This window comes from Cellulosimicrobium marinum (assembly GCF_020551945.1).
Classification (GTDB): domain Bacteria; phylum Actinomycetota; class Actinomycetes; order Actinomycetales; family Cellulomonadaceae; genus Cellulosimicrobium; species Cellulosimicrobium marinum.
Genome location: NZ_JAJBZH010000004.1, coordinates 321353 through 379023 on the forward strand (window position 1 = coordinate 321353; position 57671 = coordinate 379023).

Annotated in this window: 46 protein-coding genes and 1 riboswitch (1 of these 47 cut by a window edge); of the genes, 21 read left to right on the forward strand and 25 right to left on the reverse strand. The window is 75.4% G+C overall.

Features of this window, described 5'->3' with window-relative positions:
- Positions 1-47 precede the first annotated feature (47 nt).
- Positions 48-1346, reverse strand: a complete 1299-nt coding sequence (locus LGQ04_RS11330; protein WP_229243810.1) for an alkaline phosphatase — start codon at positions 1344-1346, stop codon at positions 48-50.
- A 242-nt stretch (positions 1347-1588) separates the two neighbouring features.
- On the opposite strand from LGQ04_RS11330, the gene LGQ04_RS11335 reads away from it, so the two are divergent.
- Together LGQ04_RS11335 and hemQ are read left to right on the forward strand one after the other, a co-directional pair.
- Positions 1589-2755, forward strand: coding sequence for a ferrochelatase (locus tag LGQ04_RS11335; protein WP_229243811.1), 1167 nt, complete (start codon positions 1589-1591; stop codon positions 2753-2755).
- 56 nt (positions 2756-2811) lie between these two features.
- Positions 2812-3561 (forward strand): hydrogen peroxide-dependent heme synthase, encoded by a 750-nt coding sequence (gene hemQ, locus LGQ04_RS11340; protein ID WP_229243812.1) that lies wholly within the window; start codon positions 2812-2814, stop codon positions 3559-3561.
- A gap of 171 nt (positions 3562-3732) precedes the next feature.
- Here hemQ and LGQ04_RS11345 read toward each other — a convergent pair whose 3' ends face one another.
- Positions 3733-5598 (reverse strand): M48 family metallopeptidase, encoded by a 1866-nt coding sequence (locus tag LGQ04_RS11345; RefSeq protein WP_229243813.1) that lies wholly within the window; start codon positions 5596-5598, stop codon positions 3733-3735.
- 171 nt (positions 5599-5769) lie between these two features.
- Here LGQ04_RS11345 and LGQ04_RS11350 point away from each other — a divergent pair, with 171 nt between their 5' ends.
- Positions 5770-6606 carry a TspO-related membrane protein gene (locus tag LGQ04_RS11350; RefSeq protein ID WP_229243814.1) on the forward strand — a complete coding sequence of 279 codons (837 nt, stop codon included), beginning with the start codon at positions 5770-5772 and terminating at the stop codon, positions 6604-6606.
- Here LGQ04_RS11350 and LGQ04_RS11355 read toward each other — a convergent pair.
- The 3 genes from LGQ04_RS11355 to LGQ04_RS11365 form a co-directional block, all read right to left on the reverse strand.
- Positions 6597-7892: a Glu/Leu/Phe/Val family dehydrogenase gene (locus LGQ04_RS11355; RefSeq protein ID WP_372470049.1), complete on the reverse strand. Its 1296-nt coding sequence runs from the start codon at positions 7890-7892 to the stop codon at positions 6597-6599. The two genes, LGQ04_RS11350 and LGQ04_RS11355, sit on opposite strands and share 10 nt — an antisense overlap.
- Positions 7893-7964: 72 nt before the next feature.
- Positions 7965-8768, reverse strand: coding sequence for an aldo/keto reductase (locus LGQ04_RS11360; RefSeq protein WP_229243815.1), 804 nt, complete (start codon positions 8766-8768; stop codon positions 7965-7967).
- A gap of 51 nt (positions 8769-8819) precedes the next feature.
- On the reverse strand, positions 8820-9581 hold the full coding sequence (locus LGQ04_RS11365; protein WP_229243816.1) for a helix-turn-helix domain-containing protein: 762 nt from the start codon (positions 9579-9581) through the stop codon (positions 8820-8822).
- Positions 9582-9633: 52 nt separating this feature from the next.
- Between LGQ04_RS11365 and LGQ04_RS11370 the strand changes: the two genes are divergently transcribed.
- Positions 9634-13206 carry a bifunctional proline dehydrogenase/L-glutamate gamma-semialdehyde dehydrogenase gene (locus LGQ04_RS11370; RefSeq protein WP_229243817.1) on the forward strand — a complete coding sequence of 1191 codons (3573 nt, stop codon included), beginning with the start codon at positions 9634-9636 and terminating at the stop codon, positions 13204-13206.
- A 24-nt stretch (positions 13207-13230) separates the two neighbouring features.
- On the opposite strand, the gene LGQ04_RS11375 is transcribed toward LGQ04_RS11370, so the two are convergent.
- From LGQ04_RS11375 to LGQ04_RS11400, 6 genes are all read right to left on the reverse strand, one after another.
- Positions 13231-14247, reverse strand: coding sequence for a LacI family DNA-binding transcriptional regulator (locus tag LGQ04_RS11375; protein WP_229243818.1), 1017 nt, complete (start codon positions 14245-14247; stop codon positions 13231-13233).
- A 71-nt stretch (positions 14248-14318) separates the two neighbouring features.
- Positions 14319-15836 (reverse strand): glycoside hydrolase family 1 protein, encoded by a 1518-nt coding sequence (locus LGQ04_RS11380; protein ID WP_229243819.1) that lies wholly within the window; start codon positions 15834-15836, stop codon positions 14319-14321.
- An 83-nt stretch (positions 15837-15919) separates the two neighbouring features.
- Positions 15920-16840 (reverse strand): carbohydrate ABC transporter permease, encoded by a 921-nt coding sequence (locus LGQ04_RS11385; protein WP_229243820.1) that lies wholly within the window; start codon positions 16838-16840, stop codon positions 15920-15922.
- Positions 16837-17961: a carbohydrate ABC transporter permease gene (locus LGQ04_RS11390; RefSeq protein ID WP_229243821.1), complete on the reverse strand. Its 1125-nt coding sequence runs from the start codon at positions 17959-17961 to the stop codon at positions 16837-16839. Before LGQ04_RS11390 ends, LGQ04_RS11385 begins: the two co-directional genes overlap by 4 nt.
- A 131-nt stretch (positions 17962-18092) precedes the next feature.
- Positions 18093-19430: an ABC transporter substrate-binding protein gene (locus LGQ04_RS11395; protein ID WP_229243822.1), complete on the reverse strand. Its 1338-nt coding sequence runs from the start codon at positions 19428-19430 to the stop codon at positions 18093-18095.
- Between the two features lie 247 nt (positions 19431-19677).
- Positions 19678-20181 (reverse strand): DUF2505 domain-containing protein, encoded by a 504-nt coding sequence (locus LGQ04_RS11400; protein WP_229243823.1) that lies wholly within the window; start codon positions 20179-20181, stop codon positions 19678-19680.
- Positions 20182-20268: 87 nt separating this feature from the next.
- Here LGQ04_RS11400 and LGQ04_RS11405 point away from each other — a divergent pair, with 87 nt between their 5' ends.
- Positions 20269-21756: a sensor histidine kinase gene (locus tag LGQ04_RS11405; protein ID WP_229243925.1), complete on the forward strand. Its 1488-nt coding sequence runs from the start codon at positions 20269-20271 to the stop codon at positions 21754-21756.
- A gap of 124 nt (positions 21757-21880) precedes the next feature.
- On the opposite strand, the gene LGQ04_RS11410 is transcribed toward LGQ04_RS11405, so the two are convergent.
- Positions 21881-22129 carry a WhiB family transcriptional regulator gene (locus tag LGQ04_RS11410; RefSeq protein ID WP_100423592.1) on the reverse strand — a complete coding sequence of 83 codons (249 nt, stop codon included), beginning with the start codon at positions 22127-22129 and terminating at the stop codon, positions 21881-21883.
- Positions 22130-22361: 232 nt separating this feature from the next.
- Between LGQ04_RS11410 and LGQ04_RS11415 the strand changes: the two genes are divergently transcribed.
- The gene (locus tag LGQ04_RS11415) at positions 22362-22814 is read left to right on the forward strand and encodes a hypothetical protein (protein WP_229243824.1); all 453 of its coding nucleotides are present in this window, start codon (positions 22362-22364) and stop codon (positions 22812-22814) included.
- A 9-nt stretch (positions 22815-22823) separates the two neighbouring features.
- On the opposite strand, the gene LGQ04_RS17780 is transcribed toward LGQ04_RS11415, so the two are convergent.
- The 3 genes from LGQ04_RS17780 to LGQ04_RS11430 all read right to left on the reverse strand — a co-directional run bounded on the left by LGQ04_RS17780 (position 22824) and on the right by LGQ04_RS11430 (position 30546).
- Positions 22824-27098 carry an FtsK/SpoIIIE domain-containing protein gene (locus LGQ04_RS17780; protein WP_229243825.1) on the reverse strand — a complete coding sequence of 1425 codons (4275 nt, stop codon included), beginning with the start codon at positions 27096-27098 and terminating at the stop codon, positions 22824-22826.
- A gap of 92 nt (positions 27099-27190) precedes the next feature.
- A complete protein-coding gene (locus LGQ04_RS11425; RefSeq protein ID WP_229243826.1) occupies positions 27191-29725 on the reverse strand; it encodes an FtsX-like permease family protein in 2535 nt (844 codons plus the stop codon).
- Positions 29725-30546 (reverse strand): ABC transporter ATP-binding protein, encoded by an 822-nt coding sequence (locus tag LGQ04_RS11430; protein WP_372470050.1) that lies wholly within the window; start codon positions 30544-30546, stop codon positions 29725-29727. Before LGQ04_RS11430 ends, LGQ04_RS11425 begins: the two co-directional genes overlap by 1 nt.
- Positions 30547-30944: 398 nt before the next feature.
- On the opposite strand from LGQ04_RS11430, the gene LGQ04_RS11435 reads away from it, so the two are divergent.
- Entirely contained in the window at positions 30945-31889 is a 945-nt protein-coding gene (locus LGQ04_RS11435; protein WP_229243827.1) for a PDDEXK family nuclease, read from the forward strand.
- Positions 31890-31969: 80 nt separating this feature from the next.
- Here LGQ04_RS11435 and LGQ04_RS11440 read toward each other — a convergent pair whose 3' ends face one another.
- Positions 31970-32683 (reverse strand): response regulator, encoded by a 714-nt coding sequence (locus tag LGQ04_RS11440; protein ID WP_229243828.1) that lies wholly within the window; start codon positions 32681-32683, stop codon positions 31970-31972.
- Positions 32680-34218 (reverse strand): sensor histidine kinase, encoded by a 1539-nt coding sequence (locus LGQ04_RS11445; RefSeq protein ID WP_229243829.1) that lies wholly within the window; start codon positions 34216-34218, stop codon positions 32680-32682. Before LGQ04_RS11445 ends, LGQ04_RS11440 begins: the two co-directional genes overlap by 4 nt.
- A gap of 105 nt (positions 34219-34323) precedes the next feature.
- On the opposite strand from LGQ04_RS11445, the gene LGQ04_RS11450 reads away from it, so the two are divergent.
- Together LGQ04_RS11450 and LGQ04_RS11455 are read left to right on the forward strand one after the other, a co-directional pair.
- The gene (locus LGQ04_RS11450) at positions 34324-35007 is read left to right on the forward strand and encodes a response regulator transcription factor (RefSeq protein ID WP_229243830.1); all 684 of its coding nucleotides are present in this window, start codon (positions 34324-34326) and stop codon (positions 35005-35007) included.
- A 32-nt stretch (positions 35008-35039) separates the two neighbouring features.
- Positions 35040-36365: a sensor histidine kinase gene (locus tag LGQ04_RS11455; protein WP_229243831.1), complete on the forward strand. Its 1326-nt coding sequence runs from the start codon at positions 35040-35042 to the stop codon at positions 36363-36365.
- On the opposite strand, the gene LGQ04_RS11460 is transcribed toward LGQ04_RS11455, so the two are convergent.
- On the reverse strand, positions 36339-36839 hold the full coding sequence (locus LGQ04_RS11460; protein ID WP_229243832.1) for a GtrA family protein: 501 nt from the start codon (positions 36837-36839) through the stop codon (positions 36339-36341). The two genes, LGQ04_RS11455 and LGQ04_RS11460, sit on opposite strands and share 27 nt — an antisense overlap.
- A 64-nt stretch (positions 36840-36903) precedes the next feature.
- On the opposite strand from LGQ04_RS11460, the gene LGQ04_RS11465 reads away from it, so the two are divergent.
- On the forward strand, positions 36904-38142 hold the full coding sequence (locus tag LGQ04_RS11465; RefSeq protein ID WP_229243833.1) for a 5-(carboxyamino)imidazole ribonucleotide synthase: 1239 nt from the start codon (positions 36904-36906) through the stop codon (positions 38140-38142).
- Complete coding sequence (gene purE / locus LGQ04_RS11470; RefSeq protein WP_229243834.1) at positions 38139-38672, forward strand: 5-(carboxyamino)imidazole ribonucleotide mutase; 534 nt, start codon at positions 38139-38141, stop codon at positions 38670-38672. The genes LGQ04_RS11465 and purE overlap by 4 nt, the downstream gene beginning before the upstream one ends.
- A gap of 13 nt (positions 38673-38685) precedes the next feature.
- Here the strand turns inward: purE and LGQ04_RS11475 are convergent, their stop codons facing one another.
- On the reverse strand, positions 38686-40119 hold the full coding sequence (locus tag LGQ04_RS11475; protein WP_229243835.1) for an LCP family protein: 1434 nt from the start codon (positions 40117-40119) through the stop codon (positions 38686-38688).
- A gap of 5 nt (positions 40120-40124) precedes the next feature.
- Positions 40125-41405: an LCP family protein gene (locus LGQ04_RS11480; RefSeq protein WP_229243836.1), complete on the reverse strand. Its 1281-nt coding sequence runs from the start codon at positions 41403-41405 to the stop codon at positions 40125-40127.
- A 119-nt stretch (positions 41406-41524) separates the two neighbouring features.
- On the opposite strand from LGQ04_RS11480, the gene LGQ04_RS11485 reads away from it, so the two are divergent.
- The 3 genes from LGQ04_RS11485 to glf are packed head-to-tail and all read left to right on the forward strand — an operon-like array spanning position 41525 to position 44594.
- Positions 41525-42514: a glycosyltransferase gene (locus tag LGQ04_RS11485; RefSeq protein WP_229243837.1), complete on the forward strand. Its 990-nt coding sequence runs from the start codon at positions 41525-41527 to the stop codon at positions 42512-42514.
- Positions 42511-43368, forward strand: coding sequence for a glycosyltransferase (locus tag LGQ04_RS11490; RefSeq protein WP_229243838.1), 858 nt, complete (start codon positions 42511-42513; stop codon positions 43366-43368). Before LGQ04_RS11485 ends, LGQ04_RS11490 begins: the two co-directional genes overlap by 4 nt.
- Before the next feature lie 38 nt (positions 43369-43406).
- Positions 43407-44594 carry a UDP-galactopyranose mutase gene (glf, locus tag LGQ04_RS11495; RefSeq protein ID WP_229243839.1) on the forward strand — a complete coding sequence of 396 codons (1188 nt, stop codon included), beginning with the start codon at positions 43407-43409 and terminating at the stop codon, positions 44592-44594.
- An 11-nt stretch (positions 44595-44605) separates the two neighbouring features.
- Here the strand turns inward: glf and LGQ04_RS11500 are convergent, their stop codons facing one another.
- Positions 44606-45430, reverse strand: coding sequence for a TIGR03089 family protein (locus LGQ04_RS11500; RefSeq protein WP_229243840.1), 825 nt, complete (start codon positions 45428-45430; stop codon positions 44606-44608).
- 155 nt (positions 45431-45585) lie between these two features.
- Between LGQ04_RS11500 and LGQ04_RS11505 the strand changes: the two genes are divergently transcribed.
- The 3 genes from LGQ04_RS11505 to LGQ04_RS11515 all read left to right on the forward strand — a co-directional run bounded on the left by LGQ04_RS11505 (position 45586) and on the right by LGQ04_RS11515 (position 51107).
- Complete coding sequence (locus LGQ04_RS11505) at positions 45586-45915, forward strand: WhiB family transcriptional regulator (RefSeq protein WP_308016397.1); 330 nt, start codon at positions 45586-45588, stop codon at positions 45913-45915.
- A 102-nt stretch (positions 45916-46017) separates the two neighbouring features.
- On the forward strand, positions 46018-49398 hold the full coding sequence (locus tag LGQ04_RS11510) for a glycosyltransferase (protein ID WP_229243841.1): 3381 nt from the start codon (positions 46018-46020) through the stop codon (positions 49396-49398).
- Positions 49399-49406: 8 nt separating this feature from the next.
- Positions 49407-51107: a DUF5719 family protein gene (locus tag LGQ04_RS11515; protein WP_229243842.1), complete on the forward strand. Its 1701-nt coding sequence runs from the start codon at positions 49407-49409 to the stop codon at positions 51105-51107.
- A 10-nt stretch (positions 51108-51117) separates the two neighbouring features.
- On the opposite strand, the gene LGQ04_RS17785 is transcribed toward LGQ04_RS11515, so the two are convergent.
- On the reverse strand, positions 51118-51699 hold the full coding sequence (locus tag LGQ04_RS17785) for a metallopeptidase family protein (RefSeq protein ID WP_308016393.1): 582 nt from the start codon (positions 51697-51699) through the stop codon (positions 51118-51120).
- 65 nt (positions 51700-51764) lie between these two features.
- Between LGQ04_RS17785 and LGQ04_RS11525 the strand changes: the two genes are divergently transcribed.
- Complete coding sequence (locus LGQ04_RS11525) at positions 51765-52118, forward strand: DUF3499 domain-containing protein (RefSeq protein WP_229243844.1); 354 nt, start codon at positions 51765-51767, stop codon at positions 52116-52118.
- Positions 52119-52139: 21 nt separating this feature from the next.
- Here LGQ04_RS11525 and LGQ04_RS11530 read toward each other — a convergent pair whose 3' ends face one another.
- The gene (locus tag LGQ04_RS11530; RefSeq protein WP_229243846.1) at positions 52140-52757 is read right to left on the reverse strand and encodes a dTDP-4-dehydrorhamnose 3,5-epimerase family protein; all 618 of its coding nucleotides are present in this window, start codon (positions 52755-52757) and stop codon (positions 52140-52142) included.
- Between the two features lie 60 nt (positions 52758-52817).
- Between LGQ04_RS11530 and rfbD the strand changes: the two genes are divergently transcribed.
- Positions 52818-53738, forward strand: a complete 921-nt coding sequence (gene rfbD, locus LGQ04_RS11535; RefSeq protein ID WP_229243847.1) for a dTDP-4-dehydrorhamnose reductase — start codon at positions 52818-52820, stop codon at positions 53736-53738.
- On the opposite strand, the gene rfbA is transcribed toward rfbD, so the two are convergent.
- Entirely contained in the window at positions 53702-54565 is an 864-nt protein-coding gene (gene rfbA / locus LGQ04_RS11540; RefSeq protein WP_229243848.1) for a glucose-1-phosphate thymidylyltransferase RfbA, read from the reverse strand. The genes rfbD and rfbA overlap by 37 nt on opposite strands.
- A gap of 122 nt (positions 54566-54687) precedes the next feature.
- On the opposite strand from rfbA, the gene rfbB reads away from it, so the two are divergent.
- On the forward strand, positions 54688-55683 hold the full coding sequence (rfbB, locus tag LGQ04_RS11545; RefSeq protein WP_229243849.1) for a dTDP-glucose 4,6-dehydratase: 996 nt from the start codon (positions 54688-54690) through the stop codon (positions 55681-55683).
- Positions 55684-55692: 9 nt separating this feature from the next.
- On the opposite strand, the gene LGQ04_RS17790 is transcribed toward rfbB, so the two are convergent.
- On the reverse strand, positions 55693-56799 hold the full coding sequence (locus LGQ04_RS17790) for a C40 family peptidase (RefSeq protein ID WP_308016394.1): 1107 nt from the start codon (positions 56797-56799) through the stop codon (positions 55693-55695).
- 1 nt (position 56800) lies between these two features.
- Positions 56801-56991, reverse strand: a riboswitch (cyclic di-AMP (ydaO/yuaA leader).
- Positions 56992-57197: 206 nt separating this feature from the next.
- On the opposite strand from LGQ04_RS17790, the gene LGQ04_RS11555 reads away from it, so the two are divergent.
- On the forward strand, positions 57198-57671 hold the beginning of the coding sequence (locus LGQ04_RS11555; RefSeq protein ID WP_229243850.1) for a phosphomannomutase/phosphoglucomutase. It continues 993 nt past the right edge of the window; only the first 474 of its 1467 coding nucleotides appear in the window; it begins with the start codon at positions 57198-57200; its stop codon lies beyond the right edge, outside the window.

Sequence of the window (57671 nt, forward strand, 5' to 3'; positions counted from 1 at the left end):
CCCCCGGCGCACGCGTAGGCGCGAAACCCCGCGCGCGCGCGCGATGCTCAGCCGCGCCCGCGGCCGAGCATCGCGCGCAGCACGGCGTCGTGCACGTCGGTGTTGCGCTGCGCGCCGCCGAGCCGGTCGGCTCCGGGGCCCTGCGCGGTGATCGGCGTCGCCTCGCCCGTGTGGCCGCCCGTCGTCCAGTCGACCGTGAACTGCAGGTCCGTGCCCGCGACGTCGAACGGGCCGTCCTCGGACGTCGCGCCCTCCCCGCCCTCGTCCTCGTCGTCCACGTTCTCGATCGCCAGGCCACCGGTGGCGTGGTCACCGACGACGAGCACGAGCGTCCCGCGGTGACGGTCCGCGAAGTCCAGGGCGAGCGCGACGGTCTCGTCGAGCGCCTGCCCGGCCTGGATGGTGCGTGTCGCGTTGCTGCGGTGCGCGAACTCGTCGACGGCCTCCTCCTCGACGACGAGGAAGAACCCGTCGCGGTCGCGCGCGAGCGTGTCCAGCGCCTTCGCGGTCATGTCGACGAGCGGCACCTCGGGCTCGTACAGGTCGCCCTCGCCCTCGTTGCGCTGCTCGAACATCTCCTCGTTCGCGAACAGCCCGAGGAGCTTCCCGCGCCCGGCGGCGTCGAGACCTTCGGCGTCGCTCACGTACGTGTAGCCGAGGTCCTGCGCGCGCTCGACGAGGTTCCCCGCGGTGCCCTTGCTCTGCTCCGTCGGGTCCTTGGCGGGGTTGTCCTCCCACGCGCCCGGCTCGCCCGCCGGGAACCACCAGTCCTCGCCGCCGCCGAGGATCACGTCGGGACGGGACGACTCGAGGAACTGGCGCGCGATCTCGCTCTGGTCCCCGCGGTCGGGCACGTGGGCGCCGAACGCGGCGGGTGTCGCGTCGGTGACCTGCGCCGTCGTGACGAGGCCGGTCGCCTTGCCTGCTGCGCGGGCCCGCTCGAGGAGCGTCGGCACGGGCTCGCCGTCGACGTCGACTCCCACCGCGCCGTTGTACGTCCGCACCCCCGACGCGAACGCCGTCGCGCCGGCCGCGGAGTCGGTGACGGCGTCGTCGGGGTCTGCCGAGTCCGTCGTCGTCCAGCCGGCGTGCTCGAGCGTGTCCATCGCGAGCCGGCCGTCCTTCCCGACGGTCGCGAGGCGGACCACCTCGCGGTGCGACAGCCCGAGACCGTCGCCCTGGATGAAGATGACGTTGCGGGCGCGGTCGCCGTCGGGTCGGCCGTGCCCACGGTCGTCGTCCCGGCCGCCTCCCCGGTCGCCGGCCAGCGGCATCGTCAGCGCGAGCGCGGCCACCGCCGCGGCGCCGATCGTTCCTGTCCCGAACGTGGTGCGTCGTGCGTGCATGAGCTCTCCCTCGAGCGTCGCACCGGCACGGCACGCGACGGCGGGGTCGCCGTCGGTCGCGGCCGCGCCCGACGGCGTCGGTGCCGCCGGATCTCTTCACGCTAGGCCGGTGCCCTGCACCGGCAAGCCGGGACGGGTCGAATGCGCGACCCACGGAGGTGACAGGGTGTCCCGTCAATGTCACGTCCGTCGTGCCCGGTTCTCGTCGGGCGTGCTCGCGACCGGGTGGGATCATCGGGAGCATGCCCTCGTTCTCCCCCCAGGACGTCGCAGCCGACGCCACCCCCGACCTGCGCCCCTACGACGCGCTGCTGCTCTACTCGTTCGGCGGCCCCAACAAGCCCGAGGACGTCGTGCCGTTCCTGCGCAACGTCACGGCCGGCAAGGGCATCCCCGACGCCCGTCTCGAGGAGGTCGGCGAGCACTACTACGGCTTCGGCGGGAAGAGCCCCATCAACGAGCAGAACCTCGCGCTGAAGGCCGCGATCGAGGCGGAGCTCGCGCGGCGGGGCGTCGACCTGCCGGTCGTGTGGGGCAACCGCAACTGGGAGCCGTACACGGACGACGCGATCACCGAGCTCGAGGCCCTCGGGGCGCGGCGCACGGTCGCGCTCGTGACCAGCGCGTTCTCCTCGTACTCCGGCTGCCGCCAGTACCGCGAGGACCTCGCGGTCGTGCTCGAGAAGCGCGGGCAGCTCGACGACACCGGGTCCACCGGCGTGCAGTTCGACAAGGTCCGCTCGTACTTCAACCACCCGGGCTTCGCGCAGGCGAACGTCGACGCCGTGCTCGACGCCTACGCGGCGCTCGCGGAGCAGGGCGGGGACGGCTCGGCCGCGCGGCTCGTGTTCGTCACCCACTCCATCCCCGACACGATGGAGGCGGCGTCCCGCGTCGCGATGGCGACGTACTCCGAGCAGCACCTGGACCTCGCCCGCGTCATCGCCGCCCAGGTCTCTCAGCGCCTCGGGCACGACGTCGCGTGGGACCTCGCGTACTGCTCGCGGTCCGGCCCGCCGAGCCAGCCGTGGCTCGAGCCCGACGTCAACGACCACCTGGAGGAGATCGCGAAGGACGGCGTGCGCGACGTCGTGCTCTCCCCGATCGGGTTCGTGTCCGACCACATGGAGGTCGCCTACGACCTCGACACGGAAGCCCTGGAGACGGCCCGGGAGCTGGGCCTGACGGCGGTGCGCGCCGGGACGGTCGGCACGCGCGAGCCGTTCGTGCGGGGGCTCGTGGACCTGCTGGTCGAGCGTGCCGCGATCGCGCGCGGCGACGACGTCGCCGAGGCGACCGTGGGCGACCTGCCCCCGTTCCGGTCGGTGTGCGCGCCGGGCTGCTGCCTGCGTCGCGACGGCGAGCCGAGCGGCGTCCCCGCGCTGTGCAGCACCGACCTGTACTCCTGAGCACGCCCACCGCCGAGCACGACCACCCGCACCGCCGACGAGGAGACCGCAGTCCCATGAGCGACCAGCACGGAGGTGGCGCGGGCCGCGTCCCCGCCGACCACGACGAGATCAATGCGACGATCCGCTACGCGATGTGGTCGGTGTTCGCGACGGCGGCGCCGCTGCCCGCGAACGCCGAGGAGCGTGCGGCGCTGGTCACCGAGGCGCTCGACGCCGTGGGCGGCGGGGCGGACCCTGCGTCCACGGACGGCGACCTCGTGGTGCGCGGCTGGTACGACGTCGCGGGCCTGCGGTCGGACGCCGACCTCATGGTGTGGTGGCACGGCCCCACGATCGAGTCGGTGCAGGGCGCGTACCAGCGCCTGCGCCAGAGCGGGCTCGGGGCGCACCTGGAGCCGGTGTGGTCGAACGCGGCCCTGCACCGCCCGGCCGAGTTCAACCGGGGTCACGTCCCGGCGTTCCTCGCGGGCGAGGACCCCCGCGGGTACCTGTGCGTGTACCCGTTCGTGCGGTCGTACGACTGGTACCTGCTGCCCGACGCGGAACGTCGCACGATGCTGCGCGACCACGGCCTCGCGGCGAAGGACTACCCGGACGTGCGCGCCAACACGGTGTCGTCGTTCGCGCTCGGCGACTACGAGTGGATCCTCGCGTTCGAGGCCGACGAGCTGCACCGGATCGTCGACCTCATGCGCGAGCTGCGCGCCACGGAGGCGCGCCGGCACGTGCGCGAGGAGGTCCCGTTCTTCACCGGCCCGCGCACGAGCCTCACCGCCTGGGCGGACCGGCAGCCGTTCGCCTGACAGCGTGCCTTGGGCTCGGACCTCCGGGGACGACCTGAGGGGCGGCGACGGGTCTACCATCCGCGCCGCTCGTCCCTCGCGCCGCTCCCGCCAGACCCGCCACGACCCGCCGCCACCCCTCCGGTCGTACCCGGCTGGCACACGTCCCCCCGGTCGGTCCCGCGTGGTCGCTCAGGACGCCGCGACCGGGTCGGTGTCGCGCACGTAGGGGGTGACGAACGCGGCGAGCGCCTCGTTGCTGTCCTTCGTCAGCCGTTCGCCCGACCACGTCTCGTGCAGGGTCACGGTGGCGCCGCCGTGGAGGGTGAGGTCGACGCGCGCGGGCGTCACCTTGCGGACGACCGCCGCGTGGATCTGCTCGTAGGGCAGGAACCGGTGGGTGCGGGCGAGCTCGGCGACGGGTGCCGACCGTGCCAGGGCGGCCAGCCGGGCCTTGCCGCCCTCGGTCTTCTTGGGGCACGGCGCGAGGACGAGCCCGTTGTCGAGCACGAGGACGTCGTGCTGGGTCCCGTCGACCTTGACGTTGGCGAGGCCGCCCACGACCTGCCCGCCGTGCGCGGTGGCCTGTGCCGCGACCTGCGTGGCGGAGGCGACGTCGACACCGAGACCGGCGACCCGCTCCCGCGCCTCGGCCACGGTCGCGGGGTCGAGCGCGAGGCGGGCGACGTCCTCGAGGTCGAGGGGCGCGCCGTCGGGCCCGACCAGGGTCGCCGGTCCGGTCCACGAGAGGCGCCAGGCGGCGACGCCGGACGCGACGGCGGCGGCCCGCAGGGCCGCGGTGGTGGCGCCGACGAGCTCGGCGCGTGCCTCGTCGAGGGGCAGGCTCGGCACGGTGTCGCGGCGCACGGTGTCGTAGCCGCCTCCTGCGACGACGTCGAACCAGGTGTCGAGGCTCCCGCTGCCGGTCCCCGCGGCCCGGCCGACGGCGCGGTAGAGCCGGTCCGCGACCCGCTGGTCCTCGACGGGCATGGACCGGGCGACGAGCTCGTCCCAGCCCACCTGCTGCCGCGTGCCGTAGTCGACCTGCTCGTGGGCGACGCGTGCGGCGTGGTGCCAGAACGCGGGGACGAGCGCGGTGGCGGGCCGGTGGTCGAGGGGGGCGTCGGCGTCGGGCATCGTGTCCATGGCGGCGACGCGGGCGGCGATGGAGGGGTGGCTGTCCCACCGCGACTGCTCGGTGGGGGCGTGCTCCCGCATCTCGGCGAGGTCGCGCGACCGGCCCTGGAGGAGCTGTGCGAAGCCCTCGAAGACGGCGGTCGGCGCGGGCGCGTACCCGTGGTCCCAGCCGAGGGCCATGTACTGGCCGGTGTAGAAGCTCCAGGCGGAGTCGAGCGCGGGGATCTCGCGCAGCGTGGCCTGGGCGGTGGCGCGGCCCGCCACCCGGACGGACAGCTCGTCCGCCTCGAGCTCCTGGCGGCGGCTCACGGCGGCGGAGACCAGCAGGTAGAGGTGGGTGTAGTGCTTGAGCAGCCAGCCGACGACGTTGCCCTGGAGCTGCTGCACGGTGGCGACCATGGCCGCGCGCCCGCGGTACGCGAGGGGGCCGAGGCGCGTGTGCGAGCGCGAGTAGTGACCGAGCTCGTGCGCGAGCACCGAGCGGAGCTGCGCCGCCGTGAGGCCCTGCAGCAGCGGCACGCCGAGGAACAGGCGGCGCGTCCCGCCGACCAGGCCGAGCAGCTTCGTGTCCTCGCTGACGGCCGCGTTGACCTCGGCGACGAGGCGGATCTCGTCGGGCGCGCGGGTGTCGGCGACCTGGGCGAGGCTTCGGACGGTCGCCCACAGCTCGGGCGCGGCCGCCTCGTCGAGCAGGACGCCCGACGGCGGGTGCTTCTCCGCCCGGGCGACGCGCCACAGCGCGACCACGAGCCCCACCGCGACCGCGACGGTGAGGAACCCGAGCTTCGCGGCACCCGCCCCGGCGTGCTCGGAGAACGCCCACACGGTCGTGACACCGAGGCCGACGACGGCCCCGAGCGCGACGACGTAGAACCCCATGAGGAGGAGGATCGAGAGCGCGGCGCGCAGGGTGGTGGTCACGGTTCGCCTTTCACGTGCGCCGCACCGACGCGGCGACCTCGGCCGGGATCATAGCGGCGCCGCGGCTCGGCGCGTGACGGTCGTCCAGCACGCCTGCGCGCGAGGGTCCGGTCTGCGACGAGGAGTGCCTCCCAAGATGCTCAGCATGCTGAGGGATGTCACGCTGGCGTCATGACGACCGCCGCCACGCACCCTCCCGCAGCCCTCGCCCCGACACCCGCCGACCGCGTCCGCCAGGTCGTCGTGCTCGTCGGCTCCCTCGTCGCCGCCGGCGCCGCCGCCTACGGCGCCGGAGCCTTCGGCGGGCAGCCGATCCAGGACGCCGCCGGGGGAGCGCTGTCCGCCACCGCCACCCCCGTCGCCCCCGACAACCCCGCCTTCCGCATCTGGTCCGTCATCTACCTCGGACTGTTCGTCTTCGCCGTCTACCAGGTGCTGCCCAGCCGCGCCACGACGCCCCGGCTGCGCGCCACCGCCTGGTGGGTGCTCGCCTCCATGGTGCTCAACGCCGCCTGGATCGGCGTGGTCCAGGCGGGCTCCCTCGCCGCGAGCGTCGTCGTCATCGCCGCCCTCCTCGCCGTGCTCAGCGTCCTCGTCGTCCGGCTCGTGCGCCGCGCCCCCGACACCACCGCGCAGGCCGTCGTGCTCGACGGCACCACCGGCCTCTACACCGGCTGGGTGAGCGTCGCGACGCTCGCCAACGTCAGCGCCGCCCTCGCCGACGCACAGGTCGGCGACCTCGGGCTCGGCGCCACCGGCTGGTCCGTCGTCGTCCTCGCGCTCGCGGCGGCGCTCGCGGTCGCCTGGGCCACGTTCACCGCCGGGCGCCGCGCCCTCGCCCTCGGCATCGGCCTCGCGATGTCCTGGGGTCTCGCCTGGGTGGCCGTCGGGCGCTTCACCGGCCCGCTCGCCGACGAGACGGTCGGCTGGGCCGCGGTCGTCGCGTCCGCCGTCGCGCTCGGCGCCGGCGTCTGGGCCGCGACCCGCCGGCCCGCGCGTCAGGGGTAGAGCCCCCGGATCTGGTGGGCCTCGGCGACGCGCTGCACGCCGATGACGAGCGCGGCGTCGCGCAGGCTCAGCCCGTCGCGGCGGGCGAGTCCCGCGACCTCGTCGTAGGCGTGCAGCATGCGGTGCTCGAGCTTCTCCCCGATCTCGTGCTCGGTCCACCAGTACGCCTGGTTGGCCTGCACCCACTCGAAGTAGGACACGACGACGCCGCCCGCGTTCGCGAGGACGTCCGGGACGACGGTGACGCCGTTCGCGGCGAGGACGCGGTCGCCGTCGGCCGTCGTGGGGCCGTTGGCGCCCTCGACGACGAACCGGGCGCGCACGCGCGGGGCGGACGCGGCGTCGAGCACGCCGCCGACCGCGGCGGGGACGAGGACGTCGACGTCGAGGGCGAGCAGGGTGTCGTTGTCGATCGCGTCCGCGCGCTCGTACCCGAGCACGCTGCCGGTCGCGGCGACGTGCTCCACGAGGGAGCGCACGTCGAGGCCGTCCGGGTCGTGCACACCGCCGTACTGGTCGGAGACGGCGACGACCTTGGCGCCGCGGGCGGCGAACAGCGTCGCGGCGTGCGAGCCCACCTTGCCGAAGCCCTGGATCGCGACGCTGACGTGCGCGAGGTCCTCCCCGGCCTCGGCGAGCGCCGCGGCGGTGACGTGGACGACCCCGGCCGAGGTCGCCGTCGTGCGGCCGAGCGAGCCGCCGACGGTGATGGGCTTGCCCGTCACGACGGCCGGGATGGTGTACCCCTGGTTGACGGAGTAGGTGTCCATGACCCAGGCCATGGTCCGCTCGTTCGTGCCCATGTCGGGCGCCATGATGTCCCGCTCGGGGCCGATCACGGGCATGATCTCCGACGTGTAGCGGCGGGTGACGCGTTCCAGCTCGGCGTCGGAGTGCTCTCGCGGGTCGATCGCGACCCCGCCCTTGGCGCCCCCGTACGGGAGGTCGACGAGGGCGCACTTCCACGTCATCCACATGGCGAGGGCGCGCACCTCGTCGATGTCGACCCCGGGGGCGTAGCGCAGTCCGCCCTTCCCGGGCCCGCGCGACACGTTGTGCTGCACGCGGTATCCGTGGAACAGGACGGTGCGGCCGTCGTCGCGGCGCAGGGGGACGGCGACGTTGACCTCGCGGCGGGGCGTGGCGAGCATCTCGTGCAGGCCGGGGTCGTAGCCGAGGAAGTCGACCGCGCCGGCGAGCTGGGCGTGCGCGGTGGCGAGGGCGGAGCCGGCGTCGGCGGGCCGGGCCGTGGGCAGGGTCGTCTGGGGTGCTGACGTCGTCGTCACAGGTCCTCCGGGTCGAGGTGGTTCCCGGGCCCGGCGGGGGTGTGCCGGGCCCGGGATCACGGTACCGCGCGGTCAGTTCCCGAGGGCGTCCACGGCGGCGCGCTCGTCGTCGGTCAGGGTGAACCCGGCGACGTCGAAGTTCGCCTCGATGCGCTCCGGGGTGACGGACTTCGGGATGACGACGAACCCGTGGTCGAGGTGCCAGCGCAGCACCACCTGGGTGGGCGTGACGCCGTGGGCCGCGGCGACGTCGGCGAGGACGGGCGCGTCGAGGTCCGTGCGCTTGAACGGGCTGTACCCCTCCAGCACGACGCCGCGCGTGGTGAGGTCGTGGGCGAGGCGGTGGTCGTAGTCGGCGGGGCTCCAGGGGATCTGGTTCACGGCGGGGGTCTCGCCGACCTGCTCGGAGAGGATGTCCACCTGTTCGACCGAGTAGTTGCTCACCCCGATCGAACGGACCTTGCCCTCGTCCCGCAGCTCGACGAACCGCTCCCACACCCACGGCGACGCCTCGCCGGACGGCGGCCAGTGGATCAGCCACAGGTCGACGTAGTCCGTGCCGAGGTCGCGCAGCGACGCTTCCAGCGTCTCGCGCTCGCGCCCTGCGGCGTCCGGCGGCAGCTTCGTCGTGACGAACACGTCGCCGCGGTCGACGGACGACTCGGCGAGCGCCCGGCCCACCTGCGCCTCGTTGCCGTAGCCGGTCGCGGTGTCGACGTGGCGGTAGCCCACGTCGAGCGCGTGGCGCACGGAGCGGTACGCGTCGTCGCCCTCGGACTGCCACGTGCCGAGGCCGAGCAGCGGGATGTCTCCGCCGGGCAGCGTCGCCGTGGGGATGCGGGAGGGTCCCTGGCCTGTCGTTCCGGGTGTCGTCATGCCACCAGTCTTCGTGCCCGACGCCGTCCCTCGCCACCGGACGAGGCAGCGTCAGCCCGGGCGCGCGGTGCGGCGGCGGTACTGGGCGGGGGTCTCGCCGGTGAGTCGGGCGAACGTGCGCGTGAACGACGGCTGGTCGTAGAAGCCCGACGCCGCGGCGACCTCCGCGACGGTGCCGTCGCCCGCGGCGAGGAGCCGGGTCGCGCGGTCGACGCGCGTGCGCAGCACGAGCTGGCGCGGCGTCACGCCGTAGACGCGGCGCACACGGCGGTCGAGGGTCGCGGGGGTGCACCCGGCGGCGTCGGCGAGCCGCGCCGTCGTCCACCGCGCGCCGAGGTCCGCCTCGACGGCGGCGACGAGCGCGGCCACCGTCGCCATGGTCGCGTCGTCGGCCTCGCCCGCGCGCAGGTCGTGCGAGACGGACACGAGCCCGACGAGGGTGCCCGCGGCGTCGTGCACGGGCAGCTTCGCGGTGAGGAACCACCCGGACGTGCCGCCGAGGCGGCGGATGCGCTCGAGCTCGCCGCGCAGCGCGCGACCGGTGCGCAGCACCTCGGCGTCCTGCTGCTCGTACCGTTCGGCGAGCTGGGGCACGAACAGGTCGGCGGCCCGGCGGCCGAGCACGGCGCGCCGCGACCGTTCGCGGGTGCGTGCGACGAACACCGGGTTGACGGCGACGTACCGGCCGGTGACGTCCTTCGCGCAGAACATGGTGCCCGGCAGCTCGTCCATGAGCGCGACCATCGCCGGGCTGAGCGCCGCCAGGAGCGCCGCGCCCTCGGGCCAGGGGGTCTTGTCGTGGACCGGTGCCATGTCGCCCCGGATCGTACAAGACAGGCCCGTCCGGGCGGGGCAGGCTGGTGGGATGAGCGACGACGCCTCCTCTCCCGTGACCACCGACGTGCGCGGACCGGTCGCACCCGGACCGGACGCGCTCGTCGACGACGCGGTCGCCCTCGCGCGGCGCTGGCTCGCTGCGAGCGAGGGCGCGGGCAGCGCGCGCGAGCGGCGCACCGCCGAACGGCTCGGCGCGCTCGTCGCCGACCCCGCGGGCCTGGAGCTGGCCGTCCGGTTCGTCGACGACGTCGCGCGCCCCCAGGACGTGCGCGTCGCCGCCCGGGCGCTGGGCCGCCTGGGCGAGCTCGCGGGCGGCGCCGGGGCGTTCCTCGGGCCGGTCGACCGGACGCTGCTGCGCGCCGGCGCGGGCGTCGCGACCGTCCTGCCGTCGGTCGTCGTCCCGGCGGCGCGGGTGCGGCTGCGCCAGCTCGTCGGGCACCTCGTGGCCGACGCCGGGTCGGGCCTCGGCGCTCATCTCGCCCGGACGCGGGCGGAGGGCTACGCGCTCAACGTCAACCTGCTCGGCGAGGCGGTGCTCGGCGAGGACGAGGCGAACGCGCGCCTCGGGCGCACGATCGCGCTCGTCGAGCGGCCCGACGTCGACTACGTCTCGGTCAAGGTGTCGTCGGTCGCGTCGCAGCTCGTCACGTGGGACCTGGAGGGGTCGCGCGACCGCGTCGTCGAGCGGCTCGTCCCGCTGTACCGCGCGGCCCGCGACCACGGCACGTTCCTCAACCTCGACATGGAGGAGTACCGCGACCTCGCGCTCACCACGGCGGTCTTCCAGGCCGTGCTCGCGCGCGAGGAGCTCCGCGACCTCGAGGCCGGGATCGTCCTCCAGGCGTACCTGCCCGACGCGCTGGGCGCGCTCGACGAGCTCACGGCGTTCGCGGCCGAGCGCGTCGCGGCCGGCGGCGCGCCCGTCAAGGTACGTCTCGTCAAGGGCGCCAACCTCGCGATGGAGGCCGTCGAGGCCGAGCTGCACGGCTGGGCGCAGGCGCCCTACCCGACGAAGCGCGACGTCGACGCGAACTACGTGCGCCTCCTCGACCACGCGCTGCGCGCGCCCCGCACCGACGCGGTGCGGATCGGCGTGGCGAGCCACAACCTGTTTCACGTCGCGCTCGCCGTGCTGCTCGGCCGCGCGCGCGGGGTCAGCCACGCCGTCGACGTCGAGATGCTCCAGGGCATGGCGCCCGGCGAGGCGCGCGCGGTGCGCGACGAGGTCGCGCGCGACCGCGACCCCGGCGACCCGCGCACCGGTCGCGTCGTCCTCTACACCCCGGTCGTGCGCGACGAGGACTTCGACGTCGCGATCTCCTACCTCGTGCGACGCCTGGAGGAGAACGCCGCCGAGCAGAACTTCCTCCACGCCATGTTCGCCGGCGACGGCCGCACCGCGATGCAGCGCCAGGAGGACGCGTTCCGCGCGTCGGTCGACCTCGGGGTCCGGTACGCCGCGACCGACGTGACCCCGCGCCGTCGGGCCCGGGGACCGGTCCCCGGGTCGAGCGAGCCCGCCGAACCCCGGGTCGCTCGGCAGGATCCGGCCGCGGTGACGCGTAACCCGGGGTTCGGCAACGCCCCCGACACCGACCCCGCCGTCGCCGCGTCGCGCGACTGGGCGCGCCGCGTCACCGGCCCCGACAGCGGGGACGTCCCCGTCCGCACCCCCGAGCTCGCCTCCACGGCCGAGGTGGACGACGCCGTCGCGCGCGCCGAGCACGCCACCGCCGCCTGGTCGCGGGTCGCCCCGGCAGCGCGCGCCGCCGCCCTGCGCGCGATCGCCGCCCGCCTGGAGGAGGCCCGCACCGACCTCGTCGCCGCCATGGTGCACGAACCCGGCAAGACCGTCGCCGAGGCCGACCCCGAGGTGAGCGAGGCCGTCGACTTCGCCGCCTACTACGCCGACCGCGCCGCCGAGCTCGACCCCGCCTCCGGTGCGTACCCCGGCGCGACGTTCACGCCCGACGGCGTCACCCTCGTCACCCCGCCGTGGAACTTCCCCGTCGCGATCCCCGTCGGCGGAGTCCTCGCGGCGCTCGCGGCCGGCTCCGCGGTCCTCGCGAAGCCCGCACCGCCTACGCCCCGCTGCCTCGAGGTCGCGGTCGACGCCGTCCACGCTGGCCTGCGGGACGCCGTCGCCGCCGACCCGGCCCCGTTCGAGGCCGCCGGCCTCGGACCGGACGACGTGACCGGCGTCGTGCAGTACGTCCGCGTGCCCGACGACGAGCGGGGACGCCACCTCGTCTCCCACCCTGGCGTGGCGCGCGTCGTGCTCACCGGCTCCATCGAGACCGCCGAGCTGTTCGCGCGGTGGCGGCCCGACCGACCGGTGCTCGCCGAGACGTCGGGCAAGAACGCGCTCGTCGTCACGCCGTCGGCCGACCTCGACCTGGCCGTCGCCGACCTCGTGCGCTCCGCGTTCGGGCACGCGGGCCAGAAGTGCTCCGCGGCGTCCCTCGCGATCCTCGTGGGCTCCGCCGGCGACCCGCGAACCGAGACGGGCCGACGCGTCCGGCGCCAGCTCGTCGACGCCGTGCGGTCGCTCGCCGTCGGGCCCGCGACCGCGCTCTCCACGACCATGGGGCCGCTCACGGAACCGGCCTCGGGCAAGCTGCTGCGCGCCCTCACGACCCTCGAGGAGGGCGAGTCGTGGCTCGTCGAGCCGCGCTGCCTCGACGCGGGCGAGGACGGGACGGGGCGCCTGTGGACGCCCGGCCTCAAGGAGGGCGTGCGCCCCGGGTCGGCGTTCCACCTCACCGAGTACTTCGGACCCGTCCTCGGCCTCATGACCGCCGCGACCCTCGACGAGGCGGTCGAGCTGCAGAACGCCGTGCCGTTCGGGCTGACCGGGGGCATCCACAGCCTCGACGACGACGAGGTCGAGCGGTGGCTCGACGCCGTCCAGGTCGGCAACGCCTACGTCAACCGGCACATCACCGGCGCGATCGTGCAGCGCCAGTCGTTCGGCGGGTGGAAGCGGTCGTCCGTGGGCCCGGGCGCCAAGGCGGGCGGCCCGAACTACGTCGCCCAGCTCGGGACGTGGACCGACGCGGTGGCGACCGACGGCGCCGCGGACCTGCCGCCCGCGCGCGAGAGCGCACCCGACGCGTGGCTCGCCTGGGCCCGTGCGGACGACGCCCGCTGGTGGGACCGCGAGTTCTCCCGCGCGCACGACCCCAGCGCACTGCGCGCCGAGTCGAACGTGTTCCGCTACCGGCCCGTCGACCTGCTCACGGTGCGCGTCGGCGCCGACGCGTCACCCGTCGAGGTCGAGCGCGTGCTGCACGCCGCGCGGACCGCCGGGGTGCCGGTCGTCGTCCTGCCCGCGCCCGGGGCGCCCGCCGTGGGCGGTGCCCCCGGCACCGAGGTGAGCGACGCCGACCTCGCCGCGCGCGTGCGCGACGGCCGGGTGCGGGGGCGCGTGCGCGTCGTCGGCTCGTCGCCGGGGCTGCGGGAGGCCGCCGCCGAGCGCGTCGGCGACGTCACCGTGCTCGACCAGCCCGTCGTCGCGAGCGGCCGCCGCGAGCTCCTCACGGTCCTGCACGAGCAGGCCGTGAGCCGCACCATGCACCGCTACGGCCACGTGCGCGCCTGACCGCCACCTCGCGAGAACCGCGGGTCAGACGGAGTCGCGCTCCACGAGCTGCGGCGCGAGGACGAGCGACGCGGCGCCCCCGCGGTGGGCGACGAGGTCGAGCAGGATGTCCGTCGCCGTCCGCACCATCTCGACCATGGGGTTCTGCACCGTCGTGAGCGGAGGCGACGACGACGCGGTGTCGGTGAGGTTGTCGAAGCCGACGACCGAAACGTCGCCGGGCACGTCGCGACCGTGCCGGGCCAGCACGCGGATCGCGCCCTCGGCCATGAGGTCGGACGCGGCGAACAGCCCGTCGACGTCCGGGTGCTCCGCGAGGAGGCGCTCCATCGCGGCGGCGCCGCCGGACACGGCGAAGTCGCCGACCGCCACCGCGCCGTCGGGGAGGCCGACCTCCCGCATCACCTCGCGCCACCCGGCGAGGCGGTCCACGCCGGCCGTCATGTCCTGCGGGCCGGCGATCGTCGCGATGCGACGGCGCCCCGCCTCGACGAGCCGCCGCGCGGCGAGCCGGCCCCCCTCGACGTTGTCCACGTCGACGTACAGCAGGTCGGGCGTCGGGCGGAACGGCCGGCCGACGAACACGGCGGGGAGCCGGGTCGCGAGCAGGGCCTCCTCGAGCTCGTCGTCGCGGTGGTGCGACGCCACGATCGCTCCGTCCACGTGCCCGCTGCGCAGGTACCGCACGATGCGGCCCGGCTGCTCGTCGGGGCGTGCGAACAGCAGGACGAGCTGCAGGTCGGTGCCGCCGAGCGCCGCGCTCACGCCGCGCATCGTGCCCGCGAGGAACGGGTCGGTGAGGATGCGCTCGTCGGGCTCGGGCACGACGAGCGCGATCGAGTCGGTGCGCCGGGTGACGAGGGAGCGGGCGGCCCGGTTGGGCGTGTAGCCCAGCTCGGCGACGGCGGCGTCGACCGCGGCCTGCGCCTCGGGGGAGACCCGCAGCCCGCCGTTGATCGCGCGCGACGCCGTCGAGCGCGAGACCCCCGCGGCCTGGGCCACCTCGTCCAGCGTCGGCGCGGTGCTCGGGGTGGTGCTCATCCGCCCAGTATCCCGCGCCGACGCCGTGGTCCGCGCCGTCGCATCGCGGACGGTCACCGGCGCGTCGGCCATCAGCTCACCTCGTCGTCCCTGGCCGGGATCGCGTTCTCGCGGGCCACCCGCGCGTACCAGCGGCCGCTCGCCTTCACGGTGCGCTCCTGGGTCTCGTAGTCCACGCGGACGATGCCGAACCGCTTGGTGTACCCGAGGGCCCACTCGAAGTTGTCGAGCAGTGACCAGGCGAAGTAGCCCCGCACGTCGGCGCCCGCGTCGACCGCGTCCTTCGTCGCGCGCAGGTGCGCGTCGAGGAAGTCGAGGCGGTCCTGGTCGTCGACCGACCCGTCGGCCTCGACGACGTCCGGGTAGGCGGCGCCGTTCTCCGTGACGTACATCGCGACGCCGCGCGGTCCCGTGTACTCGGCCTGCAGGCGGGTGAGCAGGCGCGTCAGCCCTTCCGGCTGCACCTCCCAGCCCATGTCCGTGAGCGGCAGCCCGCGCGAGCGCCCGTGCGCGTCGTCGGCGGCCGGGTACGGGGACGACGTCGCGCGGACCGGCGCGTCGTCCGTCGCCTCGTCCCGCACGCCCTCGGGACGAGTGCCGCCGTCGCTCTCGCCCGGCTCCTGCGGGCGGCCCGCGAACGCGCCCCCGTTGTAGTAGTTCACGCCGAGGGTGTCGATCGGCGTGGACACGATCTCCAGGTCGCCGTCGCGCACGTGGTCGAGCAGCCCGTAGGGCGCGACGTCGTCGAGGACGTCCTGCGGGTAGGCGCCGCGGAAGATCGGGTCGAGGAAGATGCGGTTGAACTGGCCGTCGACCCGGCGTGCGGCGTCGACGTCGGCGGGGTCCTGCGGGTCGACCGGGTCGGCGACGGTGAAGTTCAGGGTGATGCCGAGGTTCGCCTGGGGGGCGCGATCGCGCAGCGCCTGCACCGCGAGGCCGTGGCCGAGGAGGAGGTGGTGCGCGGCGGCGAGCCCGTCCTCGCGGGACTGCCGGCCGGGCGCGTGCACGCCCGCGGTGTAGCCGAGGAACGCGGAGCACCACGGCTCGTTGAGGGTGGTCCACACCCCGACGCGGTCCCCGAGCGCCTCGTGCATCGTCACCGCGTACTCCGCGAACCGGGAGGCGGTGTCGCGGTTCGTCCAGCCGCCGCGCTCCTCGAGCGCCTGCGGCAGGTCCCAGTGGTACAGCGTGATCCAGGGGAGGATCTCGGCACCCAGCAGCTCGTCGACGAGCCGGTCGTAGAACGCGAGGCCCGCCGGGTTGACCGCGTCGCCGTCCGGGCGGACGCGCGCCCACGAGCTGGAGAAGCGGTAGGCCCCGAGGCCGATCTCGCGCATGAGCGCCACGTCGTCGCGGTACCGGTGGTAGTGGTCGCACGCGACCTCGCCGTCGTCGCCGTTCACGACGGCGCCCGGCACCCGGCAGAACGTGTCCCACACCGAGTCCGTCCGCCCGTCGGTGTGACCGGCGCCCTCGACCTGGAAGGCGGCGGTCGCGGCCCCCCAGAGGAAGCCCTGCGGCATCGGGACGCGGCCCGTCGCGGTGGCCGGGTTCGGGTCGAGGGGCGTGGTCGGGACGAAGAGGGTCATGGTCGATTGTCCTTCTCGGGAGCGGAGGTGCGCGCGGGCGCCACGCGGTGGCGCCCGCGCCGGGAAGCGTCGGGCCGGGGCGGTCAGCCCTTGACGGCGCCCTGCATGATGCCGGCGACGAGCTGACGACCCGTGAAGACGAAGATCACGATGAGCGGCAGCGTCACGAGGAAGATCCCCGCCATGACCAGCGAGTAGTCGACGAAGAAGTTCGACTGCAGGGACCGCACGACGAGCGGCAGCGTGGGGTTGTTCTGGTTGAGCACGATCGACGGCCAGAAGAAGTTCGTCCACTGCTGCACGAACGTGAACAGGCCGAGCATCGCCGCGGCCGGCCGGGCCGCCGGCAGGGCGATCGACCAGAACGTGCGGAACATCGACGCACCGTCGACGCGAGCCGCCTCGATGAGCTCGTACGGCAGCGCCTCGCCCAGGTACTGGGTCATCCAGAACACGCCGAACGCGGTGACGAGCGCGGGCACGATCACGGCCTGGAGCTTGCCGATCCACCCGAGGTCCGACATGAGGATGTACATCGGGATGACGCCGAGCTGCGTCGGCACGGCCATCGTCGCGATGACGAACACGAGCAGGGGCCCGCGCCCGCGGAAGCGCAGCTTGGAGAACGAGAACCCGGCCAGCGTGGAGAACAGCACGACCGACAGCGACGTGATCACCGAGATGACCACGGAGTTCCACGCGGCCTTCCAGAAGTTGATCGCGTCGGAGCCCATGACGTCGGAGAACCGGTCGAGCAGGCTCGCGTCGGGCAGGAGCTGGGGGAGCGCGCTGCGGGAGATCTCCTCGGGCGTCGACGACCCGAGGATGAGCGTGAAGTAGAGCGGGAAGACGGAGATCAGCAGGACGACCCCGAGGATCGTGTACGTGACCCAGCGGGGGCGGCGCTGCGCGCCTCCCACGTGCTTGCCCGCCCCGCGCCGGCGGGCGGCGGCGCGCGCCGCGCCGGGTCCGGCGGTCTGGGCGACGACGGGGACGGAGCTCATCGCTTCCTCCGATCGGTGGTGCCGGGCGTCGTGGCGCCCGTCGTGTCCGCGGGCGGTCGGCTCCCGGCGGTGCTCGCGTTGGCGGCGAGCAGGGCACGGGCCTGGGCGGCGCGTCGTCGCCGCTCGCGCCGTGACCCGCCGGGTGGTGCGGCCGAGCTCGCGATGCGGCGCGTGGCGAGGAAGTTCACCATGCCGATGAGCAGGATGAGGAGGAACAGGAGCCACGCGACGGCGGCCGCGCGGCCGAAGTTCTTCTGGTTGCCCCACGCGACGTCGTAGAGGTAGAGCACGGTGGTCATCCACTGGCGGTCGGCGCCGCCGAGACCCTGCGCGTCGAACATGCGCGGCTCGTCGAAGATCTGCAGGCCGCCGATGGTGGAGGTGATGACGACGAAGATGATCGTGGCGCGGATCTGCGGGACCGTCACGGAGAAGAACTGCCGCACGCGGCCCGCGCCGTCGATGATCGCGGCCTCGTAGAGCTCGCGCGGCACGGCCTGCATGGCCGCGAGGAAGATGAGGGCGTTGTACCCCGTCCAGCGGAAGTTCACCATCGACGCGATGGCCACGTGGCTCGCGAGCGGGTCCGCGTGCCAGCGCACCGGGTCGACCCCCACGAGCCCGAGGAGCTCGTTGATGAGGCCGTACTGGTCGGCGAAGAGGCGGCCGAAGATCATCGACACGGCCACGGGCGCCACGACGTAGGGGAGCAGCACGCCCATGCGCCAGAAGGTCGCGGCGCGCAGGTTCTGGTCGAGCATCGCGGCGATCGCGATGGCCGCGATCACCTGCGGCACGGACGACAGCAGGAAGATCGACGCCGTGTTGCGCAGCGACTTCCAGAACGTCGGCTGCGCGAGCACGTCCGTGTAGTTCTGCAGGCCCACGAAGTCGCCCTGCCCGCCCAGGAGGTTCCACTCGTACACCGACACGACCGCGGTGTAGACGAGCGGGAACAGCCCGGTGATCGCGAAGATCAGGAAGAACGGCGAGATGTACAGGTAGGGGGAGACCTTCACGTCCCAGCGGCTCAGGCGCTGGGTGAAGCCGACGCGGCGCGGCGGTCGGTCGGTCGGCCCGTGGAGCCCCGGCGGGGGCTGGGTGGGGGTGAGGACGGCCATGGTGAGTTCCTGTGCGGCGGGTCGCGCCGGCGGGGTCACGACGGCGCGGGTGCGGTGGGCGGGCGGGGTGCGCCCGAGGACGCACGGCGGGGGCCGGGCCGACGCGCGTGCGCCGGCCCGGCCCCGTCAGGTCACAGACCCAGGTCCTGGAAGGACTGGAGGGTCTTGTCCCACGAGGACGCGGCGTCGTCGGTCTTCTCGACGTCGACACGCTTGATGCCGTCCTGCACGGTCGTGTGGATCGTGAAGTAGTTCGGGCCCTTGTACGGGGCGCCGTCGATCGCGAGGGCGCGGTTGACGAAGATCTCGCCCACCGGCGCGTCGTTGAAGAAGTCGTTCGTGAACGCCTGCACCGCCTCGGACTCCTGCGCGTCGACCTGCGACGGGAACGTCCCGGCGTTCTCGAACGCGGTGGTCTGCTGCGCGGGGTCGGTCAGCCACGCGGCGAGCTCCTTGGCCGCCTCGGCGTGCGGGCCCGAGGCCGGGACCGTGAGGAACGAGCCGCCCCAGTTGAGGCCGCCGCCGGGGAAGACGTCGGCGACGTTCCAGCCGGTGACACCGCCCGCGCGCTCCTCGACCGGACCGGTCATCCACGCGGGGCAGACCATCGTCGCGAAGCCGTCGTTCTGGAACGCGGCGTCCCAGTCTCCGGACCACTGCTCGAGGCCCGCGGAGAGCTCGTTCGTCGTGGACTGCTCCAGCACGGTGTTGTACATGTCGATGATCGGCTGGTTGCTCGCGAGGTCCTTCGGCGTGCCGTCGGACTCCTCGTAGGCGTTGTCGATCTGGTTGACCATGGCCTGGGAGATCGACATCGCGGAGTCGTACCACGCGGCGTCGCTCGCCTCGACGAACGTCGCGCCCGCGGCGAAGTAGTCGTCCCACGTGGCGTCCTCGCCGCCGAGCAGCTCGGCCACCTCGGCCGGGTCGGTCGGGAGGCCGGCGGCCTCGAAGAGGTCCTGGCGGTAGCAGATCGCGCTCGGGCCGATGTCGGTCCCGTAGCCGAAGACCATGCCGTCCTCGGTGGTCGCCTGCTGGACCTTCCAGTCCACCCAGCGGCCGTCGAGCGAGTCGTCGCTGAGGTCGGTGAAGAGGTCGGGGTACTGCATGAGCTCGGGGAGCCAGTCGACCTCGATGGCCTCGATGTCGGCCAGGCCCTCGCCGCCGGCGGCGAGCTTGGTCGTGAGGTTGGTGCGCGCGTCCTCGGCCTTGGCGGCCTTGGTCTGCTTCACCGTGACGTTGGGGTGCTCCTCGCTGTACGCCGCGAGGAGCTCGTCGGTGTAGCCGAAGTCGTTGAACGTGGCGACGGTGAGCGTGATCTCCTCGTCGGAGGTCCCGGTCTCGGCGCTGTCGTCGTCCGATCCGGAGCCGCTCGAGCACGCGGTGAGGGTGAGGGTGAGGGCCGCGAGGCCCGCGACGGCGGACACCGTCGTGCGGGACCGGCGGGTCGTACGGGTGCTGCTCAGCACGGTGACTCCCTTGTCGGTGGGCGGGTGGTGGATGTCGGTGGCTTGGTAGCGCTCTCACACCCGAGTGGTAGCGCTTCCACGAACGTGGGACCGATCGTGCTCGGGGGCGGGTGCGGTGTCAAGCCTCCGGAGTGGACGCGTCGTGGTGGTCGCGCTCCCACACGTGCGTCGTCGCAGGTCAGCGAGCTGCGCTGGTCTCAGCCGAGGACCATGGTCCCCGACATCGTTATGCGTTCGAGACCGACTCTCAGCGGGTCAGCCACTCCTGGCCGGCGTCTTCCTCGGCGGACAGCGCCGTGCGCACCGCCTCGGCCGCCGCCTCCTCGATCGCGCCGCCGAACAGCGGGACCGAGGCCTTCACCTCGCCGTCGTACGACTGCACCGTGGTCCCGTCCGGCGCGGCCCGGAGCCGCACCGTGCCGGTGAGGCGCACCGGCGCACCGGTGATCTCCAGGGACACGGTCCCCGCGCGGACGTCGTCGCCCTCCGGCTCCCACGCCTCGGCCTGCCGGATCTCCAGGCGCCCGCCCACGAACGCGCGCACGTGCGACGGGATCTGGTCCGTCGGCAGGGTGCGGCGGACCACGACCGTGAAGGACCCCGCGGCCTCGCCCGTCACGTCCACGAGCTCGACCGACGCTCCCGGCCCGCCCGACCGCTCGGCCCGCCAGCGCACGAACGACTCGTCCGCGAGCATCGCGCCGACACGGTCGACCGTCGCGGGGTAGCGCAGCTCGACGCTCAGGTGCACGGGTCCTCCCTCGGGTGCGGCCCCGTCGGCGGGGCCCACGGGGACTCTAACGGTCCGGGCCCAACTACGCTGGGGTCCGTGTCTGCCATGAGTGACCTCATCTCCCGCCACGCGGACCTCGACGCCGCGGACAACGAGTGGCTCCACCTCCTCGTCGGGGACTGGCAGGTGATCTCGGACCTCGCGTTCGCCGACCTCGTCCTGTGGCTGCCCACGCACGACGGCAACTTCGTGGCGCTCTCGCAGTGCCGCCCCTCCACCGGGGCCACCGTGCACTACGACGACATCGTCGGGTCGCTCGCCCCCGACGGGCAGCGGCCCCAGCTCGAGCGCGCCCTCACCGAGGCCCGGTCGCAGCGCTCGCGCGAGCCGCGCTGGTTCGGCGCCTACGCGGTCCGCGAGGAGGCGATCCCCGTGGTGCACAAGGGCCGGCCGGTCGCGGTCGTGGCCCGGCAGACCAACCTCGGCAGCGGCCGCACGCCCAGCCGGCTCGAGCTGAACTACGTCGAGGCGGCCGACGACCTCATCGCGATGATCTCGCGCGGCGAGTTCCCGTTCCCCAACGCGGCGACGGGCCCGCGCCGGGGCGCGCCCCGCGTGGGCGACGGGCTCATCCGGCTCAACTCGGAGGGCGAGGTCCTGTACGCCAGCCCCAACGCGCTGAGCTGCTTCCACCGCCTCGGCGTCATCGGCCCGCTCGTCGGGCGCTCGCTCGCCGAGGTCACGGCCGACCTCGTGGAGCACCAGACGCCCGTCGACGAGTCGTTGCCGCTCGTCGTCATGGGTCGCGCGCCGTGGCGCACGGAGATCGAGGCGCAGCGCGTCGCGCTGTCGCTGCGCGCGCTGCCGCTCACCGAGTCCGGCCAGCGCATCGGTGCCGTGCTCCTGTGTCGCGACGTCTCCGAGCTGCGCCGCCGCGAGCGCGAGCTCATCACCAAGGACGCGACGATCCGTGAGATCCACCACCGCGTGAAGAACAACCTCCAGACGGTCGCGGCGCTCCTGCGTCTCCAGGCACGCCGCATGGACGTGCCCGAGGCGCGCGCCGCGCTCGAGGAGGCGATGCGCCGCGTCGCCACCATCGCCCTCGTCCACGAGAGCCTGTCCCAGACCCTCGACGAGGAGGTCGAGTTCGACGACATGGTCGGCCGGGCGCTGCGCCTCGCGGCCGACGTCGCGTCGGCGGGGACGAGCGTCCGCACGGTCCGCACGGGCAGCTTCGGGCTCGTGCCCGCCGAGGACGCCACCCCCCTGGCGCTCGTGCTCACGGAGCTCGTGACGAACGCCGTCGAGCACGGGCTCGCGAAGCAGGAGACGGGGACCGTCGAGGTGGCGGTCGAGCGCGACGGCTCGGCGGTGCGGATCGTCGTCGCGGACGACGGCGTCGGGATGCCGGACGGCGACGTCGCGCGCGCGGGCCGCGCCGCGAAGAGCGGGCTCGGGTCGCAGATCGTCCAGACGCTCGTGACGAACGAGCTCCGCGGCACGATCGAGTGGGGCGACCGCCCCGGCGGGGGCACGCAGGTGGTGCTCCAGCTCGTGCTGCGCGACGGCAGCGGGTCGCGGCAGTCCTGAGCGGTCGCCCTCGGCACGTGCGGTCGTCGGGCACGGCGAAGGGCCGCCACCCGGGTGGGTGGCGGCCCTTCGTCAGGTCTCGCGAGGTGTCAGGCCGTGCGGGCCGTGCTCGACGTCGCGGGTGTCAGCCGGCGCGGCGGGCGCGCGCGGTGCGGCGCTTGAGCGCGCGGCGCTCGTCCTCCGACAAGCCGCCCCAGACGCCGGCGTCCTGACCGGACTCGATGGCCCACTTCAGGCACGTGTCGACGACGTCGCACCGGCGGCACACGGCCTTCGCCTCCTCGATCTGCAGGATCGCGGGGCCGGTGTTGCCGATCGGGAAGAACAGCTCGGGGTCTTCGTCCAGGCATGCTGCGCGGTGGCGCCAGTCCATGATGATCTCCTCGGCGGTGAGAGCCTGGCGCAGGGATGGTGCTGCGCGGAGTGGGGGCACCGCGATGCCAGGCTCGACGCGGGTCAGGTGCGGGGGGTGATTGATGCTTGAACCAGGTTCACACCTCGTGAAGGGCAGCACAAGGGGTTACGCAGAAGTTTCCTCCGCGTGAACCGTGAGGTGTTCGTCACACACCTGTGAAGGCCCAGGTCGCGGCGTAGGGTGGTGGATCGTGCCCCCCCGAACACCCCCCAGCACGCCGCCCGGACCGACCGACGACGCGACTGCGCAGACCGGTCCGCGCCCCCCTGCGCTCCTCGCGCTCGTCGCCGGGATCGGGCTCGAGGTGCTCGCTCTCGCGGCCGGTGCCGTGCTCGTCCTCGTCGAGCTCGTGGCCGGGCGGTCGATGTCCCTCGGGGTGAGCCTGTTCCTCGTCGTCTTCGCGCTCGGCGTCGCCGCCCTGCTCGCCGCGTGCGTGCGCGGACTCCTCCAGGGCCGGCGATGGGCGAGGTCCCCGGTCGCGACCTGGCAGATCCTCCAGGGGGTCGTCGCGGTGAGCTCGATCCAGGTCGGTGCCACGCCCTGGGCGCTCGTGGCGCTGGCGCTGGCGGTCGTCGTCCTCGTCCTCCTCATGCTCCGCCCGGTGGTGGAGTCCACGACCCGCGACGCGCGACCGTCCGCCTGACCGTCCGCCTCACGCACGCGGCTCCGTGACCTGCCGGGGCTCCGTGACCTGCCGGGGCACCGCGACCTGAAGAGGCACCGCGACGCCGCCTCGCACGAGCACGCCCCGACCCGGCCGCGGCGGACCGGGGTCCGTGAGCCACCCGAGGTCGTGACCGAACACCTCGGCGCTGCCGCGCTCGCCCGGCCCCAGCACGATCCCGTGGCGCACGGCCCGCAGTTCGGCGAGCGGTCCGCGCAGCGCCATCGCGGCCGACGCCGTGGTCGCCGACGCCACGAGGCGCACGTCGTCCCGGCACAGCGCGGCGACCCGGTCCGCCTCCAGCACGCACAGCTGCGCGAGCTGGTCCAGGTCGTCGACCACGAGCACGGACGGGCCCGACGCCGCGGCGACGGCGTCGAGCACGCGCGCCACCTCCGCCGGGACCAGCCGGGACGCCACCGGCACGCCCGGACCCGCGACGGCGCGGAGCGTGGCGTCGCGCGCGACGACGCCCCGCAGCACACCGCCTGACGCCGCACCGCGCGCGAGCAGGGCCAGGGCGGTCGTGCGCCCGCTCCCCGGCGGTCCCACGACGAGCGCACCCTGCGACACGTCCAGGTCGAGCGGGGCGGGCGCGTCCCCGCCCACCCCGACGCGCACGCGGTCCCCGTCGCGCGGTGCGGCGTCCCGCGGCGAGTCCTGCGTCCCGGTCGGGGCGGCCCCTCCCGCGTCCCCGGGGGCGTCCACGGCGCCGTCGACGACCCGGTCCGGGAGCGCACCCAGCCGCAGGGGCCGTGGGCCGTCGTCGGGGGCCGGGCGGAGCGACCCGGCGCTCCCGGCCCCGTCGCCCGGACGCACGAGATCGTCCGGACGCACGAGATCGTCCGGACGCTCGACGTCGCCGGGATGCGCGACGTCGTCCGTGCGCACGACCTGGCACACGACCGGTGCGCCGCGGCCGAGCCACACCGCGCGGCCGGGCGGGCCACCCTGCCCGGCGAGCGCCGTCGGGACGCCGAGGGCGACGTCGTCGTGCCGGTCGCGGGACGAGAGCACCGCGCGGACCCCGACGAGGGCGCCGAGCCCGGCGACGGTCGGCCCCGACCCGGCGACGGCGAACGCCGCCGTGCCGTCGGCGAGCGTGTCGGCGAGGAGGTCGGTGCCCGCCCCGCCGGCCAGCGCCGACAGCGTCGAGCGCACGGCCTCGACGTCGTCCACCACGACGAGGGTGCGCGCCGGCGCGCTCTCGCCCCGCCCGTGCGAGGGCACGGCGGGCCGGGAGCGGCCGTCGTCGTGCCCGCCGAGGAGCCGCAGGAGCCGGGCGAGGCGGCGCGGGTCCGACCGGTCGACGACGGTCCCGACCCCGGGGTGCCGCGCGAGGCCGCCGAGCGGGACGCCGACCGCGTGCACGTGCCACCCCCGGTCGAGGGCGGCGTGCGCGAGCGCGCGCAGGGCGCCGGTGCGTCCGGTGCGGGCCCGGCCGAGGACGGCGAGGTGACCGTCGTGGGGGTCCCAGCCCACCGTGACGCGACGCTGACCGGCCGGGTCGTCGCCGAGCGCGAGCGGCAGGAGGTCCTCGTCGTCGGCGGGCGGGAGGTCCGCACGCCCGACGCGCGCGGGCAGCGGGGGGAGCCACGGCGCCCGAGGCGTCCTCGTGCCCGACCGTCGCGCGGCCCGGCACGCCGCCTCGACGAGGGCCGGGAGGGTGCCCGCGCCGTCGTCCCCGCCTGCGGCCCCGCGGTGGGGCGGACGTGACGGACCGGACCCGGTGCCCGACGCCGCGCCGTCGCGCCCGGTGGGCGCCCACGGGGGAGCGAGGACCGCCCCTGCGGTCGGTGCGGGGACGGGCGCCCCGGCCCGAGCACACTGCAGGGCGACCGGGGCGTCGGCACCGCGGCGCAGCACGAGGCGCCCGGGGGCGCGGGCGGGGATCAGCGCGGCGTGCGGCGACTCGACCACGTCGCGCGAGTCGGCGGCGTCGACCACGCGCAGCGCGAGGCGCAGCGTGATGTTGGCCCGCACGTCGGCGCTCACCGCCCCCGCGGGGCGCTGCGTCGCGAGGACGAGGTGGATACCCAGCGAGCGGCCCTGCGCGGCGAGCCGCAGCAGGTCGGGCAGGAACTCGGGCATGTCGTCGGCGAGCGCCCGGAACTCGTCGACCACGACGACCAGGCGCGGGAGCGCCCCGGGGGGCAGGTCGCCGACGTCCGCGACGCCCGCGTCGGCGAGGACGTGCTCGCGGCGCCGCAGCTCGGCCCGCAGCCCTCCGAGCGCCCGCGCCGCGAGGCCCGCGTCGAGGTCCGTCACCTGCCCCACGACGTGCGGCAGCCCGGCGCACGCGCCGAACCCGGCGCCGCCCTTGAAGTCGACGAGGGCGAAGGTCAGCTCGTCCGGGGAGCGGCCGAGCGCGAGACCCGCCACGAGGGTCTGCAGCAGCTCGGACTTCCCGGCGCCCGTCGTCCCCGCGACGAGGGCGTGGGGGCCGTCGGCCACGAGGTCCACGACGACGGGCGAGCCGTCCGCGCCGACGCCGAGCGGGACACGCAGCCCGCGGCCGTCGCGCGCGGCGGCCGACCGCCACCGGTCCTCGACCCACGCGGCCAGCGCCGGGACGTCGGGTGCCCCGCGCTCCAGGGGTGCGCCGACGAGGGCGGCGAGCGCGACGTCGTCGGGCAGGCCGGGCGCGGCGGGGTCGCAGCCGTCGGCGGGGGCGGGGCCGTCCGGTCGTACCCGTCCGAGGTGGTCCGCCGCGGCGAGGTGGCGGGCGAGGTCCTGCGCCCAGGCGGTGTCCACTGCCACCTCCGGGCGGGCCGTGCGGACCCCGTCGGCGCCCACGAGGACCGTGGCGCCGCCGCCGTGCGCGTGCAGGACCGTGCGGCACCACGGCGGGACGTCCTGCGGGCGGGGGACGACGAGCACGAGGCGCGCGCCCGCCGGGCCGAGGCGCTGCCACGCGAGGGACAGCTCGCCCGGGTCGGGCGCGCCGTCGACCACGAGGACGTCCGCGGAGTCCCGGTCGGGGACCGTCGCGTCGAGGCGCCGCACGACGGTCGCGCGCGGCAGCCAGCGGCACCACGCCCAGTCCGTGGCCGTGCCGCCCGTCTGCCGCACCGTCACGGACGGACCGGCGACGAGGAGCTCGGCGAGCAGCGCACGGGCCGCCCCGAGCGCGTGCGCACGGGGCCCGACGACGGCGACGCACCCGTCCGGCAGGGCGGCAGCGGGCCACGGGGTGGCGTCGTGCCGGTCGACCGGGGCACCGGGGAGCGGGTCGGGTCCGGCCGCACGACCGGCGGGACGGTCGTCCCCCGCGCCGTCCGGGGCGAGGTGGGCGACGAGCGCCCACGACAGGACGTCGGCGGGCCGGGGGCGCAGCGGGTCGCGGTCCGTGGACGTGCCGACGCCCGGTCCGTCGGGGGAGCCGGGCCCGGCGGGCTCCTGCGCCGCTCCGGCGACGCTCGCCGCGCGTCGGGCACGGCGGCGTCGCGCCTCGACGAGGGCGGGCACGAGCACGGCCAGCGGACCCGCGAGCGCCAGGAGGGCGTAGAGGGGCTGCCGGAACGCGACCGCGAGGGCGACCCCCGCGACCGCCGGGGTCAGCGCCGTCGTGAGGAGTTGGGACCACGGCCGTGCGGGCTCGGGCGACGCCGGGACCCGTGCCCGGTCGTCCGTGGCGGCGACCCGGTGCTCCAGCACCGGGCGGGGCCGCAGCGCGTACGTCGTGGACCCGTGGACCACGACCCGCCCGTCGCGCCACCGCACGAGCCGCCGCGTGCGCAGGCTCCGGGTGCCGGACCTCTGCGCGGCGGCGACCGCCTCGGCCCGCGCCGCCCGGACGCGGGTCGCGCCGGGCGGCAGGACGACGTGGACCCGCGATCCGCGGCGCCCGCGGGCCCAGCGCACGTCGAGCGCGTCGACCGTGACCCGGCCCTGCCGCGCGTCCGGGGCGCCCGGACCCAGGGCGACGAGCCGCCCGGCGCGCGGGCCCGTCAGCACGGCCACGTGCCGCTCCGCCGCGAGCACCGCGTCGTCGCGAGCCCCCGCGCGCGCACGCGCCGGGGACGTGGCGAGCGTCGCCCCGGGCAGCAGCGGGCGCGTGCCGCAGCGCTGGTGGTCGTCGACGGGGACGCCGTCCGCGACGAGCGGCGCGGTCAGCAGCTCGGGCCGGCACGCCAGCGCGGCGAGCGCGGCCCGCGCGTCGCCGAGGCGCGTGCCGTGGTCGAGGAGCACGTCCGTCGCCGGGTGCAGGGTGAGCCGCACGGGACGGGCGGACGGCGGCGCCGGGGAGGTCGGGAGAGGCACGGCCCGATCCTGCCCGGTCGGGGCGTCCGCCCGCCCGGACGACGTGCGCCCCTGTGGACAAGGTCCGCAGGGGCGCACGACGCGGGCGGTGCTCAGTCGACGGCGAGCGCCGCCACCGGCGACGTCCGGGCCGCCGCACGACCCGGCACCACCGACGCGAGCAGGCCCGCGCCGAGGGCCACCACGAGGACCACCGCGACGTCGCGCCACGGCACCGCGAACGCCACGTCGCCCATGAGGCTCAGGGCCGTCGCGGCACCCGCCCAGCCGTACACGACGCCCAGCGCCACGCCGAGCAGCGCCCCGACGCCCGCGATGAGCATGCCCTCGACGGCCAGCATCCAGCGCAGCCGACGCCGGCTCAGACCGATCGCGCGCAGCGTCGCCGACTCACGCCGCCGCTCGATCACCGACAGCGACAGCGTGTTCGCCACGCCGATGAGCGCGATGACGACCGCGACCGCGAGCAGCCCCACGACCACGGCGAGCATCGTGTCCACGACGCTCTGCATCGCCGCGCGCTCCACGACGGCGCCCACGACCTCGACCGGGGCGTCCGCCTCGGACACCGCGTCCTGGATGCCCGCGACGACCTCCGCGTCCGACGGGTCGTCGACCGAGACCCACAGCCCGGTCGTCGCGGCGTCCGGGTCCAGGGTGCGCGCGTCGGCCGCCGTGAGGAGGAACACGCCCGACGCGCCCCCGACGACCTCCACGTCCAGCGTCGTCCCGGCGTCGGTCGTCAGGGTCGTCGTGGCGCCGTCGCTCAGGCCCCAGACGTCGAGCTGGTCCTGCGGCGCGACCAGCGTCCCCGGCCCGAACGCGCCCTCCACCCCCAGGGTCGCGGACGACCGCACCACCGCCGCCGCCTCCGCGGGGTCCACCGCGGTGATCGGCGGCGACGAGCCGTCGGGCAGGGTCGCGTACACCTCCGACGTCGGCGCGACCCGCGCGACGCCGTCCACACCCTCCACGAGGTCCGTCGTGCTCGACGCGACCGTCCCGTCCACGCCGCTGCCGAGGACCACGACGTCGACCGGGTACTGGTCGTCCAGCGCCGCGCCGAGGCTCGTGCGGGCGCTCGCGGCCCCCGTCGACATCATGGCGACGAGCGTGACGCCGATGAGCAAGGCGGTGCTCGTCGCGGTGGTGCGCCGCGGGTTGCGCAGCGTGTTCGCGGCGGCGAGCCGCGCCGTCGGGCCCGTGCGGGCGAGGAGGCGGCCGACGAGCGCGACGACGGCGGGCAGCCAGAACACGGCACCGACGAGGATCCCGACGAACGACACCGTGCCCCCCACCACCCCGGCGAGGAGGCCGACGTCGGGCGCGCCGTTCGCCCCGAGCACCACGCCGCCCGCGAGGAGCGCGAAGCCGACCACGGTGAGCAGCACCGCGGCGACGAGCCGGACGCGACCCGCCCCGGTGCCGACGCGCGGCGCGTCGGCGGGGCGCAGGGCCTCCAGGGGGGAGACGCGGGTCGCCGCGCGGGCCGGCGCGAGCGAGGCGACGACCGTGACGAGCGTCCCGACGACCAGCGGTGCGAGGACGACCGCGGGGGTCAGGGACACCGTGGCGGGCAGCGGGACCCCGAGGTCCGCGCCGCGGCCGACCGTCAGGGCCAGCTGGACGAGCCCGGTGCCGACGAGCAGGCCGGCGAGGGAGGAGAGCAGCCCGAGGATCGTCGCCTCCGTGAGCACGGAGCGGGCGAGCTGGCCACGGTTCGCGCCGACCGCGCGCAGCAGCGCGAGGGTGCGGGTGCGCTGCGCGACGAGCACCTGGAACGTGTTCGCGATGACGAGCGCCGCGACGACGAGCGCGACCGCCGCGAACGCGAGGATCACGTACGTGAAGACCTGCTCGCCGCCGGTGTGCGCGGCGGCGAGGTCCTGGGCGTACTCGTCGGGCGTGCGCACGAGGCCGCCCTCGCCCGCCGAGTCGAGCACGGCCGCCCGCACGCCCTCGAGGTCCGCGCCGTCCGCGAGCGCCACCATGACGGCCGCGACGGAACGGTCCTCCCCGGCCTCCAGCGCCCACGCCTCGGCGTCCTGCGGCGCGACGACGGCCGCCCCGCCCATCTGCGCGAACGCCCCGTACGGGTCGTCGGTGATCCCGACGACGGTCAGCGTGTCCCGCAGCTCCTGCGGCTCGACGTCCTCGTCCGACGACCAGACGTAGCGCAGGTTCGTCACGTCGTCGCCCACGCCGACGCCGAGGCGCTCGGCGACGTCCTGCGGCAGCGCGACCTGGCCCGCCGCCGACGGCAGCGCACCCTCCACGACGTCGAGCGGGTCGAACCGGGGGTCGGACGGCGTGGGGACGGCCATCTGGTAGACGGTCCGCCGACCCACCTCCAGGGCCACGGACGTGCTGCGGACCGGCTCGACCGCGTCGACGCCGTCGAGCGCCGCGAGGTCGTCCACCTCGAGCGGCGTGTACGACCGCTCGCCGCCGACGACGAGGTCCGCGTCGGCGAAGCGCGCCGCGATGGCGTCGTTCGTCGAACGGGTGAGGACACCGCCCGCGAGCAGCGTCGCCGCGACGAACGCCGTGCCGATGAGGACCGCGACGCCGGCCGCGGCCAGCCGTCCGGTGCTGCGGCGCATCTGCGCCAGGGTGAGCCGCAGCATCAGGCGCGCACCGCCTCGTCGTCGGACAGCTCGAGAGAGCGCAGCGCGTCGAGGCCGGCGAGCACCGCCTCCGGCGTCGGGTCGGCGATGTCGCCCGCGATGCGCCCGTCCGCGATGAGGACCACGCGGTCGGCGTACGCGGCGGCCGTCGGGTCGTGCGTGACCATGATGACGGTCCGGCCGAGCTCGCGGACGCTGCGGCGCAGGAAGCTCAGCACCTCGGCGCCGGAGCGGGAATCGAGGTTGCCCGTCGGCTCGTCGGCGAACACGACCTCGGGGGCCGCGATGAGCGCGCGGGCGATGGCGACGCGCTGCTGCTGCCCGCCCGACAGCTCGCTCGGACGGTGGCTCAGGCGCGCCTGCAGGCCGAGGGTGTGCACGAGCGTGCCGAACCACTCCCGGTCGACCGTCCCGCCCGCGAGCTCCACGGGCAGGGCGATGTTCTGCTCGGCCGTGAACATCGGCAGGAGGTTGAACGACTGGAACACGAACCCGACGCGGTCCCTCCGCAGCGCCGTGAGCTCGTTGTCGTCGAGCGCCGTCACGTCGGTGTCGCCGAGGAACGCGTGCCCGCCCGTCGCCGAGTCGAGGCCGGCGAGCAGGTGCATGAGCGTCGACTTGCCGGAGCCCGACGGTCCCATGATCGCGGTGAAGTGCCCGCGCTCGAAGTCGACGTCGACGCCGTCGAGCGCGTGCACCGCGGCCTCGCCGCTGCCGTACGTCTTGCGCAGCGCCCGGGCGCGGACCGCGGGCGGCCCCGCCGTCGCGGGGGCGCCGCCGTCGGGGGCGGGGTGTGCGGGTCGGTACACGGTCGTGTCCACGTCGTCTCTCCTGGTCGGGGTGGCTGCGGTGCGGCTCGTCCCGGGGCGACGGCGCGCCCCGGGATCGTGCTCGACGCTACGGAGCGGCACGGCCCGCGCGCGTCCCGCGACGGTGGGGTCCCGTCGAGGGCGAGGTCATCCCGTGGTCGTACGCGCGCGTCGTCGGACGTCCCCCGACCTGTCAGCGCCCGGTCGGTCCCGGGGTCGGTGGGCTGCTGACAGGTCCGGACGCGTGCGGGTCGTCAGCGCCTCACGGGTCCCGGGTCCGGTGGGGCGCTGACAGCTTCCGGCGCCCGACGGCGCGTCGTCGCCGTCCCCAGGCCCGGTTCCGGCGGGCTCGTCCACAGGGTCGCGGCCCGGGGTGGGAGACCGTGCCCGGGGAACGGCAGGGTCGGCGCATGAGCGGAGGAGCAGGGTTCCTGGACACGGTCGCCGGGCTGCGGGACGTCGCGGCGCGACAGTGCGGCGTGGTCGCGCGGTCGCAGCTGACGCGGCTCGGGGTGACGTCCGACGCCGTCGACCACCAGGTCCGCGCGCGACGGTGGCGTCGCACGAGTCGCGACGTCGTCGTGCTGCACCGCGGGCCGCTCACCCGCGCCGCACGCTGCTGGGTCGCGGTGCTCGGCGCCCCGGCGGGTGCCGCGCTCGGCGCGTGGACCGCGCTCGAGCTGCGCGGGCTCACCGGGTGGGACCGCGAGCCGCTGCACGTCGTGATCGCGCGCGGACAGCGGGCGGACCGCCACCCGTGGCTCGTCGTGCACGAGTCGCGACGTCCCGCGACCGGCGACGTCGGTGTCGTCGCGGGGCTGCCCGTGCACGACGTCGCGCGTGCAGCGGTCGACGCCGCGGCGTGGCAGCCGTCGTGGCGGACGGCGTCGGGGCTCGTCGCGGCGGTCGTGCAGCAGCGGCTCGCGACCCCGGCCGTGCTGCTCGCGAAGCTCGACGAGGTCGGTGCGGTGCGGCACCGGGCGACGGTCCGGCTCGCGCTCGCCGACATCGCGGGCGGTGCGGACTCGCTCGCCGAGATCGACTTCGCCCGGCTCTGCCGGCGGGCGGGTCTGCCCGAGCCGGCGCGGCAGTCCCGCCGCCGCGACTCGACCGGTCGCTGGCGCTACCTCGACGTCGAGTGGCGGGCGCGCGGGCGCCGTCTCGTCGTGGAGGTCGACGGCGTGGGGCACCTGGAGAGCCGTCGGTGGTACGACGACCTCCTGCGCGACGCCGAGCTCGGCGCGGACACGCGCACGGTGCGCCTGAGGCTCCCGGCGATGGCGGCGAGGCGTGAGCCGGAGCGGGTGCTCGCCGTCGTGCACCGTCACCTCGCGGACCTGATGCTCGCCGCGTGAGCCCGGCGGCGACCTGTCAGCACCTCACCGACCTCAGGGCCCGTGGGCTGCTGACAGCTCGCGCGGGGACGGCTCGCGGGTCAGGACCCCGGACGAACCAGCCCGGTCTCGTAGGCCGTGACGACGGCCTGCACGCGGTCGCGCGCGCCGAGCTTCGCGAGGATGCGCCCCACGTGGGTCTTCACGGTCGCCTCGGCGACGAACAGGTCGGTCGCGACCTCCGTGTTCGAGCGCCCGCGGGCCATGAGCACGAGGACCTCGCGCTCGCGCTCGGTGAGCCCGGCGACGGCCGCGTGCGCGGGGGAGTCCGCCGCCTGCTCGGCGGGCAGGGCGGTGACGAGGTGCTCGAGGAGCCGCCGGGTCGACGACGGCGCGATGACGGCGTCGCCGCGGTGCACGGTGCGGATCGCGGCGAGCATCTCCTCGGGCGGCGCGTCCTTGAGCAGGAACCCGCTCGCGCCGGAACGGATGGCCTCGAGCACGTACTCGTCGAGGTCGAACGTCGTGAGGACGATGACGCGCGGCACGTGCGCCGCACCGTCCGTCCCCGCCGTGAGCCGCGCGGTCGCCTGCAGGCCGTCGAGGTTCGGCATGCGCACGTCCATGAGGACGACGTCGACCGGGTGGTCCGCGAGCAGGCGCAGGGCCTGCACGCCGTCCCCGGCCTCGACGACGACCTGGAGGTCGGGCTGGGAGTCGATGACCATGCGGAACCCGGCGCGCACGAGCTGCTGGTCGTCGACGAGTGCGACCCGGACGGGGACGTCGGAGGGGAGGGGGGTGTCGGCGGTCATGGCGTCCTGTCGTTCGGTGCGTGCTCGGTCGGTGCGTGGTCGGTCGATGGGGCTTCCGTCCGCGCGGGCGCCGTGGGCGCCGTGGGCGCTGCGGGCAGGGCGCCCGACGGCGCGGGGCTACCCGGCGCGGGGGCGCCCGGCACGGGGAGGGTGAGGTGGACGCGGAACCCGCCGCCCGGGCGTGGTCCGACGGCGACCCGGCCGCCGAAGAGGGCGGCGCGCTCCCGCATCCCGAGCAGCCCGAACCCGCCGGGCGCGGAGGGTTCGCCGTGGCGGACGGCGTCGCCCGGACGTGCGCCCTCACCAGGACGCGGGGACGGCTGGGCGGCGGCGCCGCGCCCGTCGTCGTCGACCTCGAGGTCGAGGGTGGTCGGTCCCCAGCGCACGACGACCGTGACCTTCGGGTCGGGTCCGGCGTGCTTGAGCACGTTGGTCAGCGCCTCCTGGCACACGCGGTACACGGTGAGGCCGACCCCCGGGGGCAGCGGGCGAGGCTGACCGACGCGCACGAGCGAGACCCGCAGGCCGCTGTCCCGGACCTGGGCGACGAGGGTCTCGAGGTCGGCGGTGTCGGGCTGCGGTGCCCGTTCGAGGGCGTCCGGCACCGGCGCCCCGTTCGGGGAGCCGGCGTGCCCGACGGCGCGCGGCGGGCTCCCGGGAGGGCCTCCGGGCGCGCTGCCCGGCAGGGCCCCGGGCGGGCTCCCGTTCGGGCCGGCCAGATCCGGTGCCGGCCGTGGCGCCTCGGCACGCAGCACGCCGAGGAGGCGGCGCATGTCGGCGAGCGCCGCCCGCCCCGTCTCGGACACGGTCGCCAGGGCGCGCTGCGCGGCGGCGGGGTCGTGCGCCGCGGCGTACCGACCGCCGTCGGCCTGGGCGATGACGACCGACAGGGAGTGGGCGACGATGTCGTGCATCTCGCGCGCGATGCGGGCCCGTTCGGCGGCGGTCGCGATCCGCGCCTGCTGGTCGCGCTCCACCTCGAGGCGCTCGGCGCGGTCGACGAGCGCGGCGATGGTCTCGCGGCGGGAGCGCCGGACGAGGCCGAACGCCCACACGGCGAGGAAGGTGACGCTCCCGAACGCGGTCGTGAAGAACACCATCGTGGCGAGGTCGACGAGCCGCCCCGACTGCAGCCCGAGCGCGGTCCCGAGGACGAGCGCCCCGGCGAGGGAGGACACGATCGCGGTGCGGTGCGCCCAGCGTGGCCCGTACACCGTGACGGAGTACAGCGCGACGAGCACCGCGAGGTCGGCGGGCAGCAGGAGCAGGTAGCCCGCGAGCAGGTGGGTCAGGGCGACGGCGAACACGGTCACGGCGGACGCGACGGGGTGCGTGCGGCGCCACGGCAGGGGCGCGAGCAGGAGCGCCGCCCAGACCATGCCCCAGCCGTAGTGGGTCGTGAAGCCGGCGCCCCCGTACGTCGAGAACGCCGCGGAGAGGGGGACGACGACCACCGCGACGACCAGCGTGGCGACGAGGTCGACGCCGAACCGGTGCTGCTCGGACCACTGTCCGAGGCGTGCGTACCACCCCATGCTCCACAGCCTAGGCAGGGCCGGCCGTCGGGACCTCCGTCCCTGGTCGGACCTCGTTCACGACACGATGGGACCGAAGTCGTACGAATGCCCTAGCATGAGCGAATGACCCACGTACTGCTAGCGGAGGACGACCCGGCGATTGCCGAACCTTTGGCACGTGCGCTCACTCGTGAGGGTTACAACGTCGTCGTCCAAGGAACAGGTCAAGGAGCGATCGACTCCGCCGGCGGTGCGGACATCGTCGTCCTCGACCTGGGCCTGCCGGACATGGACGGGCTCGACGTCGCACGCGAGATCCGTCACAAGGGTCTCACCACGCCGGTGCTCGTGCTCACCGCCCGGGCGGACGAGGTGGACCTCGTCGTCGGGCTCGACGCCGGCGCCGACGACTACGTGACGAAGCCGTTCCGCCTCGCCGAGCTGCTCGCGCGCGTGCGGGCGCTGCTGCGCCGAAGCCACGGGGAGCCGGGCGACGAGGAGGAGCTCACCGCCCAGGACGTGCGCGTCGACGTGTCGGCGCACCGCGCGTTCCAGGGCGAGCGCGAGCTCCACCTGACGACGAAGGAGTTCGAGCTGCTGCGCGTCCTCGTCGCGAGCGCGGGGTCCGTGGTGGTCCGCGACGCGCTCATGCGCGACGTGTGGGGCTCGGAGCCGGTCGGGTCGACGAAGACCCTCGACATGCACGTGTCCTGGCTGCGTCGCAAGCTCGGCGACGACGCCAACGCGCCGCGCTACATCTCGACGGTCCGCGGTCTCGGGTTCCGGTTCGAGACCGGGGAGAGCTGACCGTCCGCCGGGCGACGGGGTCGAGGAGCAGCGTGCGTCGCAGGATGCTGCAGGCCACGGTGGCGGCGGTCGCCGTGGCCGTCATCCTGCTGGGGTTCCCGTTGGCGTTCTTCGGGGCGCAGTTCGTCCTCCAGGGCGAGGCCGACGACGTGCAGTCCCGTGCCGACCGGCTCTCGGCCCGCATCGACCAGCGTCTGGGGAACGACGAGGAGATCCCGGACGTCATCATCGAGAACGCGGTACAGGCGTCGACCACGGAGATCCCGGCGACGGTGTACGTCCAGCTGCCGGACGGCACCCAGCTCCGCGCCGGCGACGAGGTGACGGGCCGGGAGATCCGGCGGACCGCGTCGTCGGAGTCCGGCGCGATCGTCACGGTGGCGATCTCGTACTGGTCGGCCTACTGGACGGCCGCGCAGATCGTCGTCCTCGTGGTCGCCGCGTCCGTGATCGCGTTCGCGGCGGGCATCGTCATGGCGGTGTGGCAGGCGAACCGGCTCTCGGCGCCCCTCGTGTACCTCGCGGCGTCGGCCGAGCAGCTCGGGTCCGGGCAGGTCCGGCCGCGCCTGGAACCGTCGGGGGTCGAGGAGATCGACCTCGTCGCGGCGGAGCTGGCGCGCAGCTCGGACCGTCTCGCGGGGCGTCTGGCCGCCGAGCGGCAGTTCGCCGCCGACGCGTCGCACCAGCTCCGCACGCCGCTCACCGCGCTGAGCATGCGCCTGGAGGAGATCTCGCTGGCGTCGGACGACGCCGCCGTCCAGGAGGAGGCGCGCATCTCGCTGGAGCAGGTGGAGCGGCTGGTGGGCGTCGTCGACGACCTGCTGGCGTCCTCGCGCCGGGCGCAGGGCGGCACCACCGAGGCGGTCGACCTGCTCGACGTGGTGCGCCAGCAGGAGGAGGAGTGGGTGCCGACGTTCACGAAGGCCGGGCGCCGGCTCGTCGTGGACGTCCCCGCGAGCTTCCAGGTGCTCGCGACGCCGGGCGCGCTCGCCCAGGTCCTCGCGACGCTCATCGAGAACTCGCTCAAGCACGGCGGCGGGACGACGACCGTGCGCGCGCGCCCGTCGGGGACGAGCGGTGCCGTGGTGACCGAGGTGTCGGACGAGGGGCCGGGCGTCCCGGACGACCTCGCGCCGCGCATCTTCGAGCGGGAGGTCACGTCGGGCGCGGGCACGGGGCTGGGTCTCGCGCTGGCGCGCGACCTGGCGGCGGCCGACGGAGGGCGCCTCGAGCTGGCGCAGCGCAGGCCCCCGGTCTTCGCGTTGTTCCTCGCGGGCGTGCCGCGCCGCCTCGACCCGCGCGTCGTGCTGCCGACCGGGACGGCCGTGCCGTCACGCCGTCGGCGTCGACGCCGGTGAGGTCTCGTCCGCGCGGTCCGGTGCGGGCTCGCCCGTGAAGACGAGGTGCCGGTAGGCGACGTAGCGGAACGCCGTGCCGAGGACGAGACCCACGCCGTTCGCGGAGACGTTCTTGGCGAGCGGCGACGTGAGCCCGAGGACGTAGGTGGAGAACGCGAGGCAGCCCACGGCGATGAGCATGCCCCCGACGTTGACGACGACGAACGCCGTGAGCTCGCGCCCGCGGGTCTGGGTGCGGCGCGCCGCGAACGTCCAGTACCGGTTCCCGAGCCACGCGACGAGCGTCGCGACGGCGACGGAGACCACCTTGGCCGTGAGCGGCTTGTGGCCGAGGACCTCGCCGGGGCCGAACTGCAGCAGGTTGAACAGGCCCAGGTCGACCACGTAGGCGACGGCCCCCACCGAGCCGAACTTGGCCAGCTCGCGCACACGGTCGCCGACACGTCGGCGTGCCTCGGGGGTGCTGCGGACCATGCGGGCGAGCGTACCGGGCCCTCCTGGGAAGCCGGTGCGCCCGCAGGCACTAAGGTGGGTGCACGTGGCAGCACCAGTGATCGCCGTGGTCGGCGGCGGACAGCTCGCACGGATGATGGCCCCCGCGGCCGGGGAGCTCGGCGTGCACCTGCGCGTGCTCGTCGAGTCGGACGGCACCTCCGCGGCCCAGGTGGTCGCGGACGCCCCCGTCGGCGCGGCGTCCGACGAGGCGGCGGTCCGCGCGCTCATCTCCCCGCCGGAGGGCGCGCCCGCGGACGTCCTCACCTTCGAGCACGAGCACGTCCCGAACGACCTGCTCACCGACCTCCTCGCGCACGGCACGCCCGTGCGCCCCGGGCCCGACGCCCTCGTCCACGCCCAGGACAAGATCGTCATGCGTCGCCGGCTCACCGAGCTCGGCGCGCCGTGCCCGCGATGGGCCGCCCTGCCCACCGAGCCCGACGCCGCCCGGGCGGCCCTCGCGGACTTCCTCGCCCAGGTCGGCGGCGAGGCCGTCGTCAAGACGTCGCGCGGCGGCTACGACGGCAAGGGCGTGCGCGTCGTCGCGACGGCCCGCGGCGGGGCGGACGCGGTCGCGGAGTGGATCGACGCCGCCGCGGCCGGGGGACCCGCGCTCCTCGTCGAGGAGAAGGTGCCGTTCGTGCGCGAGCTCGCGGTCCTCGTCGCACGCCGCCCGTCGGGCGGTGCGGACGGGCGCGGCGAGGTGCGCACGTGGCCCGTCGTCGAGTCGATCCAGCGCGACGGCGTGTGCGCGGAGGTGATCGCCCCCGCGCCCGGGCTCACCGAGGCCGAGGCCGAGCGCGCGCGCGACGCGGCCGTGCGCATCGCCGAGGGTCTCGGCGTCACGGGCGTCCTCGCCGTCGAGATGTTCGAGGTGGCGGGCGACGACGGCTCGCAGGTCCTCGTCAACGAGCTCGCGATGCGCCCCCACAACTCCGGTCACTGGACGATCGACGGCGCCGTGACGAGCCAGTTCGAGCAGCACCTGCGCGCGGTCCTCGACCTCCCCCTGGGCGACACGGCGCCCACGGCCCGCTGGACGGTCATGGCGAACGTGCTCGGCTCGACGCTCGACCGCCTGACCGACGCCCTGCCCGACGTCCTGGGGGCCTTCCCCGACGCGAAGGTGAACCTCTACGGAAAGGACGTGCGGCCGGGACGCAAGCTCGGGCACGTCAACCTCAGCGGCGACGACCTGGACGACGTCCGCCGTCGTGCCCTCGCCGCGGCCGCGGTCCTGCGCGGCGAGCCCACCCCCGACGGCGAGGAGAGCCGAGCATGAGCGAGAACCCCGTCGTCGGCATCGTCATGGGGTCGGACTCGGACTGGCCCGTCATGCGGGCCGCCGCCGACGCCCTGGCCGAGTTCGACGTGCCCGTCGAGGTCGACGTCGTCTCCGCGCACCGGATGCCCGTCGAGATGATCGACTACGGCCGCACCGCCGCGGAGCGCGGCCTGCGCGTGATCGTCGCGGGCGCCGGGGGTGCCGCCCACCTCCCGGGCATGCTCGCCTCGGTCACCCCGCTCCCCGTGATCGGCGTGCCCGTCCCTCTCAAGCACCTTGACGGGATGGACTCGCTGCTGTCCATCGTGCAGATGCCCGCAGGCGTGCCGGTCGCGACCGTCTCCGTCGGGGGTGCGCGCAACGCGGGTCTTCTCGCGGCACGGATCCTCGCCTCCGGCACGGACGACGCCGCGGCTCGCCTGCGCGAGCGGATGGTCGCGTTCCAGGCCGACCTGGGCGACCAGGCACGCGCGAAGGGCGCACGGCTGCGCGCCGAGCACGCGGGGGACGCCTCGCCCGACGCCTGACCGTCGCCCGCCGTCAGCCCGTCGGGAGGCCGCCGACCTGACCGGGCTCGAGGGAGCCGTCGCGGATGTCGGTCCAGAACTGCGGGGCCGTCTCGGGGTCGAGCTGGACCGTCGACCCGACGCCGCCCGGCCGGTAGTCGGGGTTGCCGATCGGGGGCGTGCCGGTGATCCCGTCGGGTCCGTTCGCGGACCGGAAGGCCAGCGCGAGCTTCCCCAGGTCGACGATGCCCGTGCTCTGGTCGACGGTCAGCGCGCCGAGACCGGCGTCGAGCAGCGAGACCTGGTCCCCGGGCCGCAGGACGATGCCCGGGTCGGCCGCCTTCGCGCTGATGGCGCCGATGACCTGGCGCTGTCGTTCCGCGCGCCCGATGTCGCCCTCGGGGTCCGAGTAGCGCATCCGGGAGAACGCGAGGGCGGTGTGCCCGTCGGCGACGTGGCAGCCCGCGGTCCAGACGAGCTCGCTGCGCGGGTCGTCGACGTCGTAGTCGAGGCAGAGCTCGACGCCGTCCAGGGCGTCCACGACTCCCTCGACGCCGCCGAAGCCCACCTCGACGTAGTGGTCGACGGTGAGGCCCGTGAGCTGCTCGACGGTCCGGACCAGGAGCGGGGCCCCGCCCCAGGCGTACGCGGAGTTGAGCTTGCTCGCACCGTTGTCCGGGATCTCGGCGTAGGTGTCGCGCGGGATGCTGATGAGGGCGACGGGGCCGCTCGCGGGCGCGTGGAGCAGCATGATCGTGTCCGCCCGGGCACCCTCGGTGCCGTCCTCGCTGATGCCCTCGCCCCGCGCGTCGGACCCGGCGAGCAGGTACGTGTTCCCCGTGGTGCCCGGTGCGCCGGACAGCGCGTCGACGTGCTGGATCTTGCCGTTCGCCCAGACGAGCAGCCCGACGGGCCAGGCGAGCAGGCCGACGAGCACGACGCACGCCACGAGGGCGGCGACCCGGCCCTTGCGCACCCGCAGCCGTCCGGGCGCCGCGGGACGGCCCGGCGTCGGCAGGTCACGGGAGGTGGGACGCGGGGTCCTGGGGCCGGCTCCCGCGGACCGCGACGAGGCGGGCACCGCGCGCGCGGAGCCGTGGGGCGAGGAGCTGACGCGGCGCGGCGCGGCGCCGCCCTGGGGTGCGCCGGACCGAGGAGTGCCGTTCGCGGGCGGCACGGAACGAGGCGGGGACGCCGCCGGGGCGGAGGAGCGCGGCGACCGTGCCGGGCGGGCGGGGGGCGGCGTGCCCGCCCGGGCGGGCGTCACCGGGATCTCGCGGGAGGACTGCCGCCGGATGCGCGGCTCGGGGCGCGCGGCGTCGTCGGGCACGCTCCGGCGCGGTGTGGCGCGCTGGCCGCTGTTGCCCACGGAGATCGCGTCGTCGACGGACGACGGCCGTGGCGCGCGGCCGCCCTGGGGCGTGAAGCTCGGGGGGATGGAGCGCGGGTCGCGCGAGGAGTCCGACATGCCGCTCACCCGCACTGGGCGGTCTCGTCGGCGGCGGAGAACTCCTCCGTGCCCGCGTCCTTCGTCCGCACGGGTGCCGGGGTCTCCTCGGTGGTCGCGGCGTCGGACGGCTCGTCCTCCGTCGCGGACGGGGGTTCCGTGGCCTCGGCCGGCGCGTCGTCCGCCGGGGCGGGCGCGGCGGCGGCCGACGACGCCTCGGCGGGCTCGTCCGCCCGGATCCGCTCCCACAGCGAGTCCGCCTCGGAGGTCCACACGACCTTGTTGTCGGGATCCAGCGGGTCGGCGGCGTTGGGGACCGTCATGAAGGTGATGTTGCCACTGGTCGCGCCCCGGAGGCTGAAGGCGAGCCCGGCGAGGCTCGGGATGGACGCGAGGTTCTCGCTCATCGTGAGCGACTTCGTCCCCGCGTCGACGAACCCGTAGAGCTGACCGAGGTCCGTGAGGACGTTCTTCTCGAGCACCGTGCGCGCCATGGCGGCCATGAGCTCCTGCTGGCGCCCGATCCGCTTGAGGTCCGACCCGTCGCCCATCCCGTAGCGGGCGCGCGCGAACCCGAGGGCGTCCGCGCCGTCGAGCGTCTGCCACCCCGCGGGGAGCACGAGGTCGGCCTTGGGGGAGTCGATCGCCTCGGGGATGCACATCTCGACCCCGCCGAGCGCCTCGATCATCTCCTGGAACCCCGCGAAGTCGACGACGACGAAGCCGTCCACGTACACGTCGGTCAGGGACTCGACCGTCGCCATGGTGCACGCCGCCGCCGACGCGATGTCCCCGCCGGCGGTCGCCCCGTTCGCGAACGCCGCGTTGAAGCGCGTGTTCACGGGGGCGGTCGTCCCGCCGCCGGTGACGTTGCACGCGGGGATGTCGACGCGCGAGTCGCGGGGGATCGAGATCATCTCCACGCGCGACCGGTCGGCCGAGACGTGCACGAGGACCGTGGTGTCGGAGCGCATGCCCTCGACCCCCTCGACCTCGTGGCCGTTGTCCCCGCCGCGCAGGTCCGAGCCGAGGACGAGGACGTTGAGGGGCTTGCCGGCGTTCGGGTCGTCCGGGTCCGGGGTCGACTGCTCCGGACGGTCGGTCAGCAGCGACTCGACGTCCGCGCGGCCGAGGTTGCCCTGGATGGCGTTCAGGGCCGACGCCCCGCCGACCACCCCGAAGGCGAGCGCTCCCGTGGCCACCAGCCCGACGGCGCGCGCGACGGACCGGGTCCGCAGCGACCGTGCGTGCGCCGGACCACGGGACGGCGGGGTCGCCGCGGTGCGGGCACGGGTACGGGACGTCACGGGGAACGAGCATAGGCCGCACCTGCGCCGCGGCCGCGCGCGTGGCGGGCCGGTGGGGTGGAGGAGTTGTGTGGACCCGCCGTCCGGGCGGCACGACGGGGTCCGGTAGCCTGCTCGACGTGCCGGACAGGGAAGCAGCGCAGGCCGAGGTGCGCGTCGTCGCCGTCGTCGTGGCGTACAACCGCGTCGACCTCCTGCGGGAGGCCCTCGACGCCCTCGCGGCGCAGACCCGGCCCGCGGACGCGGTGCTGGTGGTCGACAACGCGTCCGACGACGCGTCGGCGGCCGTGGCCGCGGAGCACCCGGTCGGCGCGACCGTCCTCGCGATGCAGCGGAACACGGGTGGTGCGGGCGGCTTCGCCGCGGGGATCGCGCACGCCGTCGCCCGCCTCGACGCCGACCTCGTGTGGCTCATGGACGACGACACCATCCCGTCCCCGACGGCCCTCGACGCCCTGCTCCGCGCGCGGGACGCCTACCCCGGGCCGGTCGCCCTGCTGGGCAGCCGGGTCGTGTGGCACGACGGGCGCGAGCACCCGATGAACACGCCCCGGCGTCGTCCTGGCGTCGACGCGCGCTCGGTCGCGCTCGCCGACGGCGCGGGCGCGGTGCCCGTGCGGTCGTCGTCGTTCGTGTCGATGCTCGTCGACGCCCGTGCGGTCCGCGCCCACGGGCTGCCCGTGGCGGACTACTTCATCTGGAACGACGACTTCGAGTACTCCGCCCGGCTGCTGCGCCGGGCGACGGGCCTGGCCGTGCCGGGCAGCGTCGTCGAGCACCGGACCCGGACGTTCGGCTCGACCGACGCCGACCCCGGCGAGCGCTTCTACTACGAGGTGCGCAACAAGATCTGGATGCTCACCCGGTCCGGGGCGTTGCGGCCCGCCGAGCGGGTGCTGTACACGGGGGCGAGCCTGCGTCGGTGGGCGCGCACCGTGCTGCGCAGCGACCGTCGCGACGTGCTCTGGCGGGCGGGGGGACGGGGCCTGCGCGACGGCGTCGTGACCAGGCCGCGCACGACGGCCCGGGTCCTCGACGGGGCAGGTCCCGGTGTCTCCGACGACGTCGCGGCCGTCGAGGGCACCAGCGGCGCCCGAGGCGCTGCATGAGCGGGGGCCCCCCGTTCTCGGTGCTGCTGCCCGTGTACCGGGGCGACGACCCCGACCACGTCCGACGGGCGTTCCGGTCGGTCACGGCCGACCAGGAGCTGCGGCCCGCGGAGGTGGTCGTGGTCCGCGACGGCCCGGTCCCCGCGGAGGTCGGGGCGGTCCTCGACGACGTCGTCGCCGCGTCGCCCGTCCCCGTGCGGCTCGTCGCGCTGGAGCGCAACGTCGGCCTCGCGCTCGCGCTGGAGGCGGGCCTGGAGCGGTGCGCGCACGAGATCGTGGCGCGCCAGGACGCGGACGACATCTCCGTCCCGGGAAGGTTCGCGGTCCAGGTGCCCCTCGTCGCGTCGGGGCTGGACATCGTGGGGTCGGCGATCCGCGAGTTCGAGTCGGAGGACACCGTGGACGACGAGGACGGTGTCGTCCGGGTGCCGCCCCTGACGCAGATCGACATCAACCGCGCCTCGCGGTTCCAGTCGCCGTTCAACCACCCGTCCGTCGTCTACCGGCGTTCGGCGGTGCGTGCGGCGGGCGGGTACGAGGACCTCCCGCTCATGGAGGACTACTGGCTGTTCGCGCGGATGATCGCCGCCGGGGCGCGTGCGCTGAACGTCGCGGAGCCGCTGGTGCTGTACCGCGTGGGCGCGGGCTCGTACTCGCGGCGCGGCGGCACGCGGCTCCTGCGCTCCGAGCTGGAGCTCCAGCGCCGCCTGCGTCGGCTCGGCTTCACGACGACCGCGGAGGAGCTGCGCAACGTCGCCGTGCGCGGCGGGTACCGCCTCGTGCCCGAGGGCGTGCGCCGCGTCGCCTACCGGCGGTGGCGGAGGCACGGGGACCCGCCGGCCGCGCACGACTAGGCTGGCCCGGTCGTCGTGACCGAGGTGGAGGAGCAGGCGTGGACGTGGATCTTGTCGTCGTGGGATCGGGCTTCTTCGGCCTGACCGTCGCGGAGCGGATCGCCGAGGAGTACGACCGCAAGGTCCTCGTGATCGACCGGCGGTCCCACATCGGGGGCAACGCCTACAGCGAGGCGGAGCGGGAGACGGGGATCGAGGTCCACCGGTACGGTGCGCACCTGTTCCACACGTCGAACGAGCGGGTGTGGGAGTACGTCAACCGCTTCACGGCGTTCACGAGCTACGTGCACCGCGTGTACACGACGCACCGGGGCGAGGTCTTCCCGATGCCGATCAACCTCGGCACGATCAACCAGTTCTTCCGGTCGGCCCACGGGCCCGACGCCGCGCGCGCGCTGGTCAAGGAGCTGTCGGCGGAGCTCGGCGGGAAGAAGCCGGAGAACCTCGACGAGCAGGGCGTGTCGCTCATCGGCCGCCCGCTGTACGAGGCGTTCATCCGTGAGTACACCGCGAAGCAGTGGCAGACGGACCCCCGCGAGCTGCCGGCGTCGATCATCTCGCGCCTGCCCGTGCGCTACACGTACGACAACCGGTACTTCAACGACACGCACGAGGGTCTGCCGGTGGACGGGTACACGGCGTGGATCGAGCGCATGGCGGACCACAGGAACATCGAGGTGCGGCTCGGGGTCGACTTCTTCGACGAGTCGCAGCCGGTGAGCAAGGGCAACGTCGTGGGCAACGTGCCCGTCGTGTACACGGGCCCGGTGGACCGGTACTTCGACCACGCCGAGGGCGACCTGTCGTGGCGCACGCTGGACTTCGAGGAGGAGGTGCTCCCGGTGGGCGACTTCCAGGGCACCCCGGTGATGAACTACGCGGACGCGGACGTGCCGTTCACCCGCATCCACGAGTTCCGCCACTTCCACCCGGAGCGGGACTACCCGACGGACAGGACGGTGATCATGCGCGAGTTCTCGCGCTTCGCCGAGAAGGCCGACGAGCCGTACTACCCGGTGAACACGGCCGCGGACCGTGCGCGCCTGCTCGCGTACCGCGACCTCGCCGCGGCGGAGAAGGACGTGCTGTTCGGCGGCCGCCTGGGGACGTACAAGTACCTCGACATGCACATGGCGATCGGTGCCGCGCTCTCGATGGTCGACAACAAGCTGGCCCCGCACTTCGGGCGCGGCGCGGGGATCGAGAGCGGCGGCGTCGACGCCTGACGTGCCGCCCGTCAGCCGGCGGTGACGCGCTCCGACTCGACGAGCCGGCGACGGGCGTCCGGGTCGAGCGCGGCCGCGCGGGCGGGGGAGAGCAGCACCACGGAGCCGCCCGTGGCGAGGACGGCGAGCACGGTGGCGAGCGTGGCGGCGACGTCGTCGCCGCCCGTCACGAGCGCCCGGGCGCCCGGCGGGGTCGGCGAGGCCGCGACGGCGGCCGTGACGAGGCCGGCGTGGGCGACGGGCGCGGGGGCTGCTCCGGTCCCGTGCACGACGGCGGGTGCGTCGGGCTCGACGGCCGGCACCCATCCGAGCTGGTCGCCGTACGTCATGACGGCGGCGGCGGCGTCGACCGCCCCGCGGGGGAGGTCGCCGTCGTAGCGCCGGGCGAGGGCGGGGAGCGCGACCGCGACGAGGTCGGCGCGCGCCGTCGTCCACCGCGACGGCTCGGCCGTCACGACGACGTCCGGCCCGCTCCCGGCGGCGTCGTCGCCGAGCACGGCGGTCGCGCCCGCACGCCACGTGGCCAGCGCCCAGATCACGGTCCGCCAATTCACGGGAAGATCGATCGCGACCAGCGTGCCGGGTGCGGCGTCGAATTCCTCGACGAGCAGGTTCGTGGTCTTGTTCACCCAGTTCTCGAGGACGGCTCCGGAGAGCTCGACGCGCTCGCCGTCGTCCCCGTACCAGGTGAGGCGTGGGCGGCCCGGCTCGGTCGTGAGGAGTCGCAGCAGGTCAGCGACGTGTGCGGGGAGCGCTGCGGCGCTCGCGTCGGGTGCGGCGCCGGACGTCGCGGTGGTCGTGGGCCGGGGGGTGACGGGTCGGGGAGCGCTCTCCATGGCACCACCCTAGAACGTGTGATAAGCGTCCGGACATGTCGTGATTTCACCCCTCGGCCTCCGCGGGCCTATCACATTTCGGCTTGACGCCCGCGGATGACACGCGTGTAATTTCCCTAATGCAGTTTCTCGCGAACGGCATGAAGGGGCGCACGATGTGGAACATGCTGGACGGAGCCGGCGGGGATTTCCCGACCGACGCAGGACGTGAGGTGGAGCGCGTGGCACCGGTGCTGCCGCTCTTCGGCGAGCCGGTCGACGACTCGCTCATGGGCTGGCAGGAGCGGGCCCTGTGCGCGCAGACGGACCCGGAGGCCTTCTTCCCGGAGAAGGGCGGGTCGACGCGCGAGGCGAAGAAGGTCTGCACGGGCTGCGAGGTCCGGGCGGAGTGCCTCGAGTACGCGCTGGCGAACGACGAGCGCTTCGGGATCTGGGGCGGGCTGTCGGAGCGCGAGCGCCGCAAGCTCAAGCGCCGCGTCGTCTGACGCGGTCCGGCCCGGGCGGTCCGGTGGGGGTGCGCGCCCCCGCCACACCGGGGCGCGCAAATGCGGGCTCTGCAGCCGTGGTCGTCGCATGATCGACGGGACATGACTTCCTCGGACCTCACGAGCAGCGCCCGCGTCACCCTGCCCGCGGCGGCGCCCGTCGCCGTGCGCCCGGTCGGCGGGCTCGAGCACCCTGCCTCGCCCCCGGTGGGTGCCGTCTCCGCGACCGACGTCGTCTCGAGCGTCACCGGCGCGGTCCCCGTCGTCGTGACCGTCACGGCCGTCGTCGTGACCCGTGGCGCGTCGCCGTACCTCGCGCGCACGCTCGCCGCGGTCCGTGCGCAGACCAGCACCCCCGACGCCGTCGTCGTGGTCGACGCCTCGGGTGCCGGCGGTGCGGGTGCGCGCGACCTCGACCTGCGACTCGGGGACGCGCGGTTCGTCGCGGCGCCCCGCGCCCGCTCGTTCGGCGACGCGGTCGACGTCGCGCTCGCGAACCACGACGCGGGCACGTGGCTGTGGCTCCTGCACGACGACAGCGCCCCCGCCCCGGACGCGCTCGCCGAGCTGCTGCGCGCGGTCGAGCACACGAGCGCGGTCGCGGTCGCCGGGCCCAAGCAGGAGCGCTGGGACCCCGGTGCGGGCGACGAGCCCGCCGACCCGTTCGAGCCGGGGACGGTCGGCCGGCTCGTCGAGGCGGGCTTCACCACGACGCCGCTCGGGCGGCGGATGACGGGCATCGACGAGGACGAGATCGACCAGGGGCAGCACGACGCCCGGGACGACGTGCTCGCCGTCGGGCTCGCCGGGTCGCTCGTCCGCCGCACCGTGTGGCACGAGCTCGGCGGGACCGACCCGGAGCTCGGCCCGTTCGGGGACGGTCTCGACCTGTGCCGGCGGGCGCGCCTCGCCGGCCACCGTGTGGTCGTCGTGCCCTCGGCGGTCGTGCGGCACGTCCAGGCCTCGCTCCTCGGCCTGCGGGACCGGGCGGGGCGGCCGACCGGCGCGCGCCCCGACCCCGACGCGTCGTCCGCCGCACGTCGGCGCAGCCACCTGCACGCCCGCCTCGTCCACGTCGCGGGTCCGTGGGTGCCGCTCGTCGCGCTCGCGATGGTCGTCGGCGCGCCTTTCCACGCGATGTACCGCCTCCTCGTCAAGCAGCCCGGGCAGGCGCGCGACGAGCGCGTCGCGCCGCGGTGGGCGCTGGTGCGCGTCGGTCCCCTCGTCCGGGCGCGTCGCCGTGCCCGCCGGACCCGCCGGCTGCCCCGTGCTGCGCTGCGGCCGCTGCGCGGCACGTGGCGCGAGGTGCTCGCGGAGCGGCGCGACCGGCGCCTGGCCCGCGCCGAGCTGCGCCGCACCGTGTGGGCGCCCACCGACATCGAGCGTCGGGAGATGCGGGCGCTGGCGGTCCGTCGTCGCACGGGTCTCGGGCTCGTGCTCGCGACGCTGGCCGGACTCACCGCGGTCGTTTTCGGCCCGCTCCTCGGGACGCTCGCCGGCGGCGGTCGGCTCGTCGGCGGGGCCCTGCTCCCGGCGGGGAGCGCCGTCGGGGACCTGTGGCGCGCCGTGACGACCGGGTGGGTGACGACCGGGCTGGGCGCGCCCGTGCCGGCGGACCCGTTCGTCTCGGCCCTGCTGCCCGCGGCGCTCCTCGCGGGCGGGTCCGCGCAGACCGCCCTCGACGTGCTCGTCCCGGCGTGCCTCGTCGTCGCCGGGACGGGCGCGTGGTTCGCCGCCGGGGCCCTGACCCGCTCCGTGCCGCTGCGCGGCTGGGCCGTCGTCGTGTGGGTCGCGTCGCCCGGCCTCCTCGGCGCGCTCGGCAGCGGGCGCGTCGGCGGCCTCCTCGCCCACGCCGCGCTCCCGTGGCTCGCCCTGGGCGTCGTGCGCGCGCTCGGCCTGCAGCGGGTCGACGTCCTCGCGCCCGCGGCACCTGGTGCGCCGGCGCGAGCGGCGCGACCGGAACCCGGATCGCTCGCCGCGGCCGCGGCGGCGGGGCTGGCGTTCGCCGTCGTCGTCGCGGGCGCCCCCGTGCTGCTGCCCGCCGGAGTGCTCGCGCTCGTCGTCGTGGCCCTCGGGGTGCGCGGGCACCGCCGCTACCTCGCGCTCGTGCCCGTGCCGGCGCTCGTGCTCTTCGCCCCGTACCTGGTGCACGCGCTGCGCACCTGGGCCGACGGCGGGTGGCGCCTCCTCGTCGCCGGTCCGGGCGCCCCCGTGGCCGCGGACGCCGCGCCCGCGTGGCAGCAGCTCCTGGGGATGCCGGTGGCGCCCGTGCCGTGGTTCGGGCTCGACGACGGCGGCGCGATCGACGTGCTCGCCGGGTGGGCGCCGTACGGGGCCGGCGGGGTCGTCGTCGTGCTCGCCGCCGTCGCCGTGCTCCGCGGGCGCCGCGTCGCCGTGGGCGCGTGGTTCGTCGCCGCGCTCGGGCTCGCCGCGGGGATCGTCGCGGGCTCGACGACGGTCGCCGCGGGCACCGGGTCGGGTCCGGCCGTCACGGGGTGGGCCGGGCCCGGGGTGTCCCTCGCGCTGCTGGCGCTGCTCGGCGCGGCGCTCGCGGGGCTGCCGCGTCTCCCCGGCCGGGGTGCGCCGGCGTGGAGCACGGGCAGCGTCGCCGCGATCGCCGTCGTGGTCACGGTCCTCCCGCTCGGCGGCCTCGCCGCGTGGACGGCCGACGTCCTCGACCGGCCGAACGCCCGGGTGGGCGAGGTCCGGGCCACCGCCGAGCCGGTGGTCCCGCCGGTCGGTCGGCAGGCGCAGACGTCACCCGCGCAGGCCCGGGTGCTGACGCTCGAACCGGGGGCGGACGGCGTCGTCGCGTACGCGGCGCTGCGGGGCGACGGCCCGCAGACGGCCGACGCGTCGTCGGCCGTCCAGGTCCGGCGGCTCGCCGACCCGGGGGCCACGCAGGGCACCCTGCCCGAGGTCGTCGCGGAGCTCGCCGCCGGGACGTCGGACGACGTGGCGACGCGTCTCGCGCACCTCGGCGTCGGTGCGGTCCTGGTCCCCGCCGCGGTCCCCGACGACCCGTCGCGCGCGGCCCTCGTCGCGCGGCTCGACATGGTGCCGGGGCTGGAGCGGATGACCGAGGGCCGGCCGGACGTGACGTGGCGCGTCGCCCCCGTGGGGGTCCAGCCCGCGTACGCCCGCGTGGAGACCGAGAGCGTCGAACCGGTCGCCCTCGCCGCGGACCGGACCGCGCTGCGCCCCGTGGACACCCGAGTGGACCCCGGCACGGCGGACCGGCTCGTCGTCCTCGCGGAGGACGCAGCCCCCGGCTGGCGCGCGACGCTCGACGGCCGGGCCCTCGTGCCGGTCGAGGCCCCCGGGGGTCTCCAGGCGTTCGAGCTCGGGCCCGAGGGCGGCCACCTCGCGGTGTGGCACGCGGCCGACCACCGGTCGGCGTGGCTCGTCGTCGCCGGCGTCGTCCTCCTCGTGTACGTCCTGCTCGCGGTGCCCGTGCGCCGCCGCCGACCGGTGGCGAGGTGAGGAGCCCGATGACCACGAACCCTGCCCGTCGCCTCCTTCGCCGGGTCGTCACTACCGGTGCCGGTGTCCTCGGGATCGGGGCCGTGGGCGCGGTCGTGGCCCTCGGCGGTCCGGCCGCCGACCGGCTGCCCGCCGTCGACGTCGCGGACCCCGTCCAGCAGGTGACGGTCGCCCCTGCGCAGGACGTGCTCGTGTGCCCCGGCCCTGCCCGGCTCACCGACCCCGAGGCAGGAGGCGACGCGCAGTTCGCACCCTCCCCGGTCGGGACGCAGAGCGTCGCGCGGGCCGCCGTCGGCGGTGACGCGGTCTCGACGTGGGGACCCCTGGGCGCCGACCCGCAGCCCCTCGACGCGGCGCCCGGCACCGACGGCCTCGCGCTGCTCACCGCGCCCGACCCGGAGGCCGGGAGCGTGCTGAGCGTCCAGCCCGGCGACGGCGACCCCCCGCGCCCCGCGGCCTCGGTCGGGTCGGTCACGACGGACGGCGACCTGCGCGGCCTCGCCGCCGCGAGCTGCGCCCGCCCCGGCATCTCCCACTGGCTCGTGGGAGGCAGCACGGAGATCGGGAGCAGCTCACGCCTCGTCCTCCAGAACCCGGGACGCACCCCGGCCACGGTGCAGGTGTCCGTCTGGGGGCAGGGCGGTGAGGCCGTGCTCGCGGGCGGGGGGCAGCAGCTCGTCGGGCCGGGCGAGGAGGTCGTCACGCTCGTCGAGGCGGCGGCGCCGGAGCAGCGGCGCACCGTCGTGCACGTGCAGTCCACGGGCGGCCTCGTGGCCGCGTGGCTGCAGCACAGCGCGCTCGACGGCCTCGTCCCCGTCGGGGTGGACCACGTGGTCCCGGGCGCCGCGCCCGCGACCGCGCTCGCCCTGCCGGGGGTGGTGAGCACGGGCGAGCCCGTCGACGACGCGCACGCGCCCCGGCTGCGCCTGCTGGCCCCCGGCGCGGAGCACGGTGCCGCACACGTCACCGTGCTCGGGGAGGACGGGGCCGTGCCGCTGCGCGGCGTCGAGGACGTCGCGCTGACCGCCGGGGTCGTCACCGACGTGTCCCTCGGCGGTCTGCCCCCGGGCCGCTACACCGTGGTCGTGCACGCCGACGTCCCCGTCGTCGCGGGCGCCTCGCTCGACCGGCGCGGGGAGCCGGAGCCCGACCTCCTCGACGAGCAGCGCCGCTACGACCGCGCCTGGGTCGCCGCGCAGCCGCTCGACGCCTCGGTCCCGTCGTCGCCGTACCGCGCCGGCCAGGTCGCGCTGGTCCCCGGCACGACGTCGAGCCTGTCGCTCGCCGCGGTGCCGGCCGCCGCGGCGGCGGACGGCGCCCGTCCGGACGACGGGGGTCCGGACGACGAGGGTCCCGGCGACGCGCAGCAGGGCGACGTGGTGCTTGACGTGCGCACGTGGTCCGAGGACGGGGAGCCGCTGGGGGAGCGGTCCGTCACCGTCACCGGAGGCACCACGGTCGCGCTCGACCCGGCCGACCTCACGTCCGAGGGTTCCGACGGGACGCCCGCCGTCGTCGCGGTCGACGTGGCACGCGCCGACGACGGCCTCGTCCCGGCGTGGTCGGTGCTCGCCGCCGCGGGCGGACCCAGCGGCGACGCGGGGGACGACGAGCCGAGCCTCGTCTCGGTGCTGCAGCCCGTGGCCGACGGCGCGTCGTCGCGCGAGATCGGGGTGCGGGTGACCGACACCGCCGGGCTCGGGAGCTGACGCCCCGGCGTCAGTCCCCCGACCAGCGGGGGTCGATCTCCTCCGGCGAGCGGGCCAGCAGGTGCGCGACCTGCTCCACGACGACGTCGCGCACCAGGTCCTCCAGGTCCTCCGCGTCGAGGGCCCGCGCCTCCACGGGACGCCGGTACACGACGACGCGCGCCGGCTGGCCCGACTCGGCCGGGAAGCACCGCCCGAGCGGGACGGTCCCCGACTCCCACGGCGCGGGGTCGGACGGGGGCACGTCCTCGACCGCGAACTCGGTGCCGCGCAGCTGCTTGGCCCAGGACCGCTCGACGTGCTCGACGACGTCGAGGACGACGTCGTCGAACTTCTCCGCGCGTGTCCGCGCGGCGGGCGCGGAGGGGGGCAGCAGGGGGCCGCGGATGCCCCGGCCCCGGCGGTCCCGACGGCGCGGGGCAGGCCCTGCGGTCCCCGGCGCGGGGACGCGGGGCGGGATGACCGGTTCGCCGGGTACCGGCGTCGGCTCGCCGCGCCCGGGCGGTCGGCGGTCCGCCGCACGGTCGCGCCGACGCTGCCCGTGCCCGCTCGGCTCCGGACGAGGACCCGGGAAGGAAGGCAGACCGCGCACACCACGACTGTAGACGACGGCGTGTGCCGTGACGCGACACGTCGCGCAGGGCGTAGGGTCGCCCCGTGAGATCCGTCAGGCAGTGCTCGCGCACGGCGTGCGTCCGTGCCGCCGTCGCGACCCTCACCTACGTGTACGCCGACTCGACGGCGGTGCTCGGCCCCCTCGCGCACCACGCGGAGCCGCACAGCTACGACCTGTGCGCCGAGCACGCCGAACGCCTCACGGCGCCCCGCGGGTGGGAGGTCGTGCGGCTGTCCCCCCGCTTCGTCGAGACCGGCCCGAGCGACGACGACCTCTCGGCCCTCGCCGACGCGGTCCGCGAGGCGGGCAAGGCGCAGACCGACCCCGAGCCGCCGGACGTGCTCGAGGTCGGGCGGCGCGGGCACCTCCGGGTCCTGCGCGCCGAGGGCGACTGACCCTCCCGGGAGGCCCGGGCGTCAGACCTGCAGCGCCTCGACGAACGACCGGACCCGGTCCCAGTCGGGCAGCGCCTCGCGGGCACGCGCGTCGGCCAGCGAGGGTGCGGACGCGTCCTTCTCCGAGAACGACGGGACGAGCGGGACGCCGCCGGGGCCGCGCGTCGGCCAGGTGATCGCGAGCTCGGGGTCGCGGGGGTCGACGCCGTGCTCGCGCTCCGGCGCGTAGCCCGTCGAGCAGAGGTACACGACGGTCGAGCCGTCCTCCAGCGCCATGAAGCCGTGCCCCAGCCCCTCGGACAGGAAGATCGCCCGGCGCGTCCGTGTGTCGAGGGTGACCGCGTCCCACCGCCCGAAGGTCGGCGAGCCGACCCGCAGGTCCACCACGACGTCGAGCACGCTCCCGCTCACGCACGTCACGTACTTCGCCTGCCCCGGCGGCACGTCGGCGTAGTGGATGCCGCGCACGACGCCGGCGCGCGACGTCGACGCGTTCGCCTGCGCGAGCTCGAGGCGGCGCCCGGTCGCGTCCTGCAGCGCGCGCGCCGTGAACCACTCGAGGAACACCCCCCGGTCGTCGGGGAACTGGCGCGGCGTGAGCTCCCACGCACCGGGGACGGTCAGCTCGCGGACGTCCATGGGGATCCTTCCGGATGGGTAGTGTCGTGCCGACGGTAGCGGGCTGGGGAGGGAACGCACGTGCGCTGGACGGTGACGGGGGCGTCGGGGATGCTCGGCCAGGACCTCGTGGCGCGGCTGCGCGCCGACGGGCGGGACGTCGTGGGACTCGACCGCTCCGCGCTCGACATCACGGACGCCGCCGCCGTCGACGTCGCGCTCGCCGGGGCGGAGGTGGTCGTGAACGCGGCCGCCTACACCGCGGTCGACGCGGCCGAGGACGACGAGGCCGGCGCGTTCGCGGTCAACGCGACCGGGGCCCAGCACGTCGCGCGTGCCGCACGGCGACGTGGCGCGCGCCTGGTCCACGTCTCGACGGACTACGTGTTCGACGGCGACGCGTCGGTGCCGTACGCCGAGGGGGCGGCCGTCTCGCCGCGGTCCGCCTACGGGCGCACCAAGGCGGCCGGGGAGTGGGCGGTACGGGTCGAGCATCCCGGGACGCTCGTCGTGCGGACCGCCTGGCTCTACGGGGCGCACGGGCCGTGCTTCCCCCGGACGATCGCCCGTGCCGCCGCGGAGCGGGACGCCCTCGACGTCGTCGACGACCAGGTGGGACAGCCGACGTGGACGGTCGACCTCGCGGACCTCGTCGTCCGCCTCGTCGACGCCGACGCTCCCGCGGGCGTCTACCACGGCACGTCCGGCGGCCGGGGCTCGTGGTGGGACCTCGCGCGCGAGGTCGTCGACGCGGCCGGTCTGGCCGACCGGGTCGAGGTGCGGACCACGACCAGCGAGGCGTTCGCCCGTCCTGCCCCACGCCCCTCGTGGTCGGTCCTCGGGCACGACGCGCTGGACGCCGTCGGCGTGGAACCGATCGGGGACTGGCGGGAACGGTGGCGCGTCGCCGCGACCACCGTCCTGGCGGAGGCGATCCGGGAGGGCCGACCGACCGCCCTCGGGCCTCACTCCTCCAGGAGGCCCAGCAGGTACGCGCCGTAGCCCGACTTCACGAGCGGCTCGGCGCGCTCGCGCAGCTCGTCGTCGGAGAGGAACCCGCGGCGCCACGCGACCTCCTCGGGAGCGCCGATCTTCAGGCCCTGCCGGTGCTCGATCGTGCGCACGTAGTCGCTCGCGTCCAGCAGTGAGCCCACCGTGCCCGTGTCCAGCCATGCGGTACCCCGGGGCAGCACCTCGACGTGCAGGCGGTCCTGCGCGAGGTAGTGCCGGTTGACGTCCGTGATCTCGTACTCGCCGCGCGCCGACGGGCGGAGCGAGCGCGCGACGTCCACCACGTCGCCCGAGTAGAAGTACAGACCCGGCACGGCGTAGCGGCTGCGCGGTGCCACGGGCTTCTCCTCGATGCTCAGGGCGCGTCCGGTGTCGTCGAACTCGACGACCCCGTAGGCGGTCGGGTCGGCGACGCGGTACGCGAAGATCGCGCCGCCGTCGACGTCCGCGAACCGCTGGAGGCGGTCCCCGAGCCCGGGGCCGTAGAAGATGTTGTCGCCCAGCACCAGTGCGGCGGCGTCTCCGTCGAGGAAGTCCGCACCCAGGACGAACGCCTGCGCGAGCCCGTCGGGCCGCTCCTGCGTCACGTAGGAGATCGAGACGCCGAAGCGCGACCCGTCGCCGAGGAGACGTCGGAACGCGTCCGCGTCGTGCGGGGTCGTGATGACGAGCACGTCCCGGACGCCCGCGAGGAGGAGCGTCGACAACGGGTAGTAGACCATCGGCTTGTCGTAGACCGGCAGGAGCTGCTTGCTCACGCCGAGCGTGATCGGGTGCAGCCGCGTGCCCGACCCGCCGGCGAGGACGATCCCCTTCACCCCGGCAGGGTCTCACGCGAACGACGGGACGGTCGGGTGAAATGTCCGCCGCCCCGCCGCCCGTGACCGGGCGCCGCCTACACTCGCGATCGTCAGGTCGTCCTCGACGAGCGGAGGAAGCGGTGCGGCTCCTGGTCACCGGTGGCGCAGGGTTCATCGGGTCGAACTTCGTCCACGCGACCGTCGCCGGGCGCCCGGACGTCGAGGTGACGGTGCTCGACGCGCTCACGTACGCCGGGGACGAGAGCTCCCTCGCCCCCGTGCGCGACCGCGTGGACCTGCACGTCGGCGACGTCGCGGACGCCGACCTCGTCGACCGGCTCGTCGCGCGGAGCGACGCCGTCGTCCACTTCGCCGCGGAGTCGCACAACGACAACTCGCTCGTCGACCCGTCGCCGTTCGTGCGGACCAACCTCGTGGGGACGTTCACGCTCCTCGAGGCGGTGCGGCGGCACGACGTGCGCTACCACCACGTCTCGACCGACGAGGTCTACGGCGACCTCGCGCTCGACGACCCGGGGCGCTTCACCGAGACGACGCCCTACAACCCGTCGTCGCCCTACTCGTCGACCAAGGCGGGCAGCGACCTGCTCGTCCGTGCGTGGGTGCGCTCGTTCGGGGTGCGGGCGACCCTCTCCAACTGCTCGAACAACTACGGCCCGTACCAGCACGTCGAGAAGTTCGTGCCGCGCCAGATCACGAACCTGATCGACGGCGCCCGCCCCAAGGTCTACGGGGCGGGCGCCAACGTGCGCGACTGGATCCACGTCGACGACCACAACGAGGCCGTGTGGACGATCCTCGAGCGTGGCGAGATCGGCGAGACCTACCTCATCGGGGCCGACGGCGAGCGGTCCAACCTCGAGGTGGTCCAGGACCTGCTCGCCGTCTTCGGGCGCGACCGCGACGACTACGACCTCGTCACGGACCGGGCCGGTCACGACCTGCGGTACGCGATCGACGCCACCCGCCTGCGGACCGAGCTCGGCTGGTCGCCGCGGTTCCCGGACCTCGCCGACGGGCTCGCCCGCACCGTCGAGTGGTACCGGACGCACGAGGACTGGTGGCGACCGGCGAAGGCCGCGACCGAGGCGCGCTACGCGGCGTCGGGGCAGTAGGGGGCCGGGTCAGGCACCCACGGCCTTGGCGCTCACGCGCACGAACTTCGGGCTCGACTGCCAGATCTGGCGGACCTGGATCGTCTTGCCGGGACGCGGCGCGTCGATCTGCATGTTGCCACCGAGATAGATCGCGACGTGCCCGGGGGACCAGATGAGGTCGCCGGGGCGCGCGCTCGACTTCGAGATCGTCCGGCCGGCGTGGCGCTGGGCCGACGACGTCCGGGGGAGGGACCCGGCACCCGCCTTCTTGTACACGTAGGACGTGAAGCCGGAGCAGTCGAAGCCGGTGCTCGGGGAGGTGCCGCCCGAGCGGTACCGGACCCCGATGTGCTTCTTCGCCTCGGCCACGACCGGGGAACCTGCCGACTTCACGGTCAGGCGGTAGGAGCGCAGCGCGCTCGTGACGCCCGGGACGGACGAGCGGTAGCGCACCTTCACGAGGCGCTTGCCCGTCCAGAGGTTCTTCGGAAGGGTGACCGTCGTCCGGCCGCTCGAGAGCGTTGACGTCCTGACGAGCTTGCCGTCGACGGAGACGTAGACCCTGCCCTTCGCGCGGGCGTCGCCCGCAGTCGCGCGGAGGGAGATCGTCGTGGGCGTCCTCCCCTTGACCTGAGTGGTCGAGGACGCGGTGAGGTACAGCTTGGAGGACACGACCGGATTCTTCACCGTGAGGTGGAAGGAGCGCAGCGCGCTCGTCGCACCGGGGTCGTCGGGGGTGAAGCGCACGCGGACCAGCCGCTTCCCGGACCAGAGCGAGGACGGCATGGTGACGGTGGCACGGCCGTCCTCGAGAGTGGTCCGCCGGACGAGGGTGCCGTCGACGGAGACATGGACGGTCCCCGCGCCCGTCGCGCTGCCGGTGGTCGCGCGCAGGCTCAGCGTGGCGGGCGTCCGGCCCTTCGTCTGGGTGGTCGACGAAGCCTCGAGGTAGAGCTTCGAGGAGGCCGACGTGCTCTCGGAGGCTGCGGCGGACGCCGTGGAGGGGTTGGCGACGGCGGTTGCGAGGCCGGCGCCGAGGACGAGGGACGAGGCGAGGCTCGTGACGAGGCCGAGCCGCAGGCCCTGGCGGGCGAAACGCGCTCGCGGCTCACCCGGGTGTCGGGTCGTGGTCATGTGAAGTTCTCCGGACGCCTGCGAGGTGAGCTGTCGGGTTCGGGCGGGAGGTGGCCCGGCCGGCTGTCGATCGTGGATCGGCGGTCCGGCTTCACCCCAAGGGCTCGCGCGCGGCGTGCCCGTCGAGAGTGGTTCCCCCGTCACTGCCTGGTTCGTGACCCCGCCGGCGGCAGTGCTCGGCGTTCCGGCGGGGGGCGTCGCGGTGGCTCGCGTCGCCGAAAGACCATAACCGCGCTTCTCCTGTTATCACAAACAGGTAACAGGGAATGTTGCCAATAGTGTCCGAAGAATGTGTGAACGTGCACGGGAATATCGGTCATACCTACGCGTGACGCCTCCCCGGGGTGTGACGTGGATCATTCCGCGGCCACCCGTGAGCCGCTGGGTAGGCTGAGCCGGTGACCACCGACCTGTCGCACCTCATCAAGGCCTACGACGTCCGGGGGACCGTCCCCGACCAGCTCGACGCCGACGTGGCACGGGCCATCGGCAGCGCCTTCGCCCACGCCGTCGTCCTGCCGGAGGCGGAACCCGCCGCCGGTCGTCCACGGGTCGTCGTCGGCCGCGACATGCGCGACACCGGGCCCGCGCTCGTCGACGCCTTCGCGGCCGGCCTCACCACGGCCGGGGTCGACGTCGTCCGGATCGGTCAGTGCTCCACCGACGGGCTGTACCACGCCGCCGGCGTGCTCGGCGCCCCGGGCGCCATGTTCACCGCGAGCCACAACCCCGCCGCCTACAACGGCATCAAGCTGTGCCGCGCCGGCGCGCGTCCCGTCGGGCAGGACACCGGCCTGGGCGACGTCCGCCGTCTCGCCGAGCAGCACCTCGACGGCGACGCACCGCCCGCAGCCGCGGACCCGGGCACCGTC

Coding starts and splice junctions, on each gene's coding strand:
- LGQ04_RS11330 (WP_229243810.1), bottom strand. CDS start 1,346: ATGCACGCACGACGCACCACGTTCGGGACAGGAACGATCGGCGCCGCG.
- LGQ04_RS11515 (WP_229243842.1), top strand. CDS start 49,407: ATGACCACGAACCCTGCCCGTCGCCTCCTTCGCCGGGTCGTCACTACC.
- LGQ04_RS11510 (WP_229243841.1), top strand. CDS start 46,018: ATGACTTCCTCGGACCTCACGAGCAGCGCCCGCGTCACCCTGCCCGCG.
- LGQ04_RS11490 (WP_229243838.1), top strand. CDS start 42,511: ATGAGCGGGGGCCCCCCGTTCTCGGTGCTGCTGCCCGTGTACCGGGGC.
- LGQ04_RS11500 (WP_229243840.1), bottom strand. CDS start 45,430: ATGGAGAGCGCTCCCCGACCCGTCACCCCCCGGCCCACGACCACCGCG.
- hemQ (WP_229243812.1), top strand. CDS start 2,812: ATGAGCGACCAGCACGGAGGTGGCGCGGGCCGCGTCCCCGCCGACCAC.
- LGQ04_RS11390 (WP_229243821.1), bottom strand. CDS start 17,961: ATGGCCGTCCTCACCCCCACCCAGCCCCCGCCGGGGCTCCACGGGCCG.
- LGQ04_RS11335 (WP_229243811.1), top strand. CDS start 1,589: ATGCCCTCGTTCTCCCCCCAGGACGTCGCAGCCGACGCCACCCCCGAC.
- LGQ04_RS11350 (WP_229243814.1), top strand. CDS start 5,770: ATGACGACCGCCGCCACGCACCCTCCCGCAGCCCTCGCCCCGACACCC.
- LGQ04_RS11505 (WP_308016397.1), top strand. CDS start 45,586: ATGTGGAACATGCTGGACGGAGCCGGCGGGGATTTCCCGACCGACGCA.
- LGQ04_RS11410 (WP_100423592.1), bottom strand. CDS start 22,129: ATGGACTGGCGCCACCGCGCAGCATGCCTGGACGAAGACCCCGAGCTG.
- purE (WP_229243834.1), top strand. CDS start 38,139: ATGAGCGAGAACCCCGTCGTCGGCATCGTCATGGGGTCGGACTCGGAC.
- LGQ04_RS11425 (WP_229243826.1), bottom strand. CDS start 29,725: ATGCTGCGGCTCACCCTGGCGCAGATGCGCCGCAGCACCGGACGGCTG.
- LGQ04_RS11375 (WP_229243818.1), bottom strand. CDS start 14,247: ATGAGCACCACCCCGAGCACCGCGCCGACGCTGGACGAGGTGGCCCAG.
- LGQ04_RS11380 (WP_229243819.1), bottom strand. CDS start 15,836: ATGACCCTCTTCGTCCCGACCACGCCCCTCGACCCGAACCCGGCCACC.
- LGQ04_RS11450 (WP_229243830.1), top strand. CDS start 34,324: ATGACCCACGTACTGCTAGCGGAGGACGACCCGGCGATTGCCGAACCT.
- LGQ04_RS11405 (WP_229243925.1), top strand. CDS start 20,269: ATGAGTGACCTCATCTCCCGCCACGCGGACCTCGACGCCGCGGACAAC.
- LGQ04_RS11360 (WP_229243815.1), bottom strand. CDS start 8,768: ATGACGACACCCGGAACGACAGGCCAGGGACCCTCCCGCATCCCCACG.
- LGQ04_RS11475 (WP_229243835.1), bottom strand. CDS start 40,119: ATGTCGGACTCCTCGCGCGACCCGCGCTCCATCCCCCCGAGCTTCACG.
- LGQ04_RS17790 (WP_308016394.1), bottom strand. CDS start 56,799: ATGACCACGACCCGACACCCGGGTGAGCCGCGAGCGCGTTTCGCCCGC.
- LGQ04_RS11445 (WP_229243829.1), bottom strand. CDS start 34,218: ATGGGGTGGTACGCACGCCTCGGACAGTGGTCCGAGCAGCACCGGTTC.
- LGQ04_RS11530 (WP_229243846.1), bottom strand. CDS start 52,757: ATGGACGTCCGCGAGCTGACCGTCCCCGGTGCGTGGGAGCTCACGCCG.
- LGQ04_RS11435 (WP_229243827.1), top strand. CDS start 30,945: ATGAGCGGAGGAGCAGGGTTCCTGGACACGGTCGCCGGGCTGCGGGAC.
- LGQ04_RS11385 (WP_229243820.1), bottom strand. CDS start 16,840: ATGAGCTCCGTCCCCGTCGTCGCCCAGACCGCCGGACCCGGCGCGGCG.
- LGQ04_RS11460 (WP_229243832.1), bottom strand. CDS start 36,839: ATGGTCCGCAGCACCCCCGAGGCACGCCGACGTGTCGGCGACCGTGTG.
- LGQ04_RS11370 (WP_229243817.1), top strand. CDS start 9,634: ATGAGCGACGACGCCTCCTCTCCCGTGACCACCGACGTGCGCGGACCG.
- LGQ04_RS11440 (WP_229243828.1), bottom strand. CDS start 32,683: ATGACCGCCGACACCCCCCTCCCCTCCGACGTCCCCGTCCGGGTCGCA.
- LGQ04_RS11365 (WP_229243816.1), bottom strand. CDS start 9,581: ATGGCACCGGTCCACGACAAGACCCCCTGGCCCGAGGGCGCGGCGCTC.